The sequence below is a fragment of the Acidovorax sp. GW823-FHT01C06 genome (assembly GCF_058798375.1).
Genome location: NZ_JBXAKN010000005.1, coordinates 219,003 through 274,448, shown reverse-complemented (window position 1 = coordinate 274,448; position 55,446 = coordinate 219,003). Strand labels below are relative to the sequence as shown.

The 55,446-nt window shown below is 68.8% G+C and carries 53 protein-coding genes (2 of these 53 running past the window's edge); 25 read left to right on the top strand and 28 right to left on the bottom strand.

Annotated features, from left to right (window positions below):
* Positions 1-622: the 3' portion of an IPTL-CTERM sorting domain-containing protein gene (locus tag AC1RCS_RS13585; protein WP_492245019.1), read on the top strand. 650 nt of this gene lie to the left of the window's left edge; 622 of the gene's 1,272 nt are visible here — the last part of the coding sequence; the start codon falls outside the window, past its left edge; the stop codon is at positions 620-622.
* A 140-nt stretch (positions 623-762) separates the two neighbouring features.
* On the opposite strand, the gene AC1RCS_RS13580 is transcribed toward AC1RCS_RS13585, so the two are convergent.
* The 4 genes from AC1RCS_RS13580 to AC1RCS_RS13565 form a co-directional block, all read right to left on the bottom strand.
* Complete coding sequence (locus tag AC1RCS_RS13580; protein ID WP_218296767.1) at positions 763-1,290, bottom strand: CinA family protein; 528 nt, start codon at positions 1,288-1,290, stop codon at positions 763-765.
* Positions 1,287-1,817, bottom strand: a complete 531-nt coding sequence (locus AC1RCS_RS13575) for a phosphatidylglycerophosphatase A family protein (protein WP_492245020.1) — start codon at positions 1,815-1,817, stop codon at positions 1,287-1,289. Before AC1RCS_RS13575 ends, AC1RCS_RS13580 begins: the two co-directional genes overlap by 4 nt.
* A 164-nt stretch (positions 1,818-1,981) precedes the next feature.
* On the bottom strand, positions 1,982-3,664 hold the full coding sequence (locus AC1RCS_RS13570) for a DUF4139 domain-containing protein (RefSeq protein WP_492245021.1): 1,683 nt from the start codon (positions 3,662-3,664) through the stop codon (positions 1,982-1,984).
* Between the two features lie 67 nt (positions 3,665-3,731).
* Positions 3,732-4,616 carry a LysR family transcriptional regulator gene (locus tag AC1RCS_RS13565; protein ID WP_218296769.1) on the bottom strand — a complete coding sequence of 295 codons (885 nt, stop codon included), beginning with the start codon at positions 4,614-4,616 and terminating at the stop codon, positions 3,732-3,734.
* Between the two features lie 135 nt (positions 4,617-4,751).
* Between AC1RCS_RS13565 and AC1RCS_RS13560 the strand changes: the two genes are divergently transcribed.
* Together AC1RCS_RS13560 and AC1RCS_RS13555 are read left to right on the top strand one after the other, a co-directional pair.
* On the top strand, positions 4,752-5,792 hold the full coding sequence (locus AC1RCS_RS13560) for an NAD-dependent epimerase/dehydratase family protein (protein ID WP_492245022.1): 1,041 nt from the start codon (positions 4,752-4,754) through the stop codon (positions 5,790-5,792).
* 39 nt (positions 5,793-5,831) lie between these two features.
* The gene (locus tag AC1RCS_RS13555; RefSeq protein ID WP_492245023.1) at positions 5,832-7,010 is read left to right on the top strand and encodes an Acg family FMN-binding oxidoreductase; all 1,179 of its coding nucleotides are present in this window, start codon (positions 5,832-5,834) and stop codon (positions 7,008-7,010) included.
* Between the two features lie 124 nt (positions 7,011-7,134).
* On the opposite strand, the gene AC1RCS_RS13550 is transcribed toward AC1RCS_RS13555, so the two are convergent.
* The 5 genes from AC1RCS_RS13550 to AC1RCS_RS13530 form a co-directional block, all read right to left on the bottom strand.
* Complete coding sequence (locus AC1RCS_RS13550; RefSeq protein ID WP_218296772.1) at positions 7,135-7,488, bottom strand: hypothetical protein; 354 nt, start codon at positions 7,486-7,488, stop codon at positions 7,135-7,137.
* A 95-nt stretch (positions 7,489-7,583) separates the two neighbouring features.
* Positions 7,584-8,135, bottom strand: coding sequence for an RNA polymerase sigma factor (locus AC1RCS_RS13545; protein WP_218341209.1), 552 nt, complete (start codon positions 8,133-8,135; stop codon positions 7,584-7,586).
* Positions 8,136-8,270: 135 nt separating this feature from the next.
* On the bottom strand, positions 8,271-8,474 hold the full coding sequence (locus AC1RCS_RS13540; RefSeq protein ID WP_218296774.1) for a YgaP family membrane protein: 204 nt from the start codon (positions 8,472-8,474) through the stop codon (positions 8,271-8,273).
* A gap of 127 nt (positions 8,475-8,601) precedes the next feature.
* Positions 8,602-9,585 carry a thiamine-phosphate kinase gene (gene thiL / locus AC1RCS_RS13535; RefSeq protein WP_492245024.1) on the bottom strand — a complete coding sequence of 328 codons (984 nt, stop codon included), beginning with the start codon at positions 9,583-9,585 and terminating at the stop codon, positions 8,602-8,604.
* A gap of 109 nt (positions 9,586-9,694) precedes the next feature.
* A complete protein-coding gene (locus tag AC1RCS_RS13530; RefSeq protein WP_492245025.1) occupies positions 9,695-10,591 on the bottom strand; it encodes a LysR family transcriptional regulator in 897 nt (298 codons plus the stop codon).
* 338 nt (positions 10,592-10,929) lie between these two features.
* Here AC1RCS_RS13530 and AC1RCS_RS13525 point away from each other — a divergent pair, with 338 nt between their 5' ends.
* Positions 10,930-11,331, top strand: coding sequence for a tautomerase family protein (locus AC1RCS_RS13525; protein WP_492245026.1), 402 nt, complete (start codon positions 10,930-10,932; stop codon positions 11,329-11,331).
* A gap of 18 nt (positions 11,332-11,349) precedes the next feature.
* Here AC1RCS_RS13525 and AC1RCS_RS13520 read toward each other — a convergent pair whose 3' ends face one another.
* From AC1RCS_RS13520 to apaG, 4 genes are all read right to left on the bottom strand, one after another.
* Positions 11,350-12,474, bottom strand: coding sequence for a YbdK family carboxylate-amine ligase (locus AC1RCS_RS13520; RefSeq protein WP_218296778.1), 1,125 nt, complete (start codon positions 12,472-12,474; stop codon positions 11,350-11,352).
* The gene (locus tag AC1RCS_RS13515; RefSeq protein WP_218296779.1) at positions 12,471-13,727 is read right to left on the bottom strand and encodes a cation:proton antiporter; all 1,257 of its coding nucleotides are present in this window, start codon (positions 13,725-13,727) and stop codon (positions 12,471-12,473) included. Before AC1RCS_RS13515 ends, AC1RCS_RS13520 begins: the two co-directional genes overlap by 4 nt.
* 166 nt (positions 13,728-13,893) lie before the next feature.
* Positions 13,894-15,891: a site-specific recombinase gene (locus AC1RCS_RS13510; protein ID WP_492245027.1), complete on the bottom strand. Its 1,998-nt coding sequence runs from the start codon at positions 15,889-15,891 to the stop codon at positions 13,894-13,896.
* Positions 15,888-16,295 carry a Co2+/Mg2+ efflux protein ApaG gene (gene apaG / locus AC1RCS_RS13505; RefSeq protein ID WP_218296781.1) on the bottom strand — a complete coding sequence of 136 codons (408 nt, stop codon included), beginning with the start codon at positions 16,293-16,295 and terminating at the stop codon, positions 15,888-15,890. The genes AC1RCS_RS13510 and apaG overlap by 4 nt, the downstream gene beginning before the upstream one ends.
* Before the next feature lie 146 nt (positions 16,296-16,441).
* Between apaG and rpe the strand changes: the two genes are divergently transcribed.
* Complete coding sequence (gene rpe, locus AC1RCS_RS13500) at positions 16,442-17,122, top strand: ribulose-phosphate 3-epimerase (protein WP_218341214.1); 681 nt, start codon at positions 16,442-16,444, stop codon at positions 17,120-17,122.
* Positions 17,123-17,196: 74 nt separating this feature from the next.
* Here rpe and AC1RCS_RS13495 read toward each other — a convergent pair whose 3' ends face one another.
* From AC1RCS_RS13495 to AC1RCS_RS13465, 7 genes are all read right to left on the bottom strand, one after another.
* Positions 17,197-17,580, bottom strand: coding sequence for a hypothetical protein (locus AC1RCS_RS13495; RefSeq protein ID WP_492245028.1), 384 nt, complete (start codon positions 17,578-17,580; stop codon positions 17,197-17,199).
* A gap of 262 nt (positions 17,581-17,842) precedes the next feature.
* Positions 17,843-20,848, bottom strand: a complete 3,006-nt coding sequence (locus AC1RCS_RS13490) for a pilus assembly protein (RefSeq protein ID WP_369643594.1) — start codon at positions 20,846-20,848, stop codon at positions 17,843-17,845.
* A 16-nt stretch (positions 20,849-20,864) separates the two neighbouring features.
* A complete protein-coding gene (locus AC1RCS_RS13485) occupies positions 20,865-21,443 on the bottom strand; it encodes a pilus assembly PilX family protein (protein ID WP_218341217.1) in 579 nt (192 codons plus the stop codon).
* A complete protein-coding gene (locus tag AC1RCS_RS13480; RefSeq protein WP_492245029.1) occupies positions 21,440-22,540 on the bottom strand; it encodes a PilW family protein in 1,101 nt (366 codons plus the stop codon). Before AC1RCS_RS13480 ends, AC1RCS_RS13485 begins: the two co-directional genes overlap by 4 nt.
* 7 nt (positions 22,541-22,547) lie before the next feature.
* Positions 22,548-23,090, bottom strand: a complete 543-nt coding sequence (pilV, locus tag AC1RCS_RS13475; RefSeq protein WP_218341219.1) for a type IV pilus modification protein PilV — start codon at positions 23,088-23,090, stop codon at positions 22,548-22,550.
* A complete protein-coding gene (locus AC1RCS_RS13470; protein WP_492245030.1) occupies positions 23,087-23,575 on the bottom strand; it encodes a GspH/FimT family pseudopilin in 489 nt (162 codons plus the stop codon). The genes pilV and AC1RCS_RS13470 overlap by 4 nt, the downstream gene beginning before the upstream one ends.
* 13 nt (positions 23,576-23,588) lie before the next feature.
* Positions 23,589-23,996: a type IV pilin protein gene (locus tag AC1RCS_RS13465; protein ID WP_492245031.1), complete on the bottom strand. Its 408-nt coding sequence runs from the start codon at positions 23,994-23,996 to the stop codon at positions 23,589-23,591.
* Between the two features lie 216 nt (positions 23,997-24,212).
* On the opposite strand from AC1RCS_RS13465, the gene AC1RCS_RS13460 reads away from it, so the two are divergent.
* Positions 24,213-25,085: a DUF6502 family protein gene (locus AC1RCS_RS13460; protein WP_492245032.1), complete on the top strand. Its 873-nt coding sequence runs from the start codon at positions 24,213-24,215 to the stop codon at positions 25,083-25,085.
* A 14-nt stretch (positions 25,086-25,099) separates the two neighbouring features.
* On the top strand, positions 25,100-26,617 hold the full coding sequence (locus tag AC1RCS_RS13455) for a DUF5666 domain-containing protein (RefSeq protein ID WP_492245033.1): 1,518 nt from the start codon (positions 25,100-25,102) through the stop codon (positions 26,615-26,617).
* 128 nt (positions 26,618-26,745) lie between these two features.
* On the opposite strand, the gene AC1RCS_RS13450 is transcribed toward AC1RCS_RS13455, so the two are convergent.
* Together AC1RCS_RS13450 and AC1RCS_RS13445 are read right to left on the bottom strand one after the other, a co-directional pair.
* Positions 26,746-28,887, bottom strand: a complete 2,142-nt coding sequence (locus AC1RCS_RS13450; RefSeq protein WP_492245034.1) for a sensor histidine kinase — start codon at positions 28,885-28,887, stop codon at positions 26,746-26,748.
* Between the two features lie 168 nt (positions 28,888-29,055).
* Positions 29,056-29,757, bottom strand: a complete 702-nt coding sequence (locus AC1RCS_RS13445) for a response regulator transcription factor (RefSeq protein ID WP_218296786.1) — start codon at positions 29,755-29,757, stop codon at positions 29,056-29,058.
* A 422-nt stretch (positions 29,758-30,179) separates the two neighbouring features.
* Between AC1RCS_RS13445 and AC1RCS_RS13440 the strand changes: the two genes are divergently transcribed.
* The 3 genes from AC1RCS_RS13440 (at position 30,180) to gph (ending at position 33,809) form a co-directional block, all read left to right on the top strand.
* Positions 30,180-31,340 carry an SPFH domain-containing protein gene (locus tag AC1RCS_RS13440; RefSeq protein WP_492245121.1) on the top strand — a complete coding sequence of 387 codons (1,161 nt, stop codon included), beginning with the start codon at positions 30,180-30,182 and terminating at the stop codon, positions 31,338-31,340.
* Between the two features lie 53 nt (positions 31,341-31,393).
* The gene (locus AC1RCS_RS13435; protein WP_492245122.1) at positions 31,394-32,860 is read left to right on the top strand and encodes a hypothetical protein; all 1,467 of its coding nucleotides are present in this window, start codon (positions 31,394-31,396) and stop codon (positions 32,858-32,860) included.
* Positions 32,861-33,101: 241 nt separating this feature from the next.
* Complete coding sequence (gph, locus tag AC1RCS_RS13430) at positions 33,102-33,809, top strand: phosphoglycolate phosphatase (protein WP_492245035.1); 708 nt, start codon at positions 33,102-33,104, stop codon at positions 33,807-33,809.
* Here gph and AC1RCS_RS13425 read toward each other — a convergent pair whose 3' ends face one another.
* Both AC1RCS_RS13425 and AC1RCS_RS13420 read right to left on the bottom strand, forming a co-directional pair.
* Positions 33,810-35,468 (bottom strand): methyl-accepting chemotaxis protein, encoded by a 1,659-nt coding sequence (locus AC1RCS_RS13425; RefSeq protein ID WP_492245036.1) that lies wholly within the window; start codon positions 35,466-35,468, stop codon positions 33,810-33,812.
* Positions 35,469-35,767: 299 nt separating this feature from the next.
* Positions 35,768-36,355, bottom strand: a complete 588-nt coding sequence (locus AC1RCS_RS13420) for a chalcone isomerase family protein (RefSeq protein WP_218341223.1) — start codon at positions 36,353-36,355, stop codon at positions 35,768-35,770.
* 352 nt (positions 36,356-36,707) lie between these two features.
* Here AC1RCS_RS13420 and trpE point away from each other — a divergent pair, with 352 nt between their 5' ends.
* From trpE to AC1RCS_RS13380, 8 genes are all read left to right on the top strand, one after another.
* Positions 36,708-38,207 carry an anthranilate synthase component I gene (gene trpE, locus AC1RCS_RS13415; protein WP_218296791.1) on the top strand — a complete coding sequence of 500 codons (1,500 nt, stop codon included), beginning with the start codon at positions 36,708-36,710 and terminating at the stop codon, positions 38,205-38,207.
* Positions 38,204-38,539 (top strand): chorismate mutase, encoded by a 336-nt coding sequence (locus AC1RCS_RS13410; RefSeq protein WP_218296792.1) that lies wholly within the window; start codon positions 38,204-38,206, stop codon positions 38,537-38,539. The genes trpE and AC1RCS_RS13410 overlap by 4 nt, the downstream gene beginning before the upstream one ends.
* The gene (locus AC1RCS_RS13405; RefSeq protein ID WP_492245037.1) at positions 38,536-39,108 is read left to right on the top strand and encodes an aminodeoxychorismate/anthranilate synthase component II; all 573 of its coding nucleotides are present in this window, start codon (positions 38,536-38,538) and stop codon (positions 39,106-39,108) included. The genes AC1RCS_RS13410 and AC1RCS_RS13405 overlap by 4 nt, the downstream gene beginning before the upstream one ends.
* Positions 39,105-39,638: a DinB family protein gene (locus AC1RCS_RS13400; protein WP_492245038.1), complete on the top strand. Its 534-nt coding sequence runs from the start codon at positions 39,105-39,107 to the stop codon at positions 39,636-39,638. The genes AC1RCS_RS13405 and AC1RCS_RS13400 overlap by 4 nt, the downstream gene beginning before the upstream one ends.
* 4 nt (positions 39,639-39,642) lie before the next feature.
* The gene (locus AC1RCS_RS13395; RefSeq protein WP_492245039.1) at positions 39,643-40,314 is read left to right on the top strand and encodes a LysE family translocator; all 672 of its coding nucleotides are present in this window, start codon (positions 39,643-39,645) and stop codon (positions 40,312-40,314) included.
* A gap of 159 nt (positions 40,315-40,473) precedes the next feature.
* Positions 40,474-41,505, top strand: a complete 1,032-nt coding sequence (gene trpD / locus AC1RCS_RS13390; protein WP_492245040.1) for an anthranilate phosphoribosyltransferase — start codon at positions 40,474-40,476, stop codon at positions 41,503-41,505.
* Positions 41,506-41,686: 181 nt separating this feature from the next.
* Entirely contained in the window at positions 41,687-42,487 is an 801-nt protein-coding gene (gene trpC, locus AC1RCS_RS13385; protein WP_492245041.1) for an indole-3-glycerol phosphate synthase TrpC, read from the top strand.
* Between the two features lie 68 nt (positions 42,488-42,555).
* Positions 42,556-43,272, top strand: coding sequence for a uracil-DNA glycosylase (locus AC1RCS_RS13380; protein WP_492245042.1), 717 nt, complete (start codon positions 42,556-42,558; stop codon positions 43,270-43,272).
* Between the two features lie 33 nt (positions 43,273-43,305).
* On the opposite strand, the gene AC1RCS_RS13375 is transcribed toward AC1RCS_RS13380, so the two are convergent.
* The gene (locus AC1RCS_RS13375; protein WP_492245043.1) at positions 43,306-44,217 is read right to left on the bottom strand and encodes a LysR family transcriptional regulator; all 912 of its coding nucleotides are present in this window, start codon (positions 44,215-44,217) and stop codon (positions 43,306-43,308) included.
* A gap of 228 nt (positions 44,218-44,445) precedes the next feature.
* Here AC1RCS_RS13375 and AC1RCS_RS13370 point away from each other — a divergent pair, with 228 nt between their 5' ends.
* Both AC1RCS_RS13370 and AC1RCS_RS13365 read left to right on the top strand, forming a co-directional pair.
* Positions 44,446-45,429, top strand: coding sequence for a Bug family tripartite tricarboxylate transporter substrate binding protein (locus AC1RCS_RS13370; RefSeq protein WP_218296800.1), 984 nt, complete (start codon positions 44,446-44,448; stop codon positions 45,427-45,429).
* Positions 45,430-45,571: 142 nt separating this feature from the next.
* Positions 45,572-47,173, top strand: coding sequence for a gamma-glutamyltransferase family protein (locus AC1RCS_RS13365; protein ID WP_492245044.1), 1,602 nt, complete (start codon positions 45,572-45,574; stop codon positions 47,171-47,173).
* A gap of 20 nt (positions 47,174-47,193) precedes the next feature.
* On the opposite strand, the gene AC1RCS_RS13360 is transcribed toward AC1RCS_RS13365, so the two are convergent.
* Positions 47,194-47,883 (bottom strand): hypothetical protein, encoded by a 690-nt coding sequence (locus tag AC1RCS_RS13360; RefSeq protein ID WP_492245045.1) that lies wholly within the window; start codon positions 47,881-47,883, stop codon positions 47,194-47,196.
* 72 nt (positions 47,884-47,955) lie between these two features.
* On the opposite strand from AC1RCS_RS13360, the gene AC1RCS_RS13355 reads away from it, so the two are divergent.
* The 3 genes from AC1RCS_RS13355 to AC1RCS_RS13345 are packed head-to-tail and all read left to right on the top strand — an operon-like array spanning position 47,956 to position 49,587.
* On the top strand, positions 47,956-48,555 hold the full coding sequence (locus AC1RCS_RS13355) for a DUF2975 domain-containing protein (protein WP_492245046.1): 600 nt from the start codon (positions 47,956-47,958) through the stop codon (positions 48,553-48,555).
* Positions 48,556-48,579: 24 nt separating this feature from the next.
* Entirely contained in the window at positions 48,580-48,828 is a 249-nt protein-coding gene (locus AC1RCS_RS13350; RefSeq protein ID WP_218296803.1) for a helix-turn-helix domain-containing protein, read from the top strand.
* 48 nt (positions 48,829-48,876) lie between these two features.
* Entirely contained in the window at positions 48,877-49,587 is a 711-nt protein-coding gene (locus AC1RCS_RS13345; protein ID WP_218341233.1) for a hypothetical protein, read from the top strand.
* Between the two features lie 40 nt (positions 49,588-49,627).
* On the opposite strand, the gene queA is transcribed toward AC1RCS_RS13345, so the two are convergent.
* Entirely contained in the window at positions 49,628-50,752 is a 1,125-nt protein-coding gene (gene queA / locus AC1RCS_RS13340) for a tRNA preQ1(34) S-adenosylmethionine ribosyltransferase-isomerase QueA (protein WP_492245047.1), read from the bottom strand.
* 82 nt (positions 50,753-50,834) lie between these two features.
* A complete protein-coding gene (locus AC1RCS_RS13335; RefSeq protein ID WP_218296806.1) occupies positions 50,835-52,115 on the bottom strand; it encodes a cyclic di-GMP phosphodiesterase in 1,281 nt (426 codons plus the stop codon).
* A 145-nt stretch (positions 52,116-52,260) separates the two neighbouring features.
* Between AC1RCS_RS13335 and recG the strand changes: the two genes are divergently transcribed.
* Both recG and AC1RCS_RS13325 read left to right on the top strand, forming a co-directional pair.
* Positions 52,261-54,486, top strand: a complete 2,226-nt coding sequence (gene recG / locus AC1RCS_RS13330; RefSeq protein WP_492245048.1) for an ATP-dependent DNA helicase RecG — start codon at positions 52,261-52,263, stop codon at positions 54,484-54,486.
* An 88-nt stretch (positions 54,487-54,574) separates the two neighbouring features.
* Positions 54,575-55,446: the 5' portion of a LysR substrate-binding domain-containing protein gene (locus AC1RCS_RS13325; protein WP_218296808.1), read on the top strand. 94 nt of this gene lie beyond the right edge of the window; the window shows 872 of its 966 coding nt (coding positions 1-872); the start codon lies at positions 54,575-54,577; the stop codon falls past the right edge of the window.

Below are 55,446 nucleotides of genomic sequence, written 5' to 3'. Positions count from 1 at the left end.
CATAGTGACCTGGACGATTGCCGATGGCGACGAGCAGTTCGACAGCATCAACGTGCTGATCGCCGGCGGCGTGGGGCGCAAGGACGACCCCGACAACAAGAACACCGATTTCGAACTCACGGGCGTGTTCAGCATCGACACCAGGAACCCCAGCGTCCTGGCGGTCGCGCCCAGCACCGCCGTATTGCGCAGCGACCTGACCACGCAGCGGGGCGGCAGCATTCTGCGCGCCGGGGAGCTCTTCACGCTGACGATCACTTTCAGCGAACCCATGGACACCGCCAGCACGCCGGTGTTGAGCTTCCCCAACCAGCCGGGCCTGGCTGCCGTACTGACGCCCACGGGCGGCAGCTGGACGGACAGCACGCACTACGTGCAGAGCTTCACCGTGGGCGCGGGCAATCTGGTGCTCCCGGCGGTCGACGTGCAGGTGACGGGAGCGCGCGACGCCCACGGCAATCCGCAGAACCTGGGCCTGCTGTCGGGGGTGTTTGCCGTGGCTCTGGGGGCGGCCATGGCCGTGCCCACGCTTGCGTCGTGGGGGCTGGTGCTGCTGGCAGGTCTGCTCGGGCTGGCAGCGATCCCTGCAAGGCGGCGCGGTGTTTTTCGCGGCCGCGCATAGGCCGACCCGCCTGCGGGCGCCGTCTCATGCGGATGTGCGTTCAACCGTATAGCCCAAGCGGAAGCCGCAGGCAGTGCGGTACCGCGGCAACGCGAATCAACGGCGTGAGACGACGTGAGGCGGCGCAAGGCAACGCCGCCTCAGGCGGGCAACCAGGCCAGCAGCCGCTGCAGCGCATAGCGCACCGTGGCCGTGCGGATGGCGGCGCGGTCGCCCGCAAAGTGCTGCATCTCGCTGTGGGTTTCGCCATTCACGCACCAGGCAAACCACACCGTGCCCACGGGCTTGGCATCGCTGCCGCCCGTGGGGCCGGCCACGCCGGTCACGGCCAGGCTGACCTGCGCCTGGGAATGGGTGAGCGCCCCGTCGGCCATGGCGCGGGCCACGGACTCGCTCACGGCGCCGTCCTGTTCGATCAGGGCGGCGGGCACACCCAGCATGTCGACCTTGGCGGTGTTGGAGTAGGTGACAAAACCACGCTCGAACCACTGGCTGGAGCCCGCCAGGTCGGTGCAGGCCGCCGCGATCATGCCGCCCGAGCAACTCTCGGCGGTGGCCAGCAGGTGGCTGTGTTTCAGCAGCCGCAGGGAAATTTGCGTCAAATTGGCCTCCAGCGCTGATGTATCAAGCGCCAGCAGCTCTTCATTCGATAGCGATGCGGTTGTCATAGGAACCTCCACAGTGCAATGGCCAGCAGCGTGCAGAAGGCTGCCACAAAGTCGTCCCACAAGATACCCCAGCCGCCGCGCCAGCCAAAGCCCTTGAACAGGCTGTCGGCCCAGCCCACGGGGCCGGGCTTGGCGGCATCGAAGAAGCGGAACAGCGCGAATGCCGCGAGCTGCCCCCACCAGCCCATGGGCATGGCCAGCCAGAGCACCAGCCAGAAGGCCACGATCTCGTCCCACACGATGCTGCCGGGGTCGGCCACTGCCATGTTGCGGGCGGTGGTGGTGCAGGCCCACCAGCCCACCACGGTGCTCCCTGCAATCAGCAGGCCCATGTGCTGGGGCGACAGCCATTGCTGCAGCACCAGGTAGCTCAGCCAGGCCCACAGCGTGCCCACGGTGCCCGGCGCCACGCGCGACAGCCCGGCGCCAAAACCCAGGGCGATGAAGTGGGCCGGGTGAGAAAACATGAACGCCACGGTGGGGCGCCGGGGGGCGGGTGTGTGGGCGGAAGGAGAGCTGGGGGTCATATCAACAATCAACGGTGCTTCGTGCAACCCACGGGGTATGGAGCTGGCGCGCACAAGGCCAGCGTACCTGTGAAACTGGCTTTGCCAGGCCACCGGGTGCGTCCCCTTCCCGCGCAGCGAGAGAGGGGTGACGGCGCGAAGCGCCTCAGGGGGTGCCTCATCATTTACTGGCGCTCTTGCAGCTCCACATCCTTGGGATACCGGATCGTGTGCTCGGCGCTGAACTGCGCCGTGGCGCCCGCGCCCAGGGCCTGCTGCCAGGCCACGGTGCCGGGCGTGCGGTTCCAGGCCATGTCGGCGGGCTGGGGCTGGTAGCGCGATTCGACCTCGATCTTCTCGTTGCGCGAGACCGGCGCGGCATGCAGCACCTGCAGCGTGATGCCGGTCTTGTGGCGGTTTTCCACGCTGTAGGCGCGGCGGGTCTTGCGCTCGGTGCGCGAGCCGGTGAAGCCCGTGCTGCCGGTCAGGTCCTGCGCGGGCTCGGCCCGCACCGTGACCAGCTCATCGCGGCCGAACGACAGGCTGGTGCTGCCCGCCGGAGCGCCCGGGCTGGGCGTGCCGAAGTCGATGCGCCCGCTGCCCACGAACGCGCCGTCGCGGTACAGGCCCGCCGGGCCCGCGGGCCACACGCCGGGCGGCTGGGCGATGTCGGCCACCAGGTAGGCGGCTTCTTCCACGGCGGGGGCCGTGCGGGTGATCAGCGTGGCGGGCGCGGCGTGGCTGCCCAGCGCCAGCGTCACGCGCTGGCCGCTCGATGGCACGGTGATGCGCTGCGGCACCGCGAATTCGGTGGCGAAACCCTTGTCGGTGGCGCTCACGTCGAACGTGGGCATGGCCTCCTCGGCCACATTGCGCGCGCGGGCCGCGGGCGCGGGGGCGGGCGGGGCCATGGCCATCATGGGGGCCGCCGCGGCCACGGGCTGCGGCGGCGGTGCCACGTCCAGCGTCCAGGCGCGCGGCAGGCGGCCCTGGGTGGCGCGGCCGGGCTGGCCGGTGGAAAGGGTCAGCTGCACGTTGCCCCAGTCCTCGCCGCTGTTTTGCGCCACCAGCGCCTGGCGCTCGACCAGCACCTTGGCTTGGCCGGCGTCCAGCGTGGCGCGGTAGGTGGGCTGCCAGCCCGGGCCGCGCACCTGGTAGGACAGGCGCAGCTCGGCCTCGCGCTCGGTGGCGAGGTTGATGGTGACCGACACCACGCGCGCGCGCTGGCTGGCCACGCGCTCGCGCTCGGCCACCAGGGGCTTGAGCGCCAGTTCCAGCGATTCCTGCTTGCGCTGGAGCTGGTGCGCGCGCGCAAAGCTGTCCTGCCCGGACTTGCGCAGCACCTCGGCCGTCGCGGTGATCTGCGCGGGTGCGGGTGCGGGGGCGAGGCCGCCGGTGCGGCCCGCCGCCGCCGCATCGCCGGGGGCGGGCCCCGCGTGGGCCACGCCGCGCAGGTAGCTATCCACCAGCTGCAGCGCCGAGGCCTCGGCCTTCACGCCGGCGATCTGGTCCTCCAGCTCGCGGATGCGGCCGTCCAGGGGGCTGGCGCAGGCGGCCACCACATCGCGGTCTTCGGTGAGCACATTGAACTCGCCCACCCGCACGCCGGGGTCGGCGTTGATCTGCAGGCTTTGCGCATCCAGCGACGCGGGCAGGCAGGCCAGCGTGAGGCTGCGCGCGCCGGCGGGCACCTTGGCCACGCGCTCCACGGTGGCGCTGCCCGGATAGACGGTGACGCGCGTGATGCGCGAGGTGTCCTGGGCCAGGGCCGCCGGGGCCGCGTTGCACAGCACGGCCAGGCAGGCCAGGCACGCGTGCCGCAGCGGGCGTGGAGCGCGCAAGCGCAGGGCGATGGGGAAGTGGATCACGGGGTTCCTCGGGCGCGGTGGACAAACGGAAATGGGATGCTAGCAGCCGTGTGGCGTTGCCGGATGCTCACAGCATCCCCGGGACCTCGTGCGCCAGGAAGTCATACACGGCGCGGATTCTGCTGCTGGTGCGGATCTCGCGGTGGACAGTGAGCCAGATGGGCAGCTCGGGCAGGGGCAGCAGGGGCAGCACGGCCACCACCTCGGGATCGGTGCGGGCCAGGTAGCGGCCGACGAAGCCGATGCCCAGGCCCGCGCGCACGGCCGCCCAGTAGGCCATGAGATCGTCGGTGCGGAAGGCGAAATGCTGGCGTTCCACCGGGTAGCCCATGGCCGCGAAGCCCTGCGGAATGTCCTCGTGCCGGTCGTTCCCGATCAGCTCGTGCTGAAGCAGGTCGGCCGGCTGGCGCGGCACGCCCTTGCGGCGCAGGTAGTCGCGGTGGGCGTAGGCGCCCAGGGTCACCGCCCCGATGCGCCTGGCCACCAGGCTGGCCTGGCTGGGGCGCACCATGCGCAGCGCGATGTCGGCCTCGCGGCGCAGCAGGTTGGTGACCTCGTTGCTGGCCACCAGCTCCACCTGCACCTCGGGCAGCGCCTGCCGCATGCGCGCGAGCACGGGGGGCAGCAGCGCGCAGGCCACGGGCTGGCTGGCGGTGATGCGCACGGTGCCGCTCACCCCGGCCTGCGCGCCCGACACGCTGCGCGCGAGCTGGTGCGCGCCGGCCTCCATCGCGCGCGCCGATTCGGCCAGCTGGAGCGCCGTGGCCGTGGGCAGCAGCCCGCGCCCGGTGCGCTCGAACAGCACCACGCCCAACTGTGCCTCCAGCTCGGCGATGTGGCGGCCGATGGTGGGCTGGCTCGCGTTCAGCACGCGCGCCGCGCCCAGCAGGCTGCCCTGGTCGAGCGCGGCCAGGAAGGACTGCACCAGGCTCCAGTCGAAGGTCTGATTCATGGGGCTGCGGCGTGCTCCGGTTTCTGCGGGCCTTGCTATTCAAAAATGAATTGCTGATATGAAAAGTTAGGCAATTGTGTAGTTCGCCGCGCATTTCCACAATCACCCCATTCCTTCTTTTCACAAAGGCCCCCAATGACCACCAGCGCCACGCCCAGCACCGCCGCCCCGGCGGCTTCCACCGTGCTGATCCTTGGAGGCCGGGGCCGCCTGGGGCAGGCCGCCGCCCGCGCTTTCGCCCAGGCGGGCTGGCAGGTGCTGGCGCAGGTGCGGCCGGGCGCCCAGGGAGCGGCGCTGCCGGCCATCCCCGGCGTGTGGTGGCTGCCCGCGGCGGTGCAGGACACCCCCGCGCTGGCGGCGCAGGCCCGGGGCGCCCAGGTGGTGGTGCATGCGCTCAACCCGGCCTACACGCACAAGGCCTGGCGCGACGAGGCGCCCGCCCTCATGGAGGCGGCGGTCGCCGTCACGCGCACGCTGGGCGCCACGCTCATGCTGCCCGGGAACGTCTACAACTTCGGCGAGGGCATGCCCGCCGTGCTGCACGAGGACACGCCCCAGGCCGCCACCGGTTTCAAGGGCCGCCTGCGCGTGCAGCTCGAGCAGCGCCTGGCCGCCGCCACGCGGGACGGCGGACTGCGGGCGGTGGTGGTGCGCGCGGGCGACTTCTTTGGCAGCGGCACGGGCAGCTGGCTCGACCAGGCCATCGCCAGGGAGCTGCCCCGGGGCCGCATCACCTGGCCCGGCCCGCTGGACGTGGCCACACCCTGGGCCTACCTGCCCGACCTGGCGCGTGCCTTCGTGCGCGTGGCCCAGGAGCGGCATCGCCTGGCCGCCTTTGAATGCCTGCATTTCGCGGGGCACCACGCCAGCGCCCGGCAATGGCTGCACAGCTTCACGGCCATTGCCGCGGAACAGGGCTGGCTGCCCGATGCCGGCGCGCTGCGGGTAGGGCGGCTGCCCTGGCCGCTGCTGCGCATCGCGGGCGCCGTGGCGCCCACGTTCGCCGCGCTGGCGGCCATGCGCTACCTGTGGAGCACGCCGCACCGGCTGGACAACACGCGCCTGCGCGCGCTCATCGGCGATGAACCCCACACGCCCTTCGACCAGGCCGTACGCCAGGCGCTCGCCGACCTGGGGCTGCTGGCGCCGCAGGCGCGCCGTGCCGCGCTGGCCTGACCCGTGTCTGTCTTTCTCACCCCTCCAAGGAGCGTCTCCATGCATCGCCGCAACTTCATTCGATTGGCCGGTGGTGGCACCATCGCCGCCGCCACGGGCACGCTGGCCGCGTGTGGCGTGGCCGGCCCGCACTACCCCGCCGAGGCGGTCGAGGCCTGGCAGGGCCCCGTGGGCGAGACCGAGGTGCGCCGCCGCGCCGTGGCCTACGCCATCACCGCGCCGAACCCGCACAACCTGCAGCCCTGGGTGGTGGACCTGCGCGAGGACGGCGTGATCACCCTGCGCACCGACCGCGAGCGCGTGCTGCCGCACACCGACCCGCTGGGCCGACAGATCCTGATCGGCCACGGGGCGTTCCTGGAGCTGCTGGTGCTGGCATTGGCGCAGCAAGGCGCGGGCAGCGAGGTGCAGCTGTGGCCGCAGGGCCCGCTGCCCGAGGCGCTGACCGCCTGGGACGACCGGCCCGTGGCGCGTGTCACCCTCCAGCCCGCGGGCCAGCCCGATCCGCTGTTTGCGCAGGTGCTGCAGCGCCGCACGCCCAAGAGCGACTTCGACACGGCCCGCCCCGTGGCGTCCGAGGTGCTGGCCGCGCTGCTGGCCAGCCAGCGCCCCGGGGCGCCGCTGCAGGCCGGGGGAACGGTGGACGATGCCCGCCTGGGGCCGCTGCGCGCGCTGTGCTGGGAATCCGCACAGGTCGAGCTGCTCACCCCGCGCACGATGATGGAGAGCATCCACCTCACGCGCGTGGGCCCCTCCGAAATCCTGCGCCACCGCGACGGCATCTCCCTGAACTCGCCCTTCGTGCGGGCGGTGGCGGCGCTGGGCATGTTCGACCGCACGGCGCCGCCCGCCGAAGGCAGCGCGGCCTACAAGAGCGCGATGGGCCGCTTCGAAGGCCACAGCCGCACGGCCATGGGTTTTGTGTGGATCGCGGGCGGCAACACGCGCGCCGACCAGGTCCAGGCGGGCCGGGCCTACGCGCGCCTGCAACTGCGGGCCACGGCGCTGGGCGTGGGCATGCACCCCATGAGCCAGGCGCTGCAGGAGTTCGCCGAGATGGCGTCGCACTACGAGCGCGTGCACCAGCTGGTGCTGGGGCGGCCCGCGCCGCGCAGCGCGGACGATGCCACGGTGCAGATGTTCTGCCGCATCGGCTACCCGCAGGGCGAGGTGCCCGCCACGCCGCGCCGGCCGCTGGCGCAGTTCGTGCGCGCCTGAGCGGGGCGGTCGCCGCGCAAGGAAGGCCCGTTTGCCGGTTGGTTGGCTGGTTGGCTGGAGGGCCGGGGCGGCTTCCCGTTCCCGCCGGGCGGCGGCGTCGAACCGGGGCTTCGCGCGCGGCGCGTCAAGCGGGAAAGGGCGGCCCGTGGGGCTGCAGGCACATGGGCGTTTCGTCGAAGGCCAGCCAGCCCAGCGTGTCGCACAGCGCCTGCACCCATGCGGTGTAGTCGGTGCGCAGCGAGCAATGCATGGCCAGCGGGCCTTCGGAGACGTTCTCGGGAAGGTGGAACTCCACCCCGTGGCCCAGCACCGTGGCATGGCCCCAGGTGGGCAGGGCCCATTCCAGCCCCGGCAGCACCTGGGCGAGCGATGCCTTGATGTGCTCGATGTCGCGCAGCACCAGCACGGTGTCGGGCGAGAGGTCCTCCGTGCGCAGCGGCAGCCGGGCGGGTTGAAAGAACAGGTAGGTGTAGGCCATGGGGCGTGATGTTGCACGCTGCGGGCCTGGCGTTGCAAAAGCCCGCAGGGCGCCGCGTGAACTATTGCGCAGCGCGGCCGCTTTGGCGCCTGGCCTCAAGGCCCCGGGGTGCCGGCGGGCGCTGAAAGGTACTCCCGCACCAGGGCCCGCGCGCGGTGCAGGCGGCTCTTGGCCGCTTCGCGCGTCACGCCCAGGCGCTGGGCCATCTCCTCGATGGTCAGCTCCTCGAAGTCGCGCAGGAGCAGCGCGTCGCGGTAGAGGGGGGGCAGCGAGTCGATGGCCAGGGCCAGGTCGTGGCGCAGTTCGTGGTCGGGCCGGTGCGACCATGCCAGCGTGTCCTCCACCTGCGCCAGGGGCTCGGCCTTGAGCCACGCGAGCATGGGCCGCATGCACAGCCGCTGCACGATGCGCACCACCCAGCCGCCAAACGCCGCCACCTCGCGCAGCGCGCCCACCCGGCGGTAGACGATGATGAGCGCCTCCTGCACCACGTCGTCGGTGGCCGTGGTGGCCGCGCAGTGGCGCAGCGCATAGCGGCGGATGTCGGGGCGGGTCAGGCGCAGCAGCTGCTCCATCGCCACGGCGTCGCCGCTGCGCGCCGCGGGCAGCAGCTGGGCGAGCGTGGGTAGTGGTTGGGTCGGGCTCATCTTCTCAGTTCTCCACGGTGCATTGCGCCACCCGCAGCCCATGAGACCGGCGCGCTGGCTGCGCCTCCCTGCCCGCGCGCAGCGTGAGAGCGGGGGGTGAAGGCGCGAAGCGACTCGAGGGGGGAATGTCTCATGTCATTCCACGGGCCTGCGGCCCACCATGGCGCAGGCGGGGCAGTAGCCCAACGCGCCGCTCAGGATGCTGCCGACGCCCGCGGCGGCCAGCGCCAGGCCCAAGGGGGATGCGGCCAGCCACCACAGCCCCGCAGCGATGAGGGCGACGCCCCCCACAACGCGCAGCAGGCTTTCGGGGCGGGTGATGTTCTTGCGGTACAGCATGGGAATTGGTTCCTTGGTCGGTTGAAGGAGGTGCCAGCACAGGGCGCCTCCCCCCACCAAGAGCCGCTGGTTTCGCCAAAGGATTCATGGTCCGCGAAAAAAAGTGGCCGCCGGCCGCCGGGGCCCGTTACCGGAAATGGTCGAACGAGGCGTAGCGGTTGTCCATGGGCTGGCCCTGCGCGTCCAGCAGCTGCAGTCCGGGCTCGGCCCGCACGGTGCCGATGCGGGTGACGGGCGTGCCGCTGGCCCGCGACGCGGCGGCCACGGCGTCACGCTGTGCGGGCGGGGCGGTGAAGGCCAGCTCATAGTCGTCGCCGCCTGCCAGCGTGCATTGGTGGATCAATTCCAAGCCAATTTGGCCTTTGGCGCTTGATGGGTAAGCGCTGGATGCTATCATTTTTGAAGTAGTGTGCGTGTCGATGTGGGCCCCGACGCCCGAGGCCTTGAGGATGTGCGACAGGTCGCCCAGCAGCCCGTCGCTCACATCCATGGCGCTGCTGGCCACCCCGCGCAGGGCCAGGCCCAGGGCCACGCGCGGGGTGGGGCGCTCCAGCCGCTGGCGCGCGCGGGCCAGCACGCCGGCGGGCAGGGGGGCGTGGCCCAGCAGGGCTTCCAGCGCCAGGCGGGCGTCGCCCAGCGTGCCGCTGACATAGATGTCGTCGCCGGCCCGTGCGCCGCTGCGCAGCAGGGCCTGGCCCGGGGGGACCTCGCCAAATACCGTGATGCAGATATTGAGCGGGCCCTGCGTGGTGTCGCCGCCCACCAGCGCACAGCCGTGGGCGTCGGCCAGCGCCAGCAGCCCGCGCGAGAAGCCCGCGAGCCAGGCCTCGTCCACCCGGGGCAACGACAGGGCGAGGGTGAACGCCAGCGGGCGCGCGCCACAGGCCGCCAGGTCCGACAGGTTCACGGCCAGCGCCTTGTGGCCCAGGGCCTCGGGGTCCACGTCCGCAAAGAAGTGGCGGCCCTCCACCAGCATGTCGCTGGAGATGGCCAGCTGCATGCCGGGCGCAGGCGCCAGCAGCGCGCAGTCGTCTCCCACGCCCAGGGCCACGGCGCCGCCGGGGCGCGCGGGGCGGGTGAAGTAGCGGGCGATCAGGTCGAACTCACCCATGGCAGGGCCGTGTGGTCATGGGGTGTGTGCGGTGTGGATGGTGGGCCGGGGAGGGCCAAAAATCAGAAAACATGTGCGGCAGCAAAAAAGAGCGTGGCATGGTGGTGCGCTAGCGCGGGTCAAACCACCGCGCCCAGTGGTCGATGCAGGCCTGGATCTTGGGCAGCCGGTGCCTGCGGGTGAGGGTGATGGCATGGATCGGGCTGGGCTGCAGGTCCACGCAGTCGGCGAGCACGGGCGCCAGCAGGCCCTGGCGCACGAGGGGCTCGGCCACCACCGTGGCCAGGCGCGCAATACCCAGGCCCTGCAGCGCCATGCGCGCCGTGATGGCGGTGCTGCCCGAGCGCCAGTGGCCCTCGGCCACCAGCACGCGGGGTTCTCCATCGACGAGGAAGGGCCAATGGTTCAGGAAAGCCACCGCGCTGTTGGCGATGAGGCGGTGCGCGTGCAGGTCGTCGGGGTGTTCTGGCGCGCCATGGGCCTGCAGGTAGCCGGGCGTGGCGTACAGGGCGCGTGCCAAGGTGCCCAGCGGGCGCGCCACCACGGTGTCGGTCAGCGGGGGGGCGGTGCGGATGGCGATGTCGATGCCATCGCGCGCCATGTCGGCCATGCGGTCATCCACCAGCAGCTCCACGCGCAGTTGCGGGTGCTGCCGCTGCAGGCTGTCAAAGCTCGGAATCAACAGGTGCTCGGCCACGACCGAGCTGGACGCCACGCGCACCCAGCCACGGGGCTGGCCGCTCTGGTGGGCGAATTCGCCTTCCAGCTCGTCGAGCGTGCCCGTGATGCGGCGGCAGTAGTCCAGGAAGGTCAGTCCCTCGGGTGTGGGCGCGAGGCCATGCGTGGAGCGGTGCAGCAGCCGCGCGCCGCAGGCTTGCTCGATGCGCGACAGGGTGCGCGAGACCTGGCTCACCGGCGCGCCGCGCTCGCGCGCCACCGCCGAGAGCGAGCCCAGGTCGGCCACGCGCACGAACAGGTGCATGTCTTCAAAGCGGATCTCGCGCATGGGGCGATGGTAACGGCGGGGCCTTGCAATCCGCGCAAAACGGTCTTGCGCCGTGGGCCGTTTCCGCCGCGCCCGGGGCTGCCTACAGTGGCTTCAAGCCCTGCAAAACAGCCCTCGAAAGGAACCGCCATGCACCAGCCCATGCACCCCGCTGAGTACCAGAGGCTGCGCGATTGCGCCCGGCGCGACGCGCTGCGGCTGCGCCAGCAGGCCCTTCGTGACGCCCACGCCTGGCTGGCGCGCACTCTGGTGCGCGCGGGCCTTTGGGTTTTGCGCAGCGCCGGGCTGAACACGCCGTCCCCTGCTGCTCCCACCCCGCAAGAAAGGAAGACAGCACCATGCCAACCCTCGTTCTGAAACTGGCCCCGCTGCAAAACCCCGAACGCTACCGGCAACTGGCCGGCGCGCTGACGGACCTCACGGTGGACCTGCTGGGCAAGCGCCGCGAGGTGACGGCGGTGGTCATCGACGACCTGCCCGCCGCGCGCTGGCACATCGGCGGCGCACCTGCCGAACAGCCCACGGCGTTGCTGGAGATCAGCATCACGCAGGGCACGAACACGCAGGAAGAGAAGGCCGCCTTCATCCAGGCGGCGTTCGCGGAGCTGCAGCGCCAGTTGGCCGGGGACGGCGTGCTGGCCCCCGCCAGCTACGTGGTGGTGCGGGAGCTGCCCGCCAGCGACTGGGGCCATGGCGGGCGCACGCAGCGCTCGCGTCAGCTGGCGGTGCTGCCGGCGTGACGGCGGGGCCGCGCAGGATCAGGCCGTGGCGCCGCGAAAGCGCTGCGCCGCCTGGCGGCTGACCTCGGCCAGCAGTTGCTCCTCGCGCTGGCGCTCGCGCAGCCAGCGCGCATCGTTCTGGCCCGCTTCGACCTCGGTGCGCAGCATGTGCATGGCGCTCGATGCGCCTTGCACGGCGGCGTGGCCGGCGATCTTGTCCATGGTCTTGAGGATGTGCTCGCGCAGCGGCATGTGGTCGCCCGTGGCCGGGTCCACGTACACCGCGTCCATGCCGAAGCGGCAGGCCTGGAAGCGGTTGTAGGTGTAGACCAGGTAGTCGTCCTCGGTGGGCATGAAGGGCTGCTCGGCCAGAAACCAGGCGCCCAGCGACTGCACGTAGCCCGCCAGCGCGGCGGCGCGCTCGATGGTGAGCGGGGTGTCGAACACGCGGATCTCGATGGTGCCGAACTCGGGCTTGGGGCGGATGTCCCAGTAGAAGTCCTTCATGCTCTTGACCACGCCGGTGCGGGTCATCTTGTCGAAGTAGGCGGTGAAGTCCTCCCACGTGAGCGCCAGCGGGGCGCGGCCCGAGAGCGGAAACGCGAACACCGAGTTCAGGCGCGCCGAGTCGAACGCCGTGTCCTGCCCCTGCACGTAGGGGCTCGATGCCGACAGCGCGATGAAGTGCGGGATGTAGCGCGACATGCGGTGCAGCATGAGCAGCGCGGCGTTGGCATCGGGGCAGCCGATGTGCACGTGCTGGCCGAAGATGGTGAACTGCTTGGACAGGTAGCCGTACAGCTCCGACAGCTCGCGAAAGCGCGGCTTGTCGTAGATGCGCCGCTCGTGCCATTGCTGAAACGGGTGCGTGCCGCCGCCCACCACGGCGATGTTGAGCTTGTCGGCGCTCTTGACCAGCGCGTCGCGGATGGGCGTGAGCTGGCCCAGCACCTCGCTGCTGGAATGGCAGATGCCCGTGGAGATCTCGATCATGCTGTTCGTCATCTCGGGCACCACGCTGCCGGGCAGCGGGGTTTTCTTCATGAGGCGCAGCATGTCCTCGGCATAGGGGGCCAGGTCGTAGTCGTTGGTGTTGACGAGCTGCAGCTCCAGCTCGACGCCCAGCGTCAGCGGTTCGGAATGGTTGAAGGCTTCAAGACTCACGATGGGGTGTCTCCGTTGTGGCCACGGGTCGTCAGTGGCGCCCAGGGTTTAGAGCTCTCGCCCGCGCGGTAGATGGCCACGGTGGCGATCACGGCGCCCAGCACTTCCATGAGCAGGATGGCGGGCAGCGCCACGCCGGCGATCACGTGGCCCGTGGAGGGCGAGGCGAGCACGAACTGCGAGGCAATCAGCAGCGCGATGGACGACATCGGCGTCATGGCGCAGCCCACCCACAGGGCCTGCTTCCAGCTGGCGCCGCTGCCCACGTTGCCCAGGGCGACACCCGTGGCCTTGGCCAGCAGGCGCACGGCGATCAGTGCCAGCACGACGCCCGCCACCGGCGCGCTCCAGTCCGCCTGGGCGGCCACGGTGGACACCAGCACGAACATCAGCATGGTCAGCAGCGAGGACGCATTGCCCAGCTGGCGCGGCCATGCCCAGGGGCGCGGGTTGAGCTGCTTGAGCAGCATGCCGCCCAGCAGCGCCGCCAGCGGCGCCGAACCGCCCATGTGCGCCGCCACGGCGGTGCCCGCCGCCACCAGCGCGAGGAACAGCATCGAGGTGTTCTCGCTCGTGGGGCTCATGAAGCGCAGCGCCATGCGCAAGACCAGCGCCAGCACGGCCGCCACCACGATGGAAACGCCCAGCACCACGATCACCGGGTACACGGTCTCCACCACGGTGAGGCTCTGGCGGTTGATCAGCTCGGCCTTCGCGCTGCCCAGCGTCAGCGCATACAGGGTGGACAGGGTGGTGAGCACGATGGCGCGCTCCGTCACCGGGCCGGCCGCGCGGGTGTCCGCCACCACGCGCGTGAGCACGGCGGGCGATGCCGCCAGGGCCACCAGCGCCAGCGGCCCGGCCACCTGCGGGGGCAGGTTCAGCCACACCAGCACCCAGTACACGGCAAAGTAGGTCAGCACGGATTCGGCAATGCTCTGCACCAGCACCATGGGGTTGTGGCGGAACCAGCGCAGCGGGATGCGGCCACCGCATTCAAAGAGCACCAGGGCGATGCCCAGCTCCAGCAGGAACAGGCCGATACCCTGCAGCGGCCACACGGCGCCGCTGAAGCCTGCGAGCCCGGCGGCGGTGCCCACCAGCGAGTAGCCCAGCACCTTGGGCAGGCCGGTGTGGCGCTGCGTGAGATAGCCCACCATGGCCGCCACCGCGAGCAGCAGCGACCATTGCACCGTGGGCAACCCGGCCGAGGGGCGCAGCCATTGCGCCCAGAAGCTCAGGATTTCATTCATGTTTCGGGACCTCTGCGTCAGACGGGCTGGCCCGTCGGTGTGAAGGAGCGGGCGCACACCGCCTCCGCGGGGGAAGGGGTGCGCCTGGCGTGGCCTGAATTTACAGGCGGAAACAAAACGTCTCTGTAGGACAGGGGCGGCGCTTGGTTCCACCCGCCGCTGCGCCTCAGGGCGCGGTGCGGCGTTCGGGCATGAAAAAACTCAGGGGCGCCGAACGCATGCGCGTGCGGATCGCCGCGTAGATGCGCGACCGGTCCACGCCGCTCACGTTCTGCGCGCGCAGCGCGAGGCTGAAGGCCAGGTAGAAACTGACGGTGACATTCAGCGCGCCCAGCAAGGGAAGCGACGCCACGGCCCACCAGAAGGCGGGCATGTGCAGCACTCCCAGGCCCAGCGCGGCGCTGGCCGCGCCCACCTGGCCTGTGGACAGTGTGACATGGCGCACATCCAGGGCCAGTCCGAAAAACCCTGCAAAGGCCGGGACGAGCCCCAGCATGAAGCCCAGCGAGATGTTGGCCGCGAAGCCCGAGAGGTTCTCGCGCAGGAAACGCGCCCAGCGGGCGGCCCGCTCCGTGCCCAGCATGCGGGTGATGCGCGGGTTGTAGTGCATGGCCGAGTCCAGGCGGTTGAGCACGAACCAGTTCTCGGTCCAGCCCGCGATGATGCTGGAAGCGAACAGCAGCACCCCGGTGAATGCCGCGAAGAGCAGCGACGGGCCCAGCAGGTGCAGGGACTCGAACACGTGCGCTGCCTCGCGCTCGCTGATGGCCGGGCTGCCGGTGGCCAGCGCGATCAGCATGGCCAGCCCGAGCACCGCCGGGAACACCACGAACACATTGCCCAGCACGGCGGCCACCTGGGAGCGCACCAGGTGCGTGATCTCGTCCACGAACGACTCGATGGCGTCGCTGGCGCCCAGCTCCTTGAGCTTTGCGGCCATGGCGGGCGCCGTCATCGCGGGCTGCTTGGTCGCCACGGTCAGGTGCAGCAGCTGGATCAGCACGAACGTGACGGCGTAGTTCACGCCCGCCCAGAAGCCGCCCCAGAAGGCGGACAGCGCCAGCGCATAGAGGCCGAACTTGGCCAGCGTGGTGAAGGCCATGACCGCGCCGCCCCCTGCCGCCTTGCGGACCATGGCCCGGTACTCGGCCGCGGTGCGCGTGATGTAGTGTTCGCCGGTTTCCGCGCTGCGCTCGACCACCTTGGCCGCCAGCAGCGAGGAGTTGGACGCCAGCAGGGCGCGCAGGCTGCGCCGTTCCTGACCCACCATCACCAGGCGCGCCATGAGCCGGGCGGCGGTGACGGACGGCTTGGGCGACAGCAGGCAGTCCAGCAGTTCGCGCACGCGCAGGATGCGCTCGCGCAGTTGCCGCAGGCGGAAGACCAGGCCCACGGAGATGCCGTTGTCCTCGAAATGGGTGTAGACCGTGGCGGCCGCGGCGCGGCAGGCCTCCAGCCGCTCGCGCAGGCGCTGCGCGGCCTCGTTGAGCCGGTCTGGAGTGCGCAGCGCATGCAGCACCTCCACGCGCAGGCTTTCCACGTCGCGGATCAGGGCATGAAAGGGCTGGGCTTCGCGGGCGGATTCGCTCATGCGCAGGCGCAGCTCGGGTGCGAAGCCCGTGGAGAGAATCTGTCCGGCGCAGTAGGTGATGGCATCCAGCAGGGCCCGTTGCCAGCGCGAGGTGCCCGGGTTGCCTTCGGTGCTGGGGGGCGCCAGCAGCGCCACAAGGCGGGTGAGCTGGGCTTCTTCCAGGGCCGACAGCCACTGCGCGTCGAACTCCCCGGGCAGGGCCAGCATGAACAGCTCGGACGCGTCGATGGTTTCAGGGCTGCCCGGCAGCAGCTTGGTGCGCAGGCGTTCGGCCAGCTCGCTGACCAGCGCGGTGCGGGGCGCGAAGCCGAAATCCGCCAGCAGGGTGGTGATGTCCACCTGGTCGACCAGCGTGGCCCACCACGCCTGAAGCCGCAGCTGGATGTCGGGCCGTGCCTGCACCGCATCCAGGAAGAGCTGCACGCGGCCCACGGCGGAGGCCACGGAGTCGCGCTCGCCCCGCACCCAGTCCAGCAGGTGGATGAGCCACAGGTGGCGGTGCGCGAGATCGGCTGCCGGATCCAGCGCCGACAGCAGGCTGGCCAGGTCCGGGGTGGTCTTGCCACGCTTCAATGCAGCACCCGACCGCTCAGCGGCTCACCCGACGGGCCGTGGTTGATCGCTTCAAGCACGAAGAGCGGCACGGGCGTGTTGAAAGGCTCCCCGTCCTCCGCCACGCAGTGGAACGTCCCGTGCATGGTGCCGCTGGCGGTGCGCAGCCGGCATCCGCTGGTGTACTGAAACGATTCACCGGGCTTGAGCAGCGGCTGGTGGCCCACCACGCCCAGGCCCTTGACCTCCTCGGTGTGGCCGCGGGAATCGCTGATGATCCAGTGGCGCGAAATCAGCTGTGCTGGCGCTTCCCCCGCATTGGTGATGGTGATCGTGTAGGCGAAGCTGAACACGCCGGTGTCCGGGGCGGACTGCTCGGGCAGGTATTCGGGGCGCACCTCCACGGCGAACTGGTACTTTGGCATGGGGCGAATGGTAAGCCAATGGTGCAAAAACCCCGCGTGCCCGGGGCCTGAGTGCGCGGCGGCGCCCGGGCGGAGGCACGTCCGTGCACGCAGCGCAATAGGCGAGGCTTGCCCTGTGGAACCGCTGAACTGCGACAATTGCCCCCATGAGCCGTTCTTTCCGCATCGCCCCCTCCATCCTCTCCGCCGACTTCGCCCGCCTGGGTGAAGAGGTGCGCAATGTCATCGCCGCTGGCGCGGACTGGATCCACTTCGACGTGATGGACAACCATTACGTGCCCAACCTGACCTTCGGCCCCATGGTCTGCCAGGCACTCAAGCCGCATGCCCGGACCGCCGCCGGCGTGCCCGTTCCGGTGGACGTGCACCTGATGATCGAGCCCGTGGATGCGTTGGCCGCCGCGTTCGCCGACGCCGGGGCCGACTACATCAGCTTCCATCCGGACGCTTCGGCCCATGTGCACCGCAGCATCCAGGCCATCCGCGCCAAGGGCGTGAAGCCCGGCCTGGTGTTCAACCCGGCCGCACCGCTGGATGTGCTCGACTGGGTGATCGACGACATCGATCTGATCCTCATCATGAGCGTGAACCCAGGGTTTGGTGGCCAGAGCTTCATCGACTCGGCGCTGCGCAAGATCGAGGAGGTGCGCCGCCGCATCGATGCCACGGGCAAGGACATCCGCCTCGAGGTGGACGGCGGCATCAAGACGGACAACATCCGCCGTGTGGCGGATGCGGGCGCCGATACGTTCGTGGCGGGCAGCGCCATCTTCGGCAAGCCGGACTACCAGGGCGTTATCGACGCCATGCGCGTGCAGCTGGCCTGACGTCCACGGCGGCTGGCCAGGCCGCGCCGCTGCGGCCTGCCGCGGCACGATTACCAATACGGGACTGCCACTGCCTATTGCGGCACGACGGTGGTCGTGGTGGATTCTCGCAGCACCCCGCCACCGGGCACCGAGCCGCTGGCCGGGCTGTTCTGGATGCGGCGCACGCATTCCGTCTGCTCCGCCGCCGTCGGGAACGCCACGCAGCGCTGCGTGGCGTTGTCCGTGGCGGCGGCGCCCGGGTTGCTCAGCTGCCCCTTGCGGGACGCGTCCAGCGCGTTGTTCGCCTCGCGCAGGCAGGTCGCGAGGCTGTCCTGGGTGTTGTTGGTCATGCACTTCTCGCGCTCCTGCTCGTAGCGCGCACGGGCATCCGGGGGCGGCGTCTGGGCTAGGGCGCCTGCGCAGGCTGCGAACAGGGTCGCAGTGAAGACGGGGGCAAAAAAAGCGGTACGGGTCATGTAAGGGCTCCTGGCAATCTCGGTAATCACAAACGGGCTGGCTTCAGCGTAGCCCCGAGCGCCTTGCGACCCTGTCAGACACCGCCTTCCGCCTCCGTGCGCCCTCGCGCCTTCCTTCTTTCATGGAGCATGCTGCCGCTTCGTTCGTGCGGAGCGTTCACGTGTCCGCGCGAATGCCTTGGCGCGCCCGGCGGATGGGCATGGCGCCAAACCAAAAAAAGGCCGACTTCATGTCAGCCTTTTTGGCCTGGAGCACCGTGGCTCAACGTGCGTTCTCTTGGTACCAGAAGCGGCGCTTGCGAGGAATGCCCAAGGTGGCCGTGGATTTCCCTGCTTCAATCCCTGATTCCTTGGGGTTCGGTGCCCCGATCACGAATTCCTTCTGCTTGGTCACTTCCGACGTTGTGCCATCTGCGTTGGTCTGGGTGTAGGTGATGGTCACGAATCCCGCCACGGGGCTGGGGGGCAGGCCGCCGCCATTGAGCTTCTGGCTTGCCGGAGCTCGGCAAAAGAGCGGCGCAGCGTAGGTGCGTGCCTCTCCCAGGTTGGCCGAGCATGTATTGCCCGGCGGTGTCGGCTTGTTGGTGCCGAAGTAAGTCTGGCCACGGAAGGTCGTCGCCGCATTCACCACCTTTTCGCCCGCCGTCATGGGAAAGTAGCAGCCATTGGTCATGTTGTCGGTGGTGCTGCCGGACAAACCGAGAGAGCCCGGCAAGATCGGGGTGAAGGATGTCGCCGTACCCTTGGCGGTCCGGTCATCAAACACGGTGAAAAAGCGGTCGGTGCCGGCTGTTGTGCCCTTCAAGGGCTTTTCCCGGTCGCCAGATCCCACTTGCACAGCGGTAAATGTTTTTGTCGGTACCACGTCAGGCGCGTAGAAGAACTTTCGGGTGTCCGTTCCTGCCAGCGCCGCCAGCTTGTAGATGCCCCAATCCGAGACGGCCGAGGAGGAGGGGGTCTCCAGATCGATGCGGTAGATGTTGCCACCGGTGTCCACCGCGTAGGCGCGGTCGGTGTAGCCGTCATAGTCTGAGTCGACAAGGGTGACGTCCGCGGGGACGCTGCGCGCGGTGTCAAACCTCTTGAGAACCGATCCCGTGAATGCGTCGAGCACGTAGACCGCATTGCCCATCGTGGTGCTACCAGGTGTGGCCGCGTCTTCCGCAGCGGCATCGTAGCCCCCGCCCATCACCAGCACGGGGTCGGCATGCCCCTTGATCTTTGCCACTCTGGGTTCGGACCACGTCTGCCCCAGCACGCTCAAGCGAGAGTCCGTGTCGGTATTGGATTTTCTCCAGAGGAACTTCGGTTGTGTTGGGTCCGTGACGTCCAGCGCATAGATGAAGCGTCCGCCACGACGCATGCCCACATACAGGTACACCTTGGCATTGGAGCCGTCCGCGTTCACTTTTTGATAGACGCTGATCGGCCCATCAACGAAGTAGTCGCGGGGCTGGGGCTTGCTGGCGGAGGTCTCGTCAATCACGAGCGTCGTGGACAAGCGGATATCCGGCGTGTTGTCGTGCAGCCGTTGGAGCTTGCCGAAATGCTCTTGCGGGATGAATCCCCAGAGTTCCGCGCCTGCATCATTGCCGCTCTGGTTGCCGTTGATGGCTCGCAGCATGCCGTCGTTCGAGCCATAGAACACCACGACACCCGTATTCCCTCCATAGTTCACAACGGCTGGACGTGAATGCAGGATATCGCCGTGCACGCTCGGTCGGATCGTCGTTGCCGGCGTGGTGGTGGGGCCCACTTCCGCCGCGTTGTTGGTGCCACGCACCCAGTTGATGGTGCTGGTGTCCAGTGTGGAAGTGAGTGACGAGTTGGAAGTGCTGAACCGGGCGGAAGTGCTGGTTGCAAGGTTGGTTCCTGTGGCACATCCGATACAGGTATACAGGTTCCGTGTAGCCTGGTTGGTGGCATAGGCGCTCCGGATCAGTTGTGCGACGCCGCCTTTTTCGACAACCTCTCCATCCGGTGAGTCCGATGCGCTGGGAGGCGTGCCCATGGGATCCTTGGCCCAGAAAGTGCTGGGTGATGTCCAGAAGGAAATCGCTGTGGGCGAGATGAAGCCGGACGCACCGCTGACCGCCGCCTTTCCATCCGCCCCCGCCAGGAAGAGGGTGTCCGTGGGCACGTCGTATCCGAACTGGTACTGCTTGAGGTTGCCGCGCCAGCGGGGACGAGAGTCAGGGTCAGGTCGGAACATGCCCATGAACACCTGGTTCTGGTAGGTGCCTCGGGCATTCACGCTGACGGGCAGGCTGGCGGACGAAAACACGCTGTCACTCGCCTGGAGCTGGTTGAATATGGATACCAGCTTCTCAGCGATATCAGTACCCGCGGAGCTGACGGCGAAGTATTCCCCACCGCTGTTGACCGCCATGCTTCCAAGCAAGGCGCTCCATCCCGGGCCCTGGCCGGTCGTGACACGGTCCACATCCATGGTGTAGGTTGTGATGTTGCTGGGCGACTTCTTCATGAAGCGCGCCCACTCATCGGCAAAATTGCTTTGTGAACCGTTCGGCGACAGGTCCGTGATATCGGCTGGACGGGCAAGGCCGGCTGCTGCGTAGGCTGCAGACAGGCGGGTGGATGCATCGGTGTTGTCGCTGTTGTTGTCTTGCGCTGCGCCGTTGCTGATGTAGATGATGTAGTTGCGCGCGCAGGCGTCAACGAGCGGGCTGCGATAGGGGGATCCCGCGAAAGACGGCAGGGCATTGTTGGGCTGTGCGTAGATGGCATTGGAAAATGCCGTGCCTGAAGCATTGCCTGCGTAGTCCGCCTTGACCTTGTTGTTCCCAGAGTTGGGCGCAGCACCCGTGAAGTAGTAGTAGGCCTCGGCCATCGTCTTGCCGGCCTTCCCGCCATTGGATTTGTCCCCCAGCTTGTCCAGGCTGCCGAGCATGTTGGTGAACGTGGTCTTGTAGGCAGCGTCCAATGGCCTGATGGCCGCGCGCAGATAGCCGCCATCGACGTTGTTGTTGGGGTTGCCGGTTTCCGTGAACAGCATCAGGCCTACGCGAAACTTGCCAGCCGGCAAGGCATTGATGGTGCTCACCATGGCGGCAATTTCGTTGGTAAACGCATTGTTCCAGTTGGCCGTGTTGTCCAGCAGGATGAGTACGTTGGGGGGATCCGAGGTGGATGTGCCGCTGTAGATATCGATGTCGCTGGTGTACTGAGCGAGGCAGGGCAGGGTGGCTGCCAGCCCCATCGCCAGGACGGTCCACCGGCGCAGTTGACGGGTTGTGAAGCCTTGCATGGTGAAACTCCTGTGGCTACTTGCAGAAACTGGATACTTCGTTGCCGAAGACCACGACGGCGACGCCCTGGTTGACGGCGACCTTGGTTTGAGTCTGTGGATCGCTGACTTGCGCCCTGACATTCCACTCGCTGTTGGCGCAGCTTTCAGGGTCTGCGCCGGCGATCGGTGTTTCCAGGTCCACGAACGTTCCCCCCTGCTTGGGAGCGGCACGGCAGGGCGCGTAGACATCGATGGTGGTTGGCGTCTTCGGCGCCGGGGGAAGGTCGCCGGCAAGGATGGGTTTGGCGCGCGTGCACTGGGGTCTTGGCGAAAGCACCGCGGAGTAGTCCGTTGTCCCGTTGCCATCCATGTCGACCAGAACCGGCGAGGCAGCCACCCCGTCGGGGTTGGTATGGAAGGTGGACGCGCTGATGGTTTTCTCCACCGCCAGCTGTGCCGCGGAAAGCCCTTCCTGGCGCGCCTGCGTATTGCCGATGATGCGCAAATTTCCGGACGAACTGTTGAACGCGCTGATGGCAAACAGGCTCATCAGCACCAGGAAGATCAGGGCGACCACCAAGGTGGCGCCACGCTGGGTGGTATGGGTGTTCATGGTGATGACGCTGGCGTGGCGGGGGGAGAAACCTCGCGCAGACCTGCCACGTTGGTAAGGCGCACCGTGGTGGTGTACACGCGGCGCTTGAAGCCGCTGCCGTCTCCGGAGATGCTGGAGGGGCCCATGACATAGGTCTTGCCGCTGTCGCTGTAGCCCGGAGACTTTTCCGTGGTCCTGGAGAGCAGATGAAGACGCACGGCAACGACGTTGGCCCAGTCGTTGTCGCGGGCGCCCACGACCCCGCTCAGCCCGGGGCGAAACACATCAGGGCCGCCTTTGCTGGCGTCGGTTGCGGGGTCCGCATCGGCGGGATCGGTGGTGTCGAAACCATACTCGAGGACGAGATTCTCGATCCCCTCGGCCAGCGGCACGGTCACCATCTGGGTCCCACGCAGCTCCGCCATCTTGAGTGTGGGCGTCGTGTCGCTACCGCACTCGTTGCAGTCGGCGATGTAGTAGATGCGGGAAACGTATTGCCGGACCGGGTTGATGCCATTGCACTGCAAGTTCCTGAGGGTGAAATCCCCCGAGGTTGCGGACACGAGGAAGGGGTCGGCCACAGGATCGGTGACACATCGGGATGTCTGCACGTAGGGCGCATTGGCAACCTTGGCTGCAGGCGCCACGAGATCGGCCCCCAGCCGATGGATTGCAAACGCGATGGTTCCAGCCTTGTGGTTTGTGATGCATGTCGCCGGCAAGGCTTGAGCCTGTGCCGCTGTCAGGCCCATGAGGGGCAGCGGTACCTTGGAGTCTGATGGAACGGTTTTGTCCCAGCCCAGGTCGGGCAGCGCAGTCGCGCAGACGTCGGGGGTGGTATAGCCCAGGAAGTCCGCCGGCACCTCGCCGTAGAAGCCCGCAAGGGCGAGATCGTCGTGCAGCAGCTCCTCCGCATAGCGGCCGTTTTCAATCTGCCGGATGCTTTTTTCGAGTTCGTTCCCCGACTGGCTGCTGTTGGCGAACAGCAGAGCCAGCCCCGCGACCAGCACCAGGCCGATGGCAAGGCCCACCATCAGCTCCACGAGCGAAAATCCGCGCTGGCGCTGGCGCAGGCGTGCAGACGGCGTGTGCGAGGCTGCGAATGTAGGTTTCATGGGCGGTTCAGGGTGCGGGATCCGTGAGCTGGGCCACCTGCATCACGACGGAAACGACGCGGCGGGTGTCCTCGCTGCTGTACGCGTTCTGGCCACAGGCGTTTGCGGGAGACCCGCTGGGCTGCAGGCCTTGCCATGCCACGGAGATCAAGTACTGGTTGGTTGCCGGATTGGTGATGCAGCCGCGTGCGTTCAGCATGGCGCCCACCTTGGTGCCGCCCTGCACCTCCCCTGCCCCTTGGATGGTCGTGGCCCATTCACACATATCCCGCTGCGCGGTCGTGAGGGCCGCATTGGTGCAATCGCCTGGCGCCGCCGTGCCGATGCTGCTGCCTACATAGGCCACCGCATCACCACGGTTCAATTTCATGCGCTCGGCCATGTCATTGACCAGGATGAGTGCCTGTGATCGCTGATATCCCTCGAGATTGGCCACGGTGGTGCGGGCCTGCAGGCCAACAAAACCCAGTACGCCAAATGCAACGATCAGCATGGCAATCAGCGCCTCGATCAACGCGACACCTTGCTGGGGAGAGGAAGAGGACTTCATGGCGGGCAAGCGGTGGTGGCGCTCTTGGGGCGACCCGAGGGATCGAGTGAAATGCAGCGGCTGCGATTGGCATCGCTGTTCATCAGGGCGAACCGGGCCACGGTGGTGGAACTGGAGACGCGACCGTTGCGATCGAATGTGACAAGCGCTGGTCCGGTGAAAGTCACGCCGTTGCCGACGGGGTTTTTGCGGCTCACGACCTCTGTGCCCACCATCACGCTCCAGCCGGACTCCCAGTGGGAGGCATCGCCTGAAGTGGGGCGAAGCGTGACCGCGGTGGCAAGCTGGCCGCGCTTGAGGGCTTCGTTGCGGGCCAGTGTCAGGTCCGCCATGAGGTCGAAGGCCGCGGCACGCATGCGCTGCATTTCCAGCAAGTTGCGAAAGGAAGGGGCCGCCAAGGACACCACCACCGCCAGCAGGGCTACGGTGACCATCAGCTCAATGAGCGTGAACCCGGCGGCCGGGCGGTGTCTGAGGGTATGCATGGCGCGTCTTCCCCTACCAGCAGCCCGTCTGGGCGTTTCCGTTTTTCACGGCGGTCTTTGCTCCCGTGTGGTCCACGCCCAGGGTGCCGCACTTGTCGTTCAATTGGCTGCCCTGGGGTGTCGCTGTGGCGGTGAAGGAAGGAGGGGTGCTGGCCGGTGCACTGACAGTGATGGTGTAGTTGGCGGTGACCTGAGGAGGAACCGCGACATTCAGGGCGGCCGCCGTCGCCGCGTAACTGCGCGTGTCCAGGAGCATTTGTTGCTGCCGGGTGCCGATGTTCATGAGTACCGATTGCGCTTCTGCACGGCGTGATTTGCGCACGTGCTCCTGGTAAGAGGGATAGGCGACGGCAGCCAGGATGCTGATCACAGCCACTGTGATCAGCAGCTCTATCAGGGTAAACCCCTTGTTCCGATCCATGTCGGTTCTCCTCTGCCAAGCTGCGGTGTTGCGATGAAATGTGAAATTATCACATTCATTCTATTGCAAAATGTTGCACGGAGGTGGGCTAGAGGCGGTGTCGTGGTCGATGGAGCGACAGCAGGCAACCGCGTTGGAAGGTGAGTCCGTGGCGCCTTGGGCAGCATGGCAAATGCCGCGAAATTCGCGGAAAATCGCGGGTTATTCCGAACATTCATGCAAGATCGAATTTCCTGGACCCAAGCCGCCCTGGCACGCATCCTGCGGCCAGCGGTGCGTCTGGCCCTGGCGATGGGTCTGAAGCATCCGCAGCTCGAAGAGGTGCTGCGCGACCTCTTGGTCGACGAGGCCAGGAATCTATGGCTCGCGAAGGATGGGGCGAAACCCAATCTCAGCCAGTTGGCCACCACGACCGGGCTCAATCGCAAGGACGTGACAGCCCGGGTGCGCGACACGCGCTCCGTGTTGCCTGCCACCGAGGGTTCTGCGGCGGCGAAGGCCTACACGGCCTGGCTCCAGGTGGTCTCGGAAGACGAATCGCAGCGCACCTTGCCCTTGGCGGATTCTGGGAAGGGCCATTCCTTCGAACTGCTGTCCCGGTTCGCGACCCGTGGCAATGTCCACCACCGCACCGTGCTGGAAGAGTTGCTGAGGCTGAACCTGGTCGCTCTCTCGGACGGTGAGGTCCACTTGCTGGGGGACAGCTTTTTGCCCACCGCCAGCGTGCGCGACATGCTCGCCTTCCTGGGAGACAACGTGCGAGACCATCTGCAGGCCGCGGTATCCAACACGCTGGGCCAGCAGCCCCGCATGCTGGAGCGCGCGGTCTATGCCTCCGGCTTGACACTGGAGGACTGCGAGCGCATACATCAGGTCGCGCGCCAGCACTGGGAGGCGACCCACCATCTGCTCGTGCGGGAGATGACGGACGCCGTGGAACAGAGCGACGGGAAGGGGGCGGGGCGCATGCGTGTCGGGATCTACGCCTACTACGAGGACGAACGGGACCTGCCCCCAGGCACCGAGGCGCCCGTGGTGCCTCTCCAAGGGGCCGGCCAGCCGAGAGCATCTGATCCGTTGAAAGAATAACAGTGAGATATCCCATGAATGTGTTGATTCGGTCAGTCTTGCTGACTCTGTGGCTCGCCTTGGCAGCTTGTGGCGGTGGGTCGCAGGAGGGTACTGCGCCCGCAGGAGTGGGTGGAGTCTCGGGCCCAGGCACTGATGCCGGCACAGGTTCGGGTTCGGGTTCGGGCACTGATGCCGGCACGGGCACAGGCACAGGCACAGGCACAGGCACAGGCACAGGCACAGGCACAGGCACAGGCACAGGCACAGGCACAGGCACGGGCACAGGCACGGGCACGGGCACGGGCACGGGCACAGGCACGGGCACGGGCACGGGCACAGGCACAGGCACGGGCACGGGCACGGGCACGGGCACGGGCACGGGCACGGGCACGGGCACGGGCACGGGCACAGGCGATGGGGTGGGAGATGGTGTTGCTGCCGCCCCAGGGGACGCGGGCGGCGTGGGCTCCGGAGGCACGGGGGTGACGGCTTCCGCCGTGGGCATCGGCGTTGCGGACGGTTTTGGCAGCGTGATTGTCAATGGCGTGCGATTTGCCACCGACACTGCGCAGATCACGACAGAGGATTCGGACGCGCTGCGCCTGGGGATGACCGCGTTGATCAGCGGCTCCATTCGGCCAGACCTGGCGACGGGGGTCGCGACCAGCGTGCTTTCGGTCCCCGAGTTCCGGGGGCCGGTCACGGCACTGAACGTGGCCGCGGGCGAATTCGAAATCTGGGGGAACCGGATTGCGGTGGATACAACCACGGTGTACGACGGCCTGGCGGGACTGTCCTCGGTGGCGGTGGGCACCACCTTGCAGATCTATGCGCTGCCAGTGGGGGATGGCCGGTGGCGTGCGAGCCGGGTCGAACGCAAGGACCCGGGCATGCCGTTGATCATGGCGGGTGCCATTGAACAGCTTGACGGTGCCTCCAGGACCTTCCGGCTGGGCGGCCATCTGGTGAGCTACGCGGCCGCGTCTTTCAAGGGCACGTTGCTCGGCACTTCATTGGCCAATGGCATGGTGGTGTACGTGCGGGCCATGGCGCCGCCCGTTGATGGCGTGCTGAACGCTCAACAGATCCGGCGAGGCCACACCTTGCCCACGGCGGGGAGCTTCGCGGCCAATCTGCTGGGCATCGTGTCGAACTTCAGTCATCTGAATGCCGAGTTCTCGCTGTACGGAACGCGGGTGAATGCCGCGTCCGCGCTCATCACGGGCGGGCCCGCCACGGCCATTGGAAATGGCGTCAAGCTCGAAGTCGCCGGAACGATGTCCGGCGGTGTGCTGGTGGCCCAGCGGGCGCGCATTCGCCATGTGCCGGGGACGGGCGGGCCTGCCACCTTTGAGCTGATCGGTGCCATTGGGCAGTATCGGTCCATCCATGACTTCCGTGTGAACGGACAGCCCGTGAATGCCTCCGGTGAGGGCGTGGTGTTCGCCAACGGGACGGCGAAGGGTTTGCGCAATGGCGTTCGCGTGACGGTGCGAGGCCGCCAGGTGGTTTCCGGGGTACTTCAGGCCACCGAAGTTCAATTCGAGTGATGCCCTGGGGCGCCCCGGGCCAAGTGCCGATCAGGCATCTCGCAACGCGCGGTGGCGCAGCCGCGGGAACGTGATGCGCGGTGGCCGGTGCAACCCCGCTGCCCCCCGTTGCGCGTGGGGCGAAGGCGTCAGCCCAGGCGCTGAAAGGTCAGGACGAAGGCCACGCCATCGGTCGTATTGCGCGCGTTGACGGTGCCGCCCATCTTGGCCATGTAGGTCTTGGCCACGAACAGGCCCTGGCCCCGGTGCCCGGTCTCGCCCTCGGGCATGGGCAGGCTGGGGTCGGAGACGCCCAGCTCGAAAATGCGCCCCAGCAGATCCTCGTCGATGGTGGCGCCCTGGTTGTGCAGCGTGGCGCTGGCGGTGGATTCGGAGGCCACCAGCGTCAGCGTGATCGCCGTGCCCGCCGGGCGGTAGCGGTCGGCGTTGCGCAGGATGTGGGTCACCACGTCCTCCAGCGCAAACTCGTCCGCACGCACGATGACAGGCCCCGCGCCGCCTTCATAGACCACCTGGTCGATGCCGGCAAAGTGCGCGTTGCCGGCCACATGGCGCAGGAAGGCGTCCAGGTCCAGCCGCCCCTGCGGCACGTCCGCCGCCTGCAAGGCCTCCGCCGGGGATGCAGTGCCATAGAGCACGTGCACCGCCTGCTGCATGCGCTGGATGTAGCGGTGGCCCGGGTCGCTTGCGCCGCCGTGCAGCACCATGAGCGATTGCAAGGGGGACATGATCTCGTGCCCCACGGCATGCCACATGTCGCGCTCCTGCTGGGCGCGCAACTGTTCGCGCTGGATGTCGTCCTTCACGCGCTGCAGAAGGTCGGCCAGGCCTCCGGCCAGAATGCCCAGTTCGTCCGACCCACGCAGGTCCGATACGTCGAGGTCGCCCAGGCGCGGGCCGATGTGCCCCTCCTGCACGTTGTACGAAACCGCTGCCGCGCGGCGGGTGAGGGCGGTCACGCGGCGGATGAGGCCCACTTCCACCACCAGCCAGGCCAGCGCGATGGCCGCGAGCATCGCGCCCAGGTACCACGACACCCGGGTGGCCACGGCCGCAAGCCCCTGCTCCACGCCGCGCAGGTTGCCGGTGAAGGTCACGGCATAGTTGCCCGCCGGAGTGTCCAGAATGTCGAGGCCCGCCGGTACGGGCTGCGTCCTGTTGTCGCCAGCGGCCTGCCACTCCAGCGGCAGCCAGCTGATGAGGCGCAGCAGCCAGGGCGCCGACGGATCTGCCTGCACCTCGGAGCCCTTGAGCGTGATCGCTTCGCTGTCGCTCGTGCCCAGCTTGCGGATCTGTACCTGTTCGCCAGGCAGCAGGGTGCGCGCCACGTCCGCCAGCGATGCGGCGGCCTGGGCTCCGGGGGCGTTGCTGTCGAACAGGGGCGCAGCCGCACCGGGCGCCAGCATTTCCACGCGCACGCGCATGCTGCCCAGATCCTGTGGCGGCCAGACCAGGCGCTGCTTGTCAAACAGCGCTTCGCGGAACAGCTCCACGGGAAGGCGGATGGAGTAGAAGGTGCGGCGCAGGCAATCGGGCGCGGCGCCCGCGAGGTCCCGGCACTGGCCGTTCTGCCAGAGCCAGCCGCGAAAATCCCGCACCGGCCGGGCGCGGGCGTCCAGGGATTCCTCGCCACCGTCCACGAAACCCGTCAGGCGGCCCCGGGTGCTGATCGTGCCCTGGGGGGGCAGTGCTTCAAAGGGCGCGACCCAGCGGGATGTGGCGCCGCGCATGTCCAGCGTGACGCGGGCGCGGTGCACCGCCTGCAGGTCCAGGGCACCACGTTCGCGCGGCACCAGCGCGCCCGCGTAGAAGCTGCCCACCAGATAGATGAAGCCCCCGGCATACGGGTTGTTGCCGATGGCCGCGCAGACCGACGCGCCGTCGGGGTACTGCACCGCGCAGCCCGCCATTTCCACGGCCTGCTGGGCCTTGTTCTGGTCGTCGAAGTCCAGCGCCGCATAGGGCAGCAGCAAGGGTGCGAGCGGTGCCGGGGCCGAACCCCGGCTGCCCGCGTTGAGCAGGGCCAGCTGCCCCGAGGGGTGGCGCAGGCGGGCCATGACCTCGGACTGGCTGCGCGCGAAGCCGTGCCGGTAGCTTTGCCAGCCACGCTCCTTTTCTTCCTTGAGCAGCACCACGCTCAGCGCGACGGTGGCCAGCGCCAGCAGCACAAACACACCGCGCACCAGAATCCGCAGCCGGAAGGCGGGCAGGCCCAGGCGGGGCATTTCCAGCTTGGGGATGTCGAGCGTGGGGCGCAGCAGGCGTTTCATTTCAGGTCCCCCTGCGTGAAAGCACTGCACACGGCGTCTGAACCCGGCGCGGCCCAGGCCAGGGCCGCCGTGCAAGGGCCGCCCCGCCGCACTGGCGGCGTCCCCCTTCCCGAATGGCGCAGCCGTTCGAGAGAAGGGGGAAGCGGCGAAGCCGCTCAGGGGGATGCCTCACTTGCCTACCCAGCGAAAGCCCCGCATGGGCACGTTTTCAATGCCTTCGAAGGCGGGGTCCACCTCGCGCAGGGCTTCGCGGATGGTGCTCACATGCTTGCGCACGTTGTCCCGGTTGCGCCCGCTCTTGACCACCTCGAACAGCTCGTCGTACGACACGACCTCGCCGCTGCGCTGGTGCAGCGTGGCCAGGATGCGCTGGGCCGTCAGCGGCAGGTTGATGCGCTCGCCGCGCCAGGTGGGGGTGCGCTGCCACAGCGGGTCCAGCACCAGCGCATCCGGCGCCGGCGCGGACAAGGACGTGGCGGCGTTCGCCGGGGCCTGCGTGGTGCGCAGGATGTCGAGGAAGGTCTCGATGAAGTCGGCCTCCTCGAACGTGGTCTTCTGCAGGTAGTCCCACGCGTCCAGCGCCTTCATGATGCTGCGGTAGATGGCGGCGGGCATGGCCGACACCACCAGTACCGGCGTGCCCTGGCGGCGCTTGTTGATGGCGTTGATGAGCGCCACGCCCGCATGGCGCTCGCGGCCCAGTTCGATGTCGAGCACCACGGCGTCGTAGTGCTCGCGCGCCAGGGCGGCTTCGGCGTCGTCGCGCGTGAACCACTGGTCGATCACGATGCCGTTTTTCGCACTGGCAATCCAGCCCGCCAGCTGGTTGCTGGTGGGCAGGTCGTCTTCGATCACGGCGATGCGGGTCATGGTGGGGCGCGGAGTGGGTGGGTGTGCGTGGATTATCCGGGGCGCCTGACTTGCCCGGTGTGAAGGTTTCTTCCGGGCCCGGAGGGTTTGCGCGGCGGGCGTGAGGGCTTTGGGGGCTGCGCTGCATTGTTGCTTCCGGGGTGAATCCGAAGAATCAGTCCCCAATGAGCAGCCAGGTTGGGCCGCTCAGAGGCAGACAACAAATTCACCACCCAAGAGAGAGAAACGCCATGAAAACCGCCTGGAACCGCATCGTGCAAGCCCTGCGTGGCCGCAACGCCGCCGCCCACCCGCTGGACGCCCGTGCCGAAGGGCCGCAAGCTGCGGCACCTGTGGAAGCCGACGTCCCCACGCCAGCATCCGCGGCCGAAGGGCGCATCCACTGGGCCTACCTGCTGCCCACGGCCAGCACGGCGCGCTGGATGGCGGCCGCAGCCGTGATGGTGGCCGCCGGTGCCCTGGTGGTGCGCCACCCACCGGTGCAGCAACTGGGCCAGGGCGAGCTGGCGGTCCGCATGAACCAGTTCACCGGTTCGGTGAGCCAGTGGCGCGATGGCAGCATGTGGGTGGTGCCGGGCCTGCACAGTGTGCGCATCTTCTCCTTGCGGGACCAGAGCTATCGCCCTGAAGCCATGCGCCTTGCCAACGGCAGCGCACCCCTGCAATCCGTGGAAGGCCTGTCGTTCGGGCTCGACCTGAGCGTGCGCTACGCGCTCGATCCCGCCTCCGACGCCGTCCGGGCCGGCCGCCTGCCCGATGACGTGGATGCCGACATCGTGGCGCCTGCCGTGCAGGGCTTGGTCTACAGGGTGTTTGCCCGCTACACGGTGCGCGAGATTTTCTCGTCCAAGCGCGCCGAAATCGCGCAGGCCATTGAAGCCGAACTGCGCACCCGCCTGGCCGCCGAAGGCGTGCTGCTGCGCCATGTGCAGATCGGCAAGGTGGACCTGCCCGCCGAATACCGCCGTGGCATGGACAGCCTGCTGGCCGAGGAGCTGGCGTCCGAGAAGATGCGCTACACGCTGGAGCTCAAGGACAAGCGCGTGAAGGAGACCGAGCTCGACGCCAGCGCCGACAAGGTGCGCCGCGAGGTGGCCGCCGAAGCCGCCGCCCGCGAGCAGGTGATCGCCGCCCGCGCCCAGGAAGAGGCCATGAAGCACGTGCTGCCCTTCAAGCAGCGCCAGATCGAGCAGCGCCAGCTGGAGGCCGAGGCCGAGAAGGTCTCGCGCATCAAGGCCGCGGAGGGCAGCGCGCAGGCGCGCCGCATCGAAGCCAACGGCGAGGCCGATGCGCGCCAGAAGCTGGCCGAGGCCGAGGCCTACCGCATGGACCGCATCGGCAAGGTCAACGCCGAGCAGATGGCGCGCGAAGGCGCCCTGGTCACGCGCCACCCGTTGCTGATCCAGAAGACGCTGGCCGACAAGCTGTCGGACAAGATCCAGGTCATCATCGCGCCCCCGCCGACCAATGGCGATTTCATCGGTGCCGCGCTGCTGGGCGGCAACCGCAATGCCCAGGCCGTGGCCGCGCAGGCTGCCGCCGGTGCCGACGACACCGCCACGACCCCCGCCACGGAGCAATGAACATGGACCGCACCACCCTCACGCTCGTCGCAGTCATCGCCTCTGCCGCCGCGATGCTCGCCACCGCCGCAGTGCCCCCCGCGCCCGCCAGCGCATTCGGCAGCGCCATCGTCGTGCAGGACCAGGCCAGCCTGCGCGCCGCCCCCCGCGACTCGGCCCAGCAGCAGTCCGCCCTGTGGCAGGGCGAGGTGCTCGAAGTGCGCGGCGAGCGCCTCGACTACCTGCAGGTCTGGGACCACAAGCGCGAACGCGGCGGCTTCATCCGCGCCAGCGACGTGCGCCGCGTGGCGCTCGATGAGGCCCAGGGCCCGGCCCTGCTGTCGGTGCTGCGCTTCGTGCGCGACAGCCCGGGCGCCGAGGCGCTGGGCATCGGCATCACGGCCGCCTACCTGCAGGCCGCGCCCGCCAGTGCGCTGGCCGGTGAGCAAGGTGCCCAGGCCTTCGACGCGCTGGGCACGCTGGCCGACCGGCTGGCGCGCCGCGCCTCGGCCGCCGTGCCGGGCAAGGCCTCGGGCGCCACGCTGTCGGCCCACCTGGACGTGGCCAACGGCTACGGCGTGCGCTTCTCGACCTACGAGGTCGAAGGCCGCATGCAGGTCTGCTACGACGGCGAGGCCTTTCGCCGCGTGCTGGCCATGCCCGTGGCCGATGCCGAGCAGCGCGCCCGCGCGGCCTTGGCCCTGACGCGGCCCGAATGCGTGAACCCCGACCTGCCGCCGCACGAGCGTGCCCGCATGCAGGAATGGCAGTCCGATGTGCTCGAACGCGTGGACGTGGCCGGCCTGCCCTCCTATGTGCGCAACCGCATCCAGGTGCGCCGTGCCAGCGTGTGGAGTGCCCTGGCCTTCCAGCAGGCGCGCAAGGATGCCGTCGGCCCGGCCGTGGCCGCTGCTGCGGCCCGCGCCCTGGCCGAGTTCTCCGGTGTGAGCAGGAACGACCTGCCCGACGAGGACCAGCCGGCCTACAACGACGCCGCCATGCGCGTGGGCGCCGTGCGCTGGGCCCTGGTGCCCGCCAGCCTGCCGGTGGCCCAGGGCAGCCGCCCGGGCATCGTGACCGAGCCCGGTGCGCCCGGCGAGACCTGCGTGCTGCTGGTCGATGCCCACAGGGGCGTGAAGACCCCGCTGCTGCGCCGCTGCACCTATGGCGTGGTCTGGGCTGCCTCGGCCAGCGTGAACCGCGAGGGCACGGCCGTGGCCCTGGCCGTGCAGCCGCTGGAAGGCTGGCGCGAGCTGTGGGTGATGCGCAAGACCGCCGAGGGCTGGCTGGTCGACGTGCTGCCCCCCGCCGCCACGGCGCCCGAAACCGGCGTGGCCGAGTGGGCTGGCTGGGTGCCCGGCGGCCAGCAGATGCTGGTGGCGCGCGAGGCCCGGGGCCAGGGCCGCTACCGCAAGAGCTTCGAGATCGTGCGCCTGGAAGGCCTGGCCACCGAGCGCGTGACGGGTGACGTGGCCGCGCTGCCCCTGTTCCAGCGCTGGCAGGACCCGGCCTGGAAGCGCCAGACACTGAGCTTGAGATGAGCACCCCTGAGTCGCTTCGCGCCTTCCCCCTCTCTCAGATTGCTTCGCAGTCTGGGCGGGAACGCTCCCAGCGCGGCGGGGCGGCCCTTGCGCGGGAGCACTGGTTTTGGCCGCGCCAGTTTCACGGGGCAATGGCCATGCATGGCGGTCGCGATGTGCGACGAAGATGGGCCCTTTAAAATCCAGGCAGGCCGGGCAAGATGCCCGGCCTTTCCTCGTCTGCACTGCAAGGTTTTTTCGCATGTCCACATCCTCGCCCCTGTCCGCCCTGTTGTCCCGCGTGGACGCCGCCATCGTGGACCTGGACGGCACCATGGTGGACACGCTCGGGGACTTTGCCGAGGCGCTCAACCGCATGCTGCGCGAACTGGCGCTGCCACCCATCGAGGCACCCTCCATCGAGCGCGTGGTGGGCAAAGGCTCGGAGCACCTGCTGCGGTCGGTGCTGGCCCATGTGCTGGCATCCGAGGGCCAGCCGGCCGATGCGGCGCAGGTCGAATCGCTGTACCCCGCGGCCTGGGCCAGCTACCAGAAGCACTACCTGGCCATCAACGGCCAGTATGCGCAGGTGTACCCCGGCGTGGTGGCCGGCCTGCAGGCGCTGCAGGCCGCGGGCCTGCGCCTGGCCTGCCTGACCAACAAGCCCCTGGATTTCGCCGTGCCCTTGCTGAAGGCCAAGGGGCTCGACGGCTACTTTTCGCAGGTGTTCGGTGGCGACAGCTTCGCGCGCAAGAAGCCCGATCCGCTGCCCCTCGTCAAGACCTGCGAGGCCCTGGGCACCGCGCCCGCGCGCACGCTGATGGTCGGCGATTCCAGCAACGATGCGCAGGCCGCGCGCGCCGCCGGCTGCCCCGTGGTGCTGGTGACCTACGGCTACAACCACGGCCAGCCCGCGCGGGCCGTGGATGCCGATGGTTTCGCGGATGCGCTGAGCGCGTTCGCGGGCTGATCAGGCCGCGATACGGCGCTGCGCGGCCGTTGGCAGCACCCGTGCGCTGCCGGCTGTACGGGCCGGTGGTGCCGTGGTGACGAGTGCCGCATGCGCTGGCGCGCCAGCGGCAGCGTCGCTGCCCAGCTGGAACACGGCCACGGCATCGACCAGCTGGCCTGCCTGGGTCTTGAGGCTGTCGGCCGCTGCGGCGCTTTGCTCCACCAGGGCCGCGTTCTGCTGCGTGGCCTGGTCCATCTGCGTGACCGCCTCGCCCACCTGCGACACGCCCTGGCTCTGCTCGCTGCTGGCCGCGCTGATCTCGCCCATGATGTCCGTCACGCGGCGAATGGCCCTGACCACCTCGGTCATCGTGGCGCCCGCCTTGTCCACCAGCGCGGTGCCCTGTTCCACGCGCTCCACGCTGGTACCGATCAGGGCCTTGATTTCCTTGGCGGCCTGCGCCGAGCGCCCGGCCAGGCTGCGCACCTCGCCGGCCACCACGGCGAAGCCCCGGCCCTGCTCGCCTGCGCGCGCCGCCTCCACCGCCGCGTTGAGCGCCAGGATGTTGGTCTGGAACGCGATGCCGTCGATCACGCTGATGATGTCGGCGATCTTGCGGCTGCTGTCGTTGATGCCCTTCATGGTGTCCACCACCTCGGCCACCACGTCGCCGCCCTGCTGGGCGACGGTGGAGGCGCTCATCGCCAGCTGGTTGGCCTGGCGCGCGTTGTCCGCGTTCTGGCGCACCGTGGAGCCCAGCTGTTCCATCGAGGCGGCCGTCTGCTGCAGCGCCGAGGCCTGCTGCTCGGTGCGGGCCGACAGGTCGTTGTTGCCCGAGGCGATTTCGGCACTGGCGGTGGCCACGCCTTCGGCGCTGTGGCGCACATTGCCCACGATGGTGGCCAGGCGCGATTGCATGGTGGACAGCGCCTGGAGCAGCTGGCCTGTCTCGTCGCCGCCATGGGCTTCGATGGCGTGCGTGAGGTCGCCGCTGGCAATGCTCTCCGCCGCCTGCTTGCCCCGCTGCACGGGCCGGACGATCGAGCGCGTGACCGTCCAGGCCAGCAGGGCCCCCAGCGCTACCGCCACCAGGGTGCCCACGCCCAGAAGTGCCTGGCTGGCCTTGGCAAGGGTACCGGTGTCGGCCTGGCTTTCAGCCAGTTGCGTGGCCATGGCCGTGCGCAGGTCGTCCAGTGACTTCAGGTATTTGTCGGCCAGCGGGCGAAGGTCCTTGTCCACCAGGGCGGGCACGTTCGGCTCGCCGCCCCGGTGCAGTTCGCGGATCTCGGCCTGCTTGTCGTTGTAGGCCGCGCGCGCCGTGGCAATGGCGGCCAGCAGTGCGCGGCCAGGCTCGCCCTGCACCAGCGCCTCGATGCGCTGGACCTTGGCATCCATGCCCTTGGCCGTGGCCTGGGTGTCCGCGGCGAGCTTGTCCATGTAGTCGCGGTCGATGGCCTTGAGGAATGCCTCCGTGCGGACCCAGTTCAGGCGGATGTCGGAGGCCCAGTCTTCCACCAGCATCTGTTGCTCGATCTCCTGCGTGGCGACACGCTCGCTGGCATTCTGCAGGCTGGCGATGCGCCATATGCCGGTGGCTGCGATGAGGGCGGTGATGAGCAGGATGGCCCCAAAGGAAGCGCCCAGGCGCAGGCCGACGGAAAGGTTGCTGAATTTCATGGTGATGGCGGGCGCAAAAAAGGTGTCTGGGGGCGGGGCTGGGGCTCTGGGGTGGCAAGGGCCGTGGCGCATGCGGGTGGCGCAGGGCGCCCGGGCCGGGCTGTGCGTGGCATCACATGGCGCGGGTGGCGCCGCAGGGGCATGCGGTGCAGGTTGCGTCGAAGGCCCTGAATTCCCTGGATCAAAGGTTACGCCCCGGTGCGGCCCGCCGCTGTCGGGCGGGTGACAGCCGCAGGCATGGTTTCATGGGGGTTTGCCCGTAGCGGCGGTGTCCCGGGGCGCGCAACCGGCGCGGGTGGCTATGCGGGCTTGCCGAGCAAGGCATCCTTGAGCTTCCAGTCGGCCGGTGTGTTGCCCAGCCAGATGCCCAGCAGCGCGTTGAAGAATTCCGGCTCCTTGAAAGGCTCGCCCTGCGGCTTGCCCTTGACCGTGATCACCGTGCCGGTGCCGGGTATCCAGTCGATCATGAACTGGTCGCCTGCCTGCAGCTTTTTGTGGTCCGAGAAGATCTGGCTCATGCGCAGCACGCCGGGAATCAGCTTGGAGAACGCCGCGCGGTCCATGTTGTCCTCCATGCCGCGCGAGAAGAGCTTGCCCAGCTCGGTGGAGTCGATCTCGCGCAGCATGGTGATGCTCATGCGCTTGGGGCCCTTGAGCGCGGCAATGTCCTGCGGCGTGTGGGCTTTCTTTTCGAGATACAGGCCGGCCGTGTAGACCTTGAAGACCGCCTTGTAGCGCACGCCCGCCCCATTGAGCTGCAGGCTGCTGCCGCTCAGGCTGGTGGTTTCTTCGTACTTGACGTCGGCCACGGTGATGGTCTGGGCAATGGCACCGGCCGTCAGCAGGCACAACGCTGCCGCTGCGGCGCATCGCTGGAGGAACTTCATGCGCAACTCCTAAAAAAGAACGGTCGTTCGTTTCAAATTGTTGCTGCACCTGCTTTTTGCCGCAACAGGGTTTTCGAGTGGTTGCGCGGCGCGGCGTTGCGGTGTGTCAAAACCGGGGCGGCCGGGAACCTTTGCTACACTTTGGGCCATGTTCATTCACCACGTGTTCATCACAGGTTGCAGCGACCGGGGAGCCTGGCCCTGGCGTCAGCCTGTCTCCTTGAACGCCTGATGGCACCTGGGCAATTGCCCCAGCGTGCACCCGTGGCCCTACCGGGGCCGATTGAATGGACCGCAGCGCCCCCTTTTATTGCCCGGGGGACACGCGCTGCCACAGCTGGGAGCTCTCCCCGTGATCACAGAACTTGAATTCAAAAGCCTGGCCGGCGAAGGCTACAACCGCATTCCGCTCATGGCGGAAGCCTTTGCGGACCTGGAAACCCCTCTCTCCCTGTACCTGAAGCTGGCCCACAGCAAGGACGGCGGCAAGCACAGCTTCCTGCTCGAATCCGTGGTGGGCGGCGAGCGCTTCGGGCGCTACAGCTTCATCGGCCTGCCCGCGCGCACGCTGCTGCGCGCCAGCGGTTTTGGCGCCAGCGCCAAGACCGAGGTGGTGACCAACGGCGAGGTGGTGGAGTCCGCAGCGGGCAACCCGCTCGACTTCATCGAGGCGTACCAGAAGCGCTTCAAGGTGGCCTTGCGCCCCGGCCTTCCGCGCTTTTGCGGCGGCCTGGCCGGCTACTTCGGCTACGACGCGGTGCGCTACATCGAAAAGAAGCTCGAAGACACCTGCCCGCCCGACACGCTGGGCTGCCCCGACATCCTGCTGCTGCAGTGCGAGGAGCTGGCCGTCATCGACAACCTGTCGGGCAAGCTCTACCTCATCGTCTACGCCGACCCGGCCCAGCCCGAGGCCTACGCCAAGGCCAAGAAGCGCCTGCGCGACCTGAAGGACCAGCTCAAGTATTCGGTGAGCGCGCCCATCGTCAAGCCCACCGAGAGCCACCCCGCGCAGCGCGACTTCTCCAAGGCCGACTACCTCGCCGCCGTGGACCGCGCCAAGGAACTGATCGCCGCGGGTGACTTCATGCAGGTGCAGGTGGGCCAGCGCATCCACAAGCGCTACACCGAAAGCCCCCTGTCGCTGTACCGCGCGCTGCGCTCGCTGAACCCGTCGCCGTACATGTACTTCTACGACTTCGGCGACTTCCACGTGGTGGGTGCGAGCCCCGAGATCCTGGTGCGCCAGGAGAACACGCCCGACGGCCAGAAGGTCACCATCCGCCCCCTGGCCGGCACGCGCCCCCGTGGCGCCACGCTGGAGAAGGACAAGGCCGCCGAGGTCGAGCTCATCAACGACCCCAAGGAGCGCGCCGAGCATGTGATGCTGATCGATCTGGCGCGCAACGACATCGGCCGCATCGCCAAGACCGGCACGGTGAAGGTCACCGAGGCCTTCGCCATCGAGCGCTACAGCCACGTGATGCACATCGTGAGCAACGTGGAAGGCATCCTCAACGACGGCATGACGGCCATCGACGTGCTCAAGGCCACCTTCCCCGCCGGCACGCTCACCGGCGCGCCCAAGGTGCATGCGATGGAAATCATCGACCAGCTTGAACCCACCAAGCGCGGCCTGTACGGCGGCGCCTGCGGCTACCTGAGCTACGCCGGCGACATGGACGTGGCCATCGCCATCCGCACCGGCATCGTGAAGAACGGCACGCTCTACGTGCAGGCGGCCGCCGGCGTGGTGGCCGACTCGGTGCCCGAGCTCGAATGGAAGGAAACCGAGCACAAGGCCCGTGCGCTGCTGCGCGCGGCGGAGCTGGTCGAGGAGGGCCTCGAATGACCCGCGCCATCGACAAAGTCAAATCCTGCGCCGCCATGCCGGACGTGCGCCGCGAGGTGAACAGGCTGGACGACGTGCTGGTGCCCCTGCTGGTGGAGCGCGTGGGCTACATGACGCAGGCCGCGCGCATCAAGCAAGACGCCACGCAGGTGCGCGATGAGGCGCGCATACAGGCCATCGTGGACCGCGTGCGCGAGCAGGCGCTGGCCGAAGGCGGCGATGCCGACGTGATGGAAGCCATCTACCGCAGCCTCATGGAAGCCTGCATTGCCTATGAACACCGCGAGTTCGCCCGCCTGCGCGAATCCGCCTCTGCCGGGAGCGCCGCATGAAACTCTTGATGGTCGACAACTACGACAGCTTCACCTACAACATCGTGCAGTACTTCGGCGAGCTGGGTGCCGAGGTCGAGGTGTTCCGCAACGATGAAATCACGCTTGAAGGCATTGCGGCGCGCGCGCCCGACCGCCTGGTGATCTCGCCCGGCCCGTGCTCGCCCGCCGAGGCCGGCATCTCGGTGGCGGCGATCCAGCACTTCGCGGGCAAGCTGCCCATCCTGGGCGTGTGCCTGGGCCACCAGAGCATCGGCGCGGCCTTCGGCGGCACCATCGTCCGCGCGCAGGAGCTGATGCACGGCAAGACCAGCGTCATCACCACCACACAGCAGGGCGTGTTCGCGGGCCTGCCCGAAAAATTCACCGTGAACCGCTACCACTCGCTGGCCATCGATCGCGCCGCGTGCCCCGACGTGCTGCAGGTCACGGCCTGGACGGAGGACGGCGAGATCATGGGCGTGCGCCACAAGGAGCTGGCCATCCAGGGCGTGCAGTTCCACCCCGAAAGCATCCTCACCGAACACGGCCACGCGATGCTGAAGAACTTTCTGGAGCAGCGCGCATGACGGCGCCGGCCGATGCTGCAGCGGCTTCCTCGGGCTCGTTCGCCCAGCTGTTCCAGTACAAGCGCTGGGCCAACGACGAACTGCTTGCGCTGGGCGAAGCCTCGCAGGCCACGCTGCCCGAGGGCGATCACCGGCTCTTTGTGCGCATCCTGAACCACACCTACGTGGTGGACCGCATCTTCGCGAGCCACCTGCAGGGCCTGCCGCAGACCGCCTACGCGGCCACCAACACCGAAGAGACGCCCGCACTGCCGGCCCTGCGCGAGGCGGTCCGCGCGTCGGACGACTGGTATGTGCAGTACGCGAACGGGCTCACCGCGGACCAGCTGGCCGAGCCCGTGCAGTTCCGCTTCACCGACGGCGACACCGGCACCATGACGCGGGCCGAGATCCTGAACCACGTCGTGGTGCACGGCACCTACCACCGGGGCGCGGCCGGCCGCATCCTGGCGGGGCATGCGGTGCCGCTGCCGCGCGACTCGCTCACCACCTTCCTGCACCGCCTGCAACCGGAGCGACGCTGGTCGTAACACCATGCCCGACAGCCACCAACTGCTCATGTTCATCGCGGCCGGCTGGCTGCTGAACCTCACGCCCGGCCCGGACGTGCTCTACATCGTGTCCAACGCGCTCAAGTCCGGCACCCGCGCGGGCATCGTGGCGGGCCTGGGTATCACGGCCGGGTGCTTCGTGCACATCTTCGCGGCCGCCGTGGGCGTGGGCGCGCTGCTGGCCACGTCGGCCACGGCGTTCACCGTGCTCAAGTGGGTGGGCGCGGCCTACCTGATGTGGATGGGCGTTCGCATGCTGCTGTCCAAACCGTCGGGCGACGGCGGAAGCGCGGCGGCCATCGCAGCGGCGCAGGCGGGGGCATCGTCCGGTGCCGCCACGCCGCTGTCCAAGATCTTCCGGGGCGGCTTCTGGACCAACGTGCTCAACCCCAAGGTCGCGATCTTCTTCCTGGCCTTCGTGCCGCAGTTCATCGCGCCCGGCACGGAGAACAAGGCGCTGGCCTTCGTGCTGCTGGGTGTGCTGTTCAACGTGAACGCGATTCCCGTCAACACGGGCTGGGCGCTGGCCGCGGGCTGGATGGCGCGCCGCATGGGCGCGGTGCAGCGCGGCATGCACTGGCTGGACCGCGTGGCGGGCGCCATGTTCATCGGCTTTGGCCTGAAACTGGCCTTCACCGAGCAACCCACACAATGAAGCACCCCCTGAGCCGCTTCGCGTCATCCCCCTGGGGTCGCACCCGGTGGACCGGCAAAGCCGGATCCACGGGTGCACTCGCCCTGGCAGCGCCCGTACCGTGGAATCCGCCGGCTGCCACGCGCCATTGAAGAATCAACGCAGACAGGATCTATCACCATGTCCATCACTCCCCAGGAAGCGCTGCAGCGCACCATCGAGCACCGCGAAATTTTTCATGACGAGATGCTGCACCTGATGCGCATGATCATGAGTGGCGAGCTGTCGCCCGTCATGACCGCGGCCATCGTCACCGGCCTGCGCGTGAAGAAGGAAACCATCGGCGAGATCACGGCCGCCGCGCAGGTGATGCGCGAGTTCTCCACCAAGGTCCATGTGCCCGACAGTAAGCACCTGGTGGACATCGTGGGCACGGGCGGCGACGGCGCCAACACCTTCAACATCTCCACCTGCTCCATGTTCGTGGCCGCAGCGGCGGGCGCCAAGGTCAGCAAGCACGGCGGGCGCGGCGTGTCCAGCAAGAGCGGCAGCGCGGATGTGATGGAGGCCCTGGGCATCCACATCAACCTCAAGCCCGAGCAGATCGCGCAGTGCATCGCAGAGGTCGGCATCGGCTTCATGTTCGCGCCCAACCACCATCCGGCCATGAAGAACGTGGCCCCCGTGCGCAAGGAGCTGGGCGTGCGCACCATCTTCAACATCCTGGGCCCGCTGACCAACCCGGCCGGCGCGCCCAACATCCTGATGGGCGTGTTCCATCCCGACCTCGTGGGCATCCAGGTGCGCGCGCTGCAGCGCCTGGGCGCCGAACATGCCATGGTGGTCTACGGCCGCGACGGCATGGACGAGGTCAGCCTGGGCGCGGCCACGCTGGTGGGCGAGCTGAAGAACGGGCAGATCACCGAGTACGAAATCCACCCCGAGGACTTCGGCATGTCCATGTCCAGCAACCGCGCCTTGAAGGTTGAATCCCCCGAGCAGTCGCGCGAGATGCTGATCGGCGTGCTCAAGGGCGAGCCGGGCGCCGCGCAGGACATCGTCTGCCTGAACGCGGGTGTGGCGCTGTATGCGGCCAATGTGGTCGACTCGGTGCCCGCAGGGCTTGAAAAGGCACGGGCCGCCATCGCCTCGGGCGCGGCGCTGGCCAAGCTCGAGCAGATGGTCACGCGCACGCATGCGCTGGCTGCATGAAGATCAACCCCCTGAGCGGCTGCGCCGCTTCCCCCTTCTCCTGCGGGAAGGGGGACGACACCCGCAGCCTGGCAAAGCCAGCGCTGCGGTGTCCTCCGCTTCGGGCCGCGCGGGCGTTGCGCTCGCGCCATGTTTCAACGTTCAATCGCGACCCCGCCGGGGTTGAAAAGGCAGGTTTCCCATGAGCGACATCCTCAACAAGATCGTGGCCGTCAAGCACGAAGAAGTGGCCGCTGCGAAGAAGCGCATGCCCCTCGACGCCATCCGCGCCGATGCCGAGAGCCGCGTGCTCACGCGCGACTTCGAAGGCGCGCTGCGCGCCAAGATCGCCAAGGGCCAGGCGGCGGTGATCGCCGAGGTCAAGAAGGCCAGCCCCAGCAAGGGCGTGCTGCGCGCCGACTTCATCCCCGCCGACATCGCGCAAAGCTATGCCGATGGCGACGGCAAGGTGAGCGCCGCCTGCCTGTCGGTGCTGACGGACAAGCAGTTCTTCCAGGGCAGCGTGGACTACCTCAAGCAGGCGCGTGCCAGCTGCCAGCTGCCGGTGCTGCGCAAGGACTTCATGGTCGATGCGTACCAGATCTACGAGTCCCGGGCGATGGGGGCGGATGCCATCTTGCTGATCGCGGCCAGCCTGGATGATTCGCAGATGGCCGACTTCGAGGCCATCGCGCGCAGCCTGGACATGGCGGTGCTGGTGGAGGTGCACGACGGCGCCGAGCTGCAGCGCGCGCTCAGGCTCAAGACGCCGCTGGTGGGCATCAACAACCGCAACCTGCGCACCTTCGAGGTCACGCTGGACACCACCCTGGGCCTGCTCAAGGACGTGCCGGCCGACCGGCTGCTGGTCACCGAGTCGGGCATCCTGAAGCCTGACGACGTGAAGCGCATGCGCGATGCCGGCGTGCACGCGTTTTTGGTGGGCGAGGCGTTCATGCGCGCGCCGGAGCCGGGCGAAGCGCTGGCGAAGCTGTTCGCCTGATTGCTTGTTTGCTCCTTATTTGATAGCTGATTGCGCTTGTCCATCAAGCGGTAGAGGCCTTTTTGACCATGAATGACGCCGCTGCAAACCCCACCCAGCTGCAAAGCGCCAACCCGGCCGACTGGCCGGTGGCCTCCGGCTGGCAGCCGCTGGTCGATGACTTCTTTGCCGGTGTGCGCGGCCAGTCGCTGCTTGCCTTTCTGCAGTCGCGGCTCGATGCGGGCGCGGTGATCTTCCCGCCCCGCCCGCTGCGGGCGCTGGAACTCACGCCGCCGGACGAGGTGCGCGTGGTCATCCTGGGCCAGGACCCCTACCACGGGCGCGGCCAGGCCGAAGGGCTGGCGTTCTCGGTGGCGCCGGGCGTGCGCCTGCCGCCCTCGCTGCAGAACATCTTCAAGGAAATGCAGCGCGACCTGGGCGTGGCTTTCCCGCCGTTTCCGAACCCGGGGGGCAGCCTGGTCAAGTGGGCGAAGAACGGCGTGCTGTTGCTCAACACCGGCCTCACGGTGGAAGAGGGCCAGCCCGCCAGCCATGCCGGCAAGGGCTGGGAGGCCCTGACCGACGCGGTCATCCGCCATGTGGCCGAGGGCGAGCGGCCCGTGGTGTTCATGCTCTGGGGCTCGCACGCGCAATCCAAGCGCGCGCTGATCCCCCAGGACCGAGGCCACTTGCTGCTCCTGTCCAACCACCCTTCGCCGCTGTCCGCTCTGCGCCCGCCCGTGCCGTTCATCGGCAACGGGCATTTCGGCAAGGCGCGCGCGTTCCGGGCGCAGCACGGGTATTGAGGCGCCAGCGCGGCGGCGCTGCGCCTCCGCGGTCTACCAGCGCCCCGGCAGCCGCTCCTTGAGCAGGTCGAGAAAGGCCTGCGCCGCCACGGGCAGGCTGCGGCCCGCCAGGGTCTGCACCTCCAGGTCGCGCAGGTCCATGCCAGGGTCGCTGATGGGCACGGCCACCACGGCGCCCGCCGCCACCAGGTGGCGTGCCGCGATCTCGCTGGCCACCGACAGCCCCCCGCCATGCGCCACGAAGTTGAGCACCGTCTTGGCATGGTTGCTGATGAGCACCGCCTCCACCTGCAGGCCCTGGCGGCTGCACACGATGTCGATCATCTGGCGCACCGTGGTCTCGGCGGGCGGCAGGGCCAGGGGGTAGGCGGCCATCTGCGCGAGCGTGACGCTGGCCGATTCCGCCAGCGCATGGCCGGGCGGGATGAGTGCCAGCACCGGAGCGCCTTGCCGGTAGGCGACCTCGATGTCCTTGTGCGGCGCACGGCTGAAGCACAGGCCGATGTCGGCCGCGCCGCTGCGCACCGAGTCGGGCACCTGGGCGGTGGGCAGCGAGATCACGCTGAACTGGATGCCCGTGTGCGTGCGCTGGAATTCCACGCACAGGCGCGGCACCAACTCGTTGGCAAATGCGTCCGACGTGGCCAGACGCACCTGCCCCGCGCGCAGGCCCTGCAGCGCGCCGATCTCGCCCAGCGCGCGTTCGGCGTCCAGCACCGTGCGCCGGGCGTGCACGGCCAGGATCTCTCCGGCCGCGGTGAGCACCATGCCGCGCGGGTGGCGGTCGAACAGCGGCGTGCCCAGCTGCGCCTCCAGCCCGGCGATCTGGCGGCTGAGCGCCGAAGCGGCCACGTGCAGCCGTGCCGAGGCTTCGGTGAGCGAACCGCTGTGCGCCACCTCCAGGAAGTAGCGCAGGGCGGTGTCTTGCAGGAGCTGGGGGCGCATGGGCAGGGCAGGGGGCTGGAGTGGGGCGTATTGCCGGGTGGCGACCCAAAGTATGAAGTGGTTTGCCGCTGCGGCAAAGCTGCTTGCCTATTTGGCGTTGGTCTTCCGGGGGCTGGCTTCCTAAGATGGCTGTCTGGTTGCCCCCGGGCGGGGCCCTGCGGCTCCCCCTGTCCCTGTCTGCGTGCGCGGTCCGGCATCGCGCGTTTCCCCTTCTTCTGGAGTACCTGTATGCGTCTTTTTCCCTGGGGCCGTGGCGTCGTGTGCCTGGCCTGGTTGATGGTGTGGGGCGCCAGCGCACAGGCGCAGGCCGCGTGGCCCGACCGGCCCGTACGGGTCATCGTGCCGTTTCCGGCCAGCGGCGCCACCGACCTGGTGGCCCGGGTGGTCACCCAGCGCGTGGCGGCCGACCTGGGCCAGCAGCTGGTCGTGGACAACAAGCCCGGCGCCGGCGGCACCCTGGGCACGGCCGAGGCGGCCAAGGCCGCACCCGATGGCTACACCCTGCTGCTGACCACCAGCAGCACGCATGCCATCTCGCCCCATCTGATGCCCAAGCTGGCCTACGACCCGCGCAAGGACTTTGTGCCCGTGGTCCACGTGGCTGACGCACCCAGCGTGCTGCTGGTCACCAACTCGCTGCCGGTCAAGACCGTGGGCGAACTCATCGCCTACGCCAAGGCCCATCCAGGCAAACTCAACTACGCCACCAGCGGCAACGGCACCATCGTGCACCTGAACACGGCAGCCTTCAGCGCGCAGGCCGGCGTGGAGATGACGCACATCCCCTACAAGGGCACGGCGCTGGCGATTCCCGACCTGATCGCCGGGCAGACCCACGTGCTGTTCGATTCGCTGCCCACGGGCATGCCGCACGCCAAGGCCGGCCGCCTGCGGGCCCTGGCCGTGACCAGCGAGAAGCGCAGCACGCTGGCGCCCGAGCTGCCCACGCTGGCCGAGTCCGGCCTGCCCGGTTATTCGTCGGTGACCTGGTTCGGCGTGTACCTGCCCGCGGGCGCACCGCCCGCGCTGGTCGACAAGGTGCACAAGGCCTTTGCCAAGGCCGTGCAGGCGCCCGAAGTGGCCGAGAGCCTGGCCAAGCTGGGCGTGGAGCCTGCCGCGCCGCGCACGCCCGCGCAGTTTGGTGCCATGGTGCAGGCGGACAGCAATCGCTGGGCGACGGTGATCCGGCAGCACAAAATCGCGGTGGAGTAGCCCCCCTGAGTCGCCTTCGGCGCCTTCCCCCCGAGGGGGACGACACCCTCGGTGCGGGGCAGCCCTTCCTTGGCGTCTCTCGCTTTGCGCCGCGCCAGTTTCCACGCACCGCAACCCTTGCGAGCCACGGAGTCAGAACGCTATGAATAACCCAACCCTCGACTGGTCCCTTCCCTACGCCTCCCACCGCAGCGCGGTCATGGGGCGCAATGTGGTCTCCACCTCGCAGCCACTGGCCGCGCAGGCGGGGCTGCGCATGCTGCTGGCGGGCGGCAACGCGGTGGATGCCACCATCGCCGCCGCCATGGCGCTCACGGTGGTCGAGCCCACGGGCTGCGGCATCGGCAGCGACGGCTTTGCCATCGTGTGGGACGGCAAGGAACTGCACGGCCTCAATGCCTCGGGCCGCTCACCGGCCGCGTGGTCGCCGGAGTATTTCAAGAAGCTGGGCGGCATCCCCGAGACGGGGTGGAACGCGGTGACCGTGCCGGGCGCCGTCTCGGCGTGGGTGGCGCTGTCCAGGCGCCTGGGCAAGCTGCCCTTCGCACAGCTGGCGCAACCCGCCATCGACTATGCGCGCAATGGTTTTCCGGTGTCGCCCACCATCGCCCGCCTGTGGGCGCTGGGTGGCGCCAAGCTGGGCGCGCAGCCCGGTTTTGCCGAGTGCTTCCTGCCAGGTGGCCGCGCACCGCGGGCGGGCGAGATCTTCCGCAGCGAGGCCCATGCGCGCACGCTGGAGCTGATCGCCGAAACGCAGGGAGAGGCGTTCTACCGGGGCGTGATCGCCGAGCGCATGGTGGCCCATGCACAGGCTCACGGCGGCGCGATGACGCTCGAAGACCTCGCCTCGCACCAGGCCGACTGGGTGGGCACCATCAAGCAGCGCTTCGGCGACTCGGTGATCCACGAGATCCCGCCCAACGGCCAGGGCATTGCCGCGCTGATGGCGCTGGGCATGCTGGACGCGCACGGCATCGGCGCGCACCCGCTCGACAGCGTGGAGACGGTGCACGCGAGCATCGAGGCCATGAAGCTCGCGCTGGCCGACCTGGACCAGTACAACGCCGACATCGGTGCGATGCGTGTCGCGCCGAAGGAGCTGCTGGAGGCGGACTATCTGCGCGGCCGCGCGGCGTTCATCGACCCCGAGCGCGCGGGCGACCCGGGCCACGGCGCGCCGCGCCCGGGCGGCACGGTGTACCTGGCGGCGGCAGATAGCCAGGGCATGATGGTCTCGTTCATCCAGTCCAACTACATGGGCTTCGGCTCGGGCGTGGTGGTGCCTGGCACGGGCATCAGCCTGCAGAACCGGGGCCACGGCTTCAACCTCAGGCACGGCCACGCCAACGAAGTGGGCCCGCGCAAGCGCCCCTCGCACACCATCATCCCGGCGTTTGCCATGCATGCCGATGGCACGCCGCAAATGGCCTTTGGCGTGATGGGCGGCCCCATGCAGAGCCAGGGCCACACCCAGATGGCGCTGCGCGTTCTGCGCTACGGCCAGAACCCGCAGGCCGCCGCCGATGCGCCGCGCTGGCGCGTGACGGGCGGCAAGGGCGTGGCCGTGGAGCCCGCGTTTGATCCCGCCGTGGTGGCGGCGCTGCGTGCGCGGGGCCACGAGGTCACGGTGGAGGAGGGCAACGGCGTGTTCGCCTTTGGCGGGGCCCAGCTGGTCCTGCGCGACGGCGGGCACTACATCGCAGGGTCGGACCCACGCAAGGACGGGCACGCGGTCGCGTTCTGAGAACCTGCCAGGTTCCCTGGTCAACCGGCGGCGCAGTCCGGAAACCGCCGTGCCAGCTCCGCTGCCGGCATGGTTTCCGCCAGGTCCATGTTGTGCGCGAGGGGGATGTACTCCCCGGGATCCGTGAAGCGCATGAGCGTGGTCACCAGCCGGTTCCCGGCGCTGCCCTTCTGGCAGCCTGCCAGTTCCACCCCCAGGCCCAGCTCGCGCGGGCCGTCGTCCACCGTTTTCCAGGCCAGGGCCTTGGCGCGCAGTGCCTGCAGCCGGGGCAATGCCTCCGGGTCGATGCGCCAGACCTGCACCGCGGTGCGGGCAGTGTCATAGGGTGCCAGCGGGCTGCGCTCTGCGGTGCCGCGCAGCTCCTGCAGCGGCAGCTTTTCTTCCCATCGCTCGGTGGTGGTGGTGCCGCCGGGTTGGCGCACCTTGCGGGACACGCTCACCGTCAGCTCCAGCGCCGGGCCATGGAGCCGCAGGCCGGGGCCGTGCACCACGGCGGCGCGCAGCGCGGCGGGGTCGAGCGTCTCCAGCTGGAGCTTGCGCAGCTTCCACAGGGACGACACCGGCACGGTGCCGCAGGCGGCCAGCAGTGCCGTGCACAGGATGAGAACGCCAAGGCCCGCCCCGCGCCGCCATGGCGGCCGGACGGGTGAAATAGGGCCCCGGAGCAGGCGGGTGCCGCTGCGAAAAGGGATGGGCGGGCTGGGTGTCATGCGGGTCGGACGGTGTTGAAATTTCTGTTTAACGGTATATTATTATTGTTTTACAGAAAAAATTGCCAAACCATGACGCGAACTCTGGCCACTCCGGTCTCCCCCGTCCACAGCCCTTCATTCCGCAGGCTGGCCTGGGGGCTGCTGGCCGCCAGCTGGGTGTGTGCCCTGGTGTCGCTGGTTTTTTCGCTGGCGCGCTGGGCGGCGATCGGACACGAGACCGGCTGGGGTGGGTGGATGCCCCTGACGGTGGTGCCGACGCAGGCCCTGCTGGTCGGGCTGACCCCGCCGCAGTCCATGGAGACGCAATGGCGGTGGGTGGGCGTGGCGCTGGAGTGCATTCCGGCCCTGGCCATGCTGTACGCGGTGCTGTGCGTGCATCGCATCTGCCGGGCCTTCCTGGCGGGCGCCGTGTTCGGGCCGGTGGTCGTGCGCGGGTTCCGGGGCGTGGGCTGGGGCTTTCTGGCGATGTTCGCGACCTCGCTGGTCTACCAGGTGGGCGTGACGGCGCTGCTGTCGTGGCTGGCCTCCGGCCAGCAGGGCGGGCTCATCGCGCTGGGCGTGGGCTCGTTTGAAATGAGCGTGCTGGTGGTGGGGCTGATGATGCTGCTCCTGGCCCACGTGCTGGCCGAGGGCTGCCGCCTGCAGGCCGAAGCGGATGCGTTTGTGTAGCCACTCCCAGGTACCGTATTCCCCATGGCGATTGTTGTGACCCTGGATGAAATGCTCGCGCGCCGCAAGGTCAAGTCGCGGGACCTCGCGGCCCATGTGGGCATCACCGAGGCCAACCTGTCCTTGCTCAAGAGCGGCAAGGTCAAGGGCGTGCGCTTCGAGACGCTCTCGGCCATCTGCGAGTACCTGCAGTGCCAGCCCGGCGACCTGCTGGCGTGGGTGGACAGCGGCGGTGATGGCGCGGACGACGGCGCGGCGCAAGAAGGCGTGTAAGTGCGCTGGTGGGGCTGGGGTGCCGTTCCCGTCAGCCGGCGCAGGCGCGTGGCAGTGGCCGTGGTGGCCTCGGTGCTGCTGCACGGTGTCATCCTGACCGCGTGGAATCTGTCGACCAGCCGCGTCTCGCCATCGCTATCGGCACCACCGCAACCATTCACATCACCGCGACAAGCGATGGAGGTGCAGTGGATCACGCACGCCGAGGTGCTGCAGCCCGCCATGGCGGTGCTCGGCCCGGGGCGTGCGCAGGCGCTCCCCAAGGGTCCCGTTTCCGCGCCCGCATCTGCATCGCGCCCGGTGCGTGCGGCAGAGCGCCACCGCAGCGCCGACGCGCCCACCGATGCAGTGACCGGCACGGTCATCGGCACCCCGGCACGCGCCGTGCAGCAGCCCCCTCCGCAGGCCGCGACTGCCGCTGCGCCCGCGCCCGAGCTGCCTGCGTCCGACAGCCGGATGGCCGATGCACCTCTGCGCTGGAGCCCCGACGCCGTGGGCCGTGCCGACCGCCAAGAGCGCGAATGGCAGCGCCGCCACGGTGCCGTACCGGCGGCGCAACTGGCAGTGGGAGACGGCGCGCCAGCGGCCAGGCCCTTGGGTGCTGCGATTTCGACCCGCGAGTGGCGCGGTGGCGATGGCTCCCGGGTCACGCAGGTGGAGAGCCCGTCGGGCACCTACTGCGTGCGGCTGCCCTCGGCCAATCGCCTGCCCGATGTGGGCGCCGCACCGCGCGTGGCGCCCGTCAGCAACTGCCCTTGACCCCGCCGATTGCCGTGGAGCCGCAGGGCCGCATCGCCGGTCAACGCGCGGGTGGGCGCTCCAGCAGCATCGCATCCCCGTAGCTGAAGAACCGGTACCCCTGCGCGATGGCGTGCCGGTACAGGCCCATGGTGTGCGCATAGCCCGCGAACGCGCTCACCAGCATCATCAGCGTGCTCTTGGGCAGGTGGAAGTTGGTGACCAGCACATCCACCACCTGGAAAGCAAAGCCCGGCGTGATGAAGATGCTGGTGTCGCCCGTGGCCAGACCGGTCTTCGCCCACGATTCGAGCGTGCGCACCGTGGTCGTGCCCACGGCCACCACGCGGCCACCGCGCTGGCGGCAGCGCTCCAGGGCGGCCAGCGTGGCCAGCGGCACCTCGTACCACTCGCTGTGCATCTGGTGCTCGGCCAGGTTTTCGGTCTTGCAGGGCTGGAAGGTGCCCGCGCCCACGTGCAGCGTGACGCTGGCGCGCTCGATGCCGCGCGCGGCCAGGCCAGCCAGCACGCCCTCGTCGAAGTGCAGCGCGGCGGTGGGCGCGGCCACGGCGCCGGGGGCGCGCGCAAACACCGTTTGGTAGCGCTGGCTGTCCTCGGCTTCGTCGGGGTCGTGGCCGGTGTTCTGCTGGCGCTCGATGTAGGGCGGCAGCGGCAGGTGGCCGTGGCGGTCCATCAGCTCCCACGGCGACTCGCCTGCGGGGCCGTGCAGCGCAAAGCGGAACAGCGGGCCGTCGTCCTGGGGCCAGCGGCCCAGCAGCGTGGCGTCGAAACCACCGCCGTGGCGGCCGCCCGCCATGTGCACGGTGCTGCCGGGCAGCGGCTTCTTGCTGACCTTCATGTGGGCCACGACTTCGTTGCCCGTGCCGCCGGCTTCGGCGGGCAGCACGCGCTCGATCAAGAGCTCCAGCTTGCCGCCGCTGGCCTTCTCGCCAAAGATGCGCGCCTTGACCACCCGGGTGTCGTTGAACACCAGCAGGTCGCCTTCGCGCAGCAGGCCGGGCAGCTCGCGGAAGATGCGGTCCACGGGCTCGATGGCGCGTCCGTCCAGCAGGCGCGAGGCGCTGCGTTCGGCGGCGGGGTGCTGGGCAATGAGTTCGGGAGGCAGCGAGAAGTCGAAGTCGCTGAGCGTGTAGGTGCGCGGGGCAGGCGGGCTGGATGCGGTCATGGGGCTTGAGGGCCGGACAGGCCCGTGCCAAGAAAAAAGCGGGGAGGCCGCCATTTTCCCACGGCGGGGCCGGGGGCCGGGCCTACCAGGTCTTTTCCGGAAAGCCCGACCACAGCTCGTTCAGGTCCGGAAAGCGCCACTTGTCCGGGTCTTCGCGGGCGACGATCTTCTCGTGGCACCCCGGGGCGGAGAGATCCACCGTCTCGGGCGGGACGCGCAGGCCGGAATTGGTGGAGAAGAACACCTTGACGTGGGGCGTGGTGAGCGCCGCGGCCGATTGCTCGGTCACCACGCCGATGCGGCCCGAGGTCAGCCGCACGAGCGAGCCCACGGGATAGATCCCGATGCTCTTGACGAACGCCTGGAACAGCCGCGCGTCGAAGTGGTCCTGGGTCCATTCGGCCATGCGGCGCAGCGATTCGGCGGGGTCCCAGCCGCGCTTGTAGGGGCGGTCGGAGGTGATGGCGTCGTACACGTCGCAGATCGCCGTCATGCGCGCGATCACGCTGATGCCATCGCCCTGCAGCTTGTCCGGGTAGCCGGAGCCGTCCACCTTCTCGTGGTGGTGCAGGCAGGCGTCCAGCACCGCGTCGGGCATGTTGCCGCCTTCCTTGAGCATGTGAAAGCCCTGCACCGGATGGCTGCGCACCACGGTGAACTCCTGGTCTGTGAGCTTGCCGGGCTTGTTGAGCACCGCGAGCGGTACCGCGGCCTTGCCCAGGTCGTGCAGCAGGCCCGCCATGCCGGCCAGCCGCTGCTGGTCGTCCTTGAGCCTGAGCTGTTTGGCCAGCGCCACCATGAGCGCGCACACGGCCACCGAATGCATGTAGGTGTAGTCGTCCGCCGTCTTCAGGCGCGCCAGGCTGATGAGCGCGCCCGGGTTGCGGGTGACGGAGTCCGAGATTTCCTCCACCAGGCTCTGCGCGCTGGCGGAGTCCACCGCGCGCCCCAGGCGTGCCTCGTTGAACATCGAAATCACCGCCTCCCTGGATTTCACGCAGAGGGCGGCGGCGGCCTTGAGCTCGCTCTTCATGTCGGCGGGCTTGCGGTCGCGCCTGGGCGGCGGGGGTGGGGAGGGCAGCGTGACCTTGATGGGCGGCAGGTCCTCCAGCCGGCTGAAGTCCGTCTCGATCTGGGCGTCCACCTCCTCGCGGGACACCGAGGCGGTGCCGGGGGCCACGTCCCGGCCCCGGGAGGTGTCGATCCAGCATTCATGGATCGCGGTGGCCTGGATGCGGGCGAGGTCCTTGGGGTCGCTCAGCAGGAACTTGGCCCGCCAGAAGGGGTGCTCCATCCACGAGCCGCAGAACTCGTGCAGATACATGCCCAGGGTAAGGTGCTGAATTTGGATGCGCTTGAGCATGGCAAGACCCCTGGACTCGGAAAAGGCGCCTGCTTTGACGCGCTGGCAGTGGTAACCATGGTAGCCTTTTTGCCCATTCGTGTCGTTCGTAAAACCCGCTACATGCCCGCCGCCGTATCCAGAGTTTCCCCTAGGGGACATGTGAATGCCGATTCGCCCTAGCCCCCCGGCGGCGGCGGCGCCTGCCGTGTCCAAGGGCGGTGCATCGGTGGCCCAGAAGGCGCTGCAGAAGCTGGGCCTCCAGCGCGACATCGACCTGGCCCTGCACCTGCCCCTGCGCTACGAGGACGAAACCCGCATCACCCCGCTGGCCAGCGCGCGCGACGGGCAGATGGTCCAGATCGAAGCCACCGTGACCGCCAGCGAGGTGCAGCTGCGCCCGCGCCGCCAGCTGGTGGTGCAGGTGGAGGACGGCTCCGGCACGTGCGAGCTGCGCTTCTTCAGCTTCTACCCCTCGCACCAGAAGACCCTGTCCGTGGGCGCTCGCCTGCGCATCCGGGGCGAGGTCAAGGGCGGGTTCTGGGGCCGGCAGATGCTGCACCCCGCATTCCGCCTCGCGGGCGGCGAGCTGCCCGCCGCGCTCACGCCCGTCTACCCCACCACGGCTGGCTTGCCGCAGCCCTACCTGCGCCGCGCGGTGGTTGGCGCGCTGGCCCGGGTGGACCTGTCGGACACGCTGCCACCCGGCACCGAGCCGCCGTATGCGCGTTTTACAAGCCAGAATGGCCTCCCGCGCTTGTTCAGCCTGCGCGAGGCGCTCACTTTTTTGCACCACCCCACGCCGGACGTGGCACTGTCCACGCTGGAAGACCACAGCCACCCCGCGTGGCAGCGCCTGAAGGTGGAGGAGCTGCTGGCCCAGCAGCTGTCGCAGCAGCAATCACGCCGCGCGCGGGACATGCTGCGTGCGCCGGTGCTGAAGGTGCGTCGGCCCACCGATGGTGCGCTGCCGCTGCACGAGCAACTGATGGCCGTGCTGCCCTTCAGCCTGACCGCCGCGCAGCGCCGCGTGGGCGAGGAGATCGCGGCCGACCTGGCGCGCCAGGTACCCATGCACCGGCTGCTGCAGGGCGACGTGGGATCGGGCAAGACCGTGGTGTCGGCCCTGGCCGCGTGCCTGGCCATGGACGCGGGCTGGCAGTGCGCGCTGATGGCGCCCACCGAGATCCTGGCCGAGCAGCATTTCGCCAAGATGATCGGCTGGCTCGAACCTCTGCTGGCCGCGCGCGGCCGCAGGGTGGCCTGGCTGGTGGGCGGGCAAAAGAAGAAGGACCGCACCGCCATGCTCGCGCTGGTCGAGAGCGGCGAGGCCGCCCTGGTGGTGGGCACCCACGCCGTGATCCAGGAGCAGGTGCGGTTCAGGAATCTGGCGCTGGCCATCATCGACGAGCAGCACCGCTTTGGCGTCGCGCAGCGGCTGGCGCTGCGGCAAAAGCTGGCGGAGGGCGTCGCCGCCGGGCCGCCCCAAGGCGACGCGGCCTCCTCGGGGGGCAGCGACCCGCGCAGCGGCGGAGCGTGGGGGCGCAAGGTTCCCATGGAGCCGCACATGCTGATGATGAGCGCCACGCCCATCCCGCGCACGCTTGCCATGAGCTACTACGCCGACCTCGACGTCTCGGTGATCGACGAGTTGCCCCCCGGCCGCACGCCCATCGTCACCAAGCTGATCGCCGACAGCCGCAAGGACGAAGTCATCGAGCGCATCGGCGCCCAGGTGGAGGCCGGGCGGCAGGTGTACTGGGTGTGCCCGCTGATCGAAGAGAGCGAGGCGCTGGACCTGACCAATGCCACCGCGACGCATGCCGATCTGAGCGAAGCGCTTCCCGGCGTCATGGTCGGGCTGCTGCACTCGCGCATGCCCAGCGCCGAGAAGAAGGCGGTGATGGCGCTGTTCACCAGCGGCCAGATGGGCGTGCTGGTCAGCACCACCGTGATCGAGGTGGGCGTGGACGTGCCCAACGCCTCGCTCATGGTCATCGAGCATGCCGAGCGCTTTGGCCTGTCGCAGCTGCACCAGCTGCGCGGCCGCGTGGGGCGCGGCGCGGCGGCGTCCGCCTGCGTGCTGCTGTATGCCACCAACGACAGCGGCCGCGTGGGCGAGACCGCCAAGGAGCGCCTGCGTGCCATGGTCGAGACCAACGACGGCTTCGAGATCGCCCGGCGCGACCTGGAGATCCGGGGCCCCGGCGAGTTCCTGGGCGCGCGCCAGTCGGGCGACGCGCTGCTGCGTTTTGCCGACCTGGCCACCGACACCGTGCTGCTCGACTGGGCCCGCGAACTGGCGCCGGTGATGCTGGACCGCCACCCGGACCTGGCGGCGCAACACGTGGCGCGCTGGTTGGGTGGAAAATCGGACTATCTGAAGGCATGAAGATGACATTCCCCCCAAGCCGCCGCGCGCTGCCGCGCGCGCAGCATGGGCAGGGGACTGCCATTCACCCCCAGCCCAGGAACAGACCATGACCCTGACCGAACTCAAGTACATCGTCGCCGTGGCGCGCGAGAAGCACTTTGGCCATGCGGCCGATGCCTGCTATGTCTCGCAGCCCACGCTGTCGGTCGCGATCAAGAAGCTGGAGGAAGAGCTCGACGTGAAGCTCTTCGAGCGCAGCGCGGGCGAGGTCTCGGTCACGCCGCTGGGCGAGGAGATCGTGCGCCAGGCCCAGAGCGTGCTGGAGCAGGCGGCGGCCATCAAGGAAATCGCCAAGCGCGGCAAGGACCCGCTGGCCGGCCCGCTGACCCTGGGCGTGATCTACACCATCGGGCCCTATCTGCTGCCCGACCTGGTGCGCCAGGCCATCGGCCGCTCGCCGCAAATGCCGCTCATGCTGCAGGAGAACTTCACGGTGAAGCTGCTGGAAATGCTGCGCACGGGCGAGATCGACTGCGCCATCCTGGCCGAGCCGTTTCCGGACACGGGCCTGGCCATGGCGCCGCTGTACGACGAGCCCTTCATGGCGGCGGTGCCCAGTTCGCACCCGCTGGCGGCCAAGAAATCCGTGACGGCCGCCGAACTCAAGAGTGAAACCATGCTGCTGCTGGGGGCGGGCCACTGCTTTCGCGACCACGTGCTGGAGGTCTGCCCCGAGTTCGCGCGCTTTGCGAGCAATGCCGAGGGCATCCGCAAGTCCTTCGAGGGCTCGTCGCTGGAGACCATCAAGCACATGGTGGCCGCGGGCATGGGCGTGACCCTGGTGCCGCGCCTGTCGGTGCCGCGCGACGCCCTGCTGACCGTGTCACGCCGCCGCAAGAGCGACGAGACCTACATCCGCTACCTGCCCATCCGTGAAGAGGATGGGGGGCCGCCGCCCATGCGCCGCGTGGTGCTGGC

Coding starts and splice junctions, on each gene's coding strand:
- AC1RCS_RS13540 (WP_218296774.1), bottom strand. CDS start 8,474: ATGCTGTACCGCAAGAACATCACCCGCCCCGAAAGCCTGCTGCGCGTT.
- AC1RCS_RS13420 (WP_218341223.1), bottom strand. CDS start 36,355: ATGAAGTTCCTCCAGCGATGCGCCGCAGCGGCAGCGTTGTGCCTGCTG.
- AC1RCS_RS13455 (WP_492245033.1), top strand. CDS start 25,100: ATGAATGTGTTGATTCGGTCAGTCTTGCTGACTCTGTGGCTCGCCTTG.
- AC1RCS_RS13465 (WP_492245031.1), bottom strand. CDS start 23,996: ATGGATCGGAACAAGGGGTTTACCCTGATAGAGCTGCTGATCACAGTG.
- AC1RCS_RS13350 (WP_218296803.1), top strand. CDS start 48,580: ATGGCGATTGTTGTGACCCTGGATGAAATGCTCGCGCGCCGCAAGGTC.
- thiL (WP_492245024.1), bottom strand. CDS start 9,585: ATGGGTGAGTTCGACCTGATCGCCCGCTACTTCACCCGCCCCGCGCGC.
- AC1RCS_RS13515 (WP_218296779.1), bottom strand. CDS start 13,727: ATGAATGAAATCCTGAGCTTCTGGGCGCAATGGCTGCGCCCCTCGGCC.
- AC1RCS_RS13565 (WP_218296769.1), bottom strand. CDS start 4,616: ATGAATCAGACCTTCGACTGGAGCCTGGTGCAGTCCTTCCTGGCCGCG.
- AC1RCS_RS13360 (WP_492245045.1), bottom strand. CDS start 47,883: ATGACACCCAGCCCGCCCATCCCTTTTCGCAGCGGCACCCGCCTGCTC.
- AC1RCS_RS13550 (WP_218296772.1), bottom strand. CDS start 7,488: ATGGCCTACACCTACCTGTTCTTTCAACCCGCCCGGCTGCCGCTGCGC.
- AC1RCS_RS13355 (WP_492245046.1), top strand. CDS start 47,956: ATGACGCGAACTCTGGCCACTCCGGTCTCCCCCGTCCACAGCCCTTCA.
- AC1RCS_RS13370 (WP_218296800.1), top strand. CDS start 44,446: ATGCGTCTTTTTCCCTGGGGCCGTGGCGTCGTGTGCCTGGCCTGGTTG.
- AC1RCS_RS13365 (WP_492245044.1), top strand. CDS start 45,572: ATGAATAACCCAACCCTCGACTGGTCCCTTCCCTACGCCTCCCACCGC.
- AC1RCS_RS13445 (WP_218296786.1), bottom strand. CDS start 29,757: ATGACCCGCATCGCCGTGATCGAAGACGACCTGCCCACCAGCAACCAG.
- AC1RCS_RS13490 (WP_369643594.1), bottom strand. CDS start 20,848: ATGCAAGGCTTCACAACCCGTCAACTGCGCCGGTGGACCGTCCTGGCG.
- AC1RCS_RS13440 (WP_492245121.1), top strand. CDS start 30,180: ATGGCGGCCGCAGCCGTGATGGTGGCCGCCGGTGCCCTGGTGGTGCGC.
- rpe (WP_218341214.1), top strand. CDS start 16,442: ATGAGCCGTTCTTTCCGCATCGCCCCCTCCATCCTCTCCGCCGACTTC.
- apaG (WP_218296781.1), bottom strand. CDS start 16,295: ATGCCAAAGTACCAGTTCGCCGTGGAGGTGCGCCCCGAATACCTGCCC.
- AC1RCS_RS13460 (WP_492245032.1), top strand. CDS start 24,213: ATGCAAGATCGAATTTCCTGGACCCAAGCCGCCCTGGCACGCATCCTG.
- gph (WP_492245035.1), top strand. CDS start 33,102: ATGTCCACATCCTCGCCCCTGTCCGCCCTGTTGTCCCGCGTGGACGCC.
- AC1RCS_RS13405 (WP_492245037.1), top strand. CDS start 38,536: ATGAAACTCTTGATGGTCGACAACTACGACAGCTTCACCTACAACATC.
- AC1RCS_RS13575 (WP_492245020.1), bottom strand. CDS start 1,817: ATGACCCCCAGCTCTCCTTCCGCCCACACACCCGCCCCCCGGCGCCCC.
- AC1RCS_RS13400 (WP_492245038.1), top strand. CDS start 39,105: ATGACGGCGCCGGCCGATGCTGCAGCGGCTTCCTCGGGCTCGTTCGCC.
- AC1RCS_RS13380 (WP_492245042.1), top strand. CDS start 42,556: ATGAATGACGCCGCTGCAAACCCCACCCAGCTGCAAAGCGCCAACCCG.
- AC1RCS_RS13485 (WP_218341217.1), bottom strand. CDS start 21,443: ATGAACACCCATACCACCCAGCGTGGCGCCACCTTGGTGGTCGCCCTG.
- AC1RCS_RS13545 (WP_218341209.1), bottom strand. CDS start 8,135: ATGAGCCCGACCCAACCACTACCCACGCTCGCCCAGCTGCTGCCCGCG.
- AC1RCS_RS13395 (WP_492245039.1), top strand. CDS start 39,643: ATGCCCGACAGCCACCAACTGCTCATGTTCATCGCGGCCGGCTGGCTG.
- trpC (WP_492245041.1), top strand. CDS start 41,687: ATGAGCGACATCCTCAACAAGATCGTGGCCGTCAAGCACGAAGAAGTG.
- AC1RCS_RS13410 (WP_218296792.1), top strand. CDS start 38,204: ATGACCCGCGCCATCGACAAAGTCAAATCCTGCGCCGCCATGCCGGAC.
- pilV (WP_218341219.1), bottom strand. CDS start 23,090: ATGAAGTCCTCTTCCTCTCCCCAGCAAGGTGTCGCGTTGATCGAGGCG.
- AC1RCS_RS13480 (WP_492245029.1), bottom strand. CDS start 22,540: ATGAAACCTACATTCGCAGCCTCGCACACGCCGTCTGCACGCCTGCGC.
- AC1RCS_RS13470 (WP_492245030.1), bottom strand. CDS start 23,575: ATGCATACCCTCAGACACCGCCCGGCCGCCGGGTTCACGCTCATTGAG.
- AC1RCS_RS13435 (WP_492245122.1), top strand. CDS start 31,394: ATGCTCGCCACCGCCGCAGTGCCCCCCGCGCCCGCCAGCGCATTCGGC.
- trpD (WP_492245040.1), top strand. CDS start 40,474: ATGTCCATCACTCCCCAGGAAGCGCTGCAGCGCACCATCGAGCACCGC.
- AC1RCS_RS13580 (WP_218296767.1), bottom strand. CDS start 1,290: ATGACAACCGCATCGCTATCGAATGAAGAGCTGCTGGCGCTTGATACA.
- AC1RCS_RS13495 (WP_492245028.1), bottom strand. CDS start 17,580: ATGACCCGTACCGCTTTTTTTGCCCCCGTCTTCACTGCGACCCTGTTC.
- AC1RCS_RS13335 (WP_218296806.1), bottom strand. CDS start 52,115: ATGCTCAAGCGCATCCAAATTCAGCACCTTACCCTGGGCATGTATCTG.
- AC1RCS_RS13555 (WP_492245023.1), top strand. CDS start 5,832: ATGCATCGCCGCAACTTCATTCGATTGGCCGGTGGTGGCACCATCGCC.
- recG (WP_492245048.1), top strand. CDS start 52,261: ATGCCGATTCGCCCTAGCCCCCCGGCGGCGGCGGCGCCTGCCGTGTCC.
- AC1RCS_RS13525 (WP_492245026.1), top strand. CDS start 10,930: ATGCCAACCCTCGTTCTGAAACTGGCCCCGCTGCAAAACCCCGAACGC.
- AC1RCS_RS13560 (WP_492245022.1), top strand. CDS start 4,752: ATGACCACCAGCGCCACGCCCAGCACCGCCGCCCCGGCGGCTTCCACC.
- AC1RCS_RS13530 (WP_492245025.1), bottom strand. CDS start 10,591: ATGCGCGAGATCCGCTTTGAAGACATGCACCTGTTCGTGCGCGTGGCC.
- AC1RCS_RS13375 (WP_492245043.1), bottom strand. CDS start 44,217: ATGCGCCCCCAGCTCCTGCAAGACACCGCCCTGCGCTACTTCCTGGAG.
- queA (WP_492245047.1), bottom strand. CDS start 50,752: ATGACCGCATCCAGCCCGCCTGCCCCGCGCACCTACACGCTCAGCGAC.
- AC1RCS_RS13450 (WP_492245034.1), bottom strand. CDS start 28,887: ATGAAACGCCTGCTGCGCCCCACGCTCGACATCCCCAAGCTGGAAATG.
- AC1RCS_RS13425 (WP_492245036.1), bottom strand. CDS start 35,468: ATGAAATTCAGCAACCTTTCCGTCGGCCTGCGCCTGGGCGCTTCCTTT.